Origin of the sequence: Streptomyces sp. NBC_00829 (genome assembly GCF_045161795.1) — a bacterium.
Taxonomy (GTDB): domain Bacteria; phylum Actinomycetota; class Actinomycetes; order Streptomycetales; family Streptomycetaceae; genus Streptomyces.
The window spans coordinates 229,178-286,848 of the sequence record NZ_CP108868.1 but is presented as its reverse complement, the minus strand read 5'-3'; the positions used below and the strand labels follow the sequence as shown (position 1 = coordinate 286,848).

Annotated in this window: 45 protein-coding genes, 1 tRNA gene and 5 pseudogenes (2 of these 51 running past the window's edge); 25 read left to right on the top strand and 26 right to left on the bottom strand. The window is 66.5% G+C overall.

Annotation, left to right across the window (positions count from 1 at the left end; all coding sequences use genetic code 11):
- Positions 1–377: the beginning of a cytochrome P450 gene (locus tag OG293_RS41000; protein WP_331752344.1), read on the bottom strand. It extends 958 nt beyond the left edge of the window; 377 of the gene's 1,335 nt are visible here — the first part of the coding sequence; it begins with the start codon at positions 375–377; its stop codon lies beyond the left edge, outside the window.
- A gap of 660 nt (positions 378–1,037) precedes the next feature.
- Here OG293_RS41000 and OG293_RS40995 point away from each other — a divergent pair.
- From OG293_RS40995 to OG293_RS40980, 4 genes are read left to right on the top strand one after another with little or no spacing between them, the layout of a single operon-like run.
- Positions 1,038–1,466 carry a restriction endonuclease gene (locus tag OG293_RS40995; RefSeq protein WP_331752342.1) on the top strand — a complete coding sequence of 143 codons (429 nt, stop codon included), beginning with the start codon at positions 1,038–1,040 and terminating at the stop codon, positions 1,464–1,466.
- Between the two features lie 16 nt (positions 1,467–1,482).
- Positions 1,483–1,710 (top strand): restriction endonuclease, encoded by a 228-nt coding sequence (locus tag OG293_RS40990; RefSeq protein WP_406003919.1) that lies wholly within the window; start codon positions 1,483–1,485, stop codon positions 1,708–1,710.
- A 27-nt stretch (positions 1,711–1,737) separates the two neighbouring features.
- The gene (locus OG293_RS40985) at positions 1,738–2,349 is read left to right on the top strand and encodes a hypothetical protein (RefSeq protein ID WP_331752338.1); all 612 of its coding nucleotides are present in this window, start codon (positions 1,738–1,740) and stop codon (positions 2,347–2,349) included.
- A 9-nt stretch (positions 2,350–2,358) separates the two neighbouring features.
- Positions 2,359–2,481, top strand: coding sequence for a hypothetical protein (locus OG293_RS40980; RefSeq protein WP_331752336.1), 123 nt, complete (start codon positions 2,359–2,361; stop codon positions 2,479–2,481).
- A 79-nt stretch (positions 2,482–2,560) separates the two neighbouring features.
- Here OG293_RS40980 and OG293_RS40975 read toward each other — a convergent pair whose 3' ends face one another.
- The 5 genes and pseudogenes from OG293_RS40975 to OG293_RS40955 form a co-directional block, all read right to left on the bottom strand.
- Entirely contained in the window at positions 2,561–2,755 is a 195-nt protein-coding gene (locus tag OG293_RS40975; protein ID WP_406003918.1) for a hypothetical protein, read from the bottom strand.
- An 87-nt stretch (positions 2,756–2,842) separates the two neighbouring features.
- Positions 2,843–3,451, bottom strand: a complete 609-nt coding sequence (locus OG293_RS40970; RefSeq protein WP_406003917.1) for a hypothetical protein — start codon at positions 3,449–3,451, stop codon at positions 2,843–2,845.
- A gap of 137 nt (positions 3,452–3,588) precedes the next feature.
- A pseudogene (locus OG293_RS40965) lies at positions 3,589–8,939 on the bottom strand (DNRLRE domain-containing protein); the annotation flags it as partial.
- A 166-nt stretch (positions 8,940–9,105) separates the two neighbouring features.
- On the bottom strand, positions 9,106–10,500 hold the full coding sequence (locus tag OG293_RS40960) for an IS1380 family transposase (RefSeq protein WP_331752533.1): 1,395 nt from the start codon (positions 10,498–10,500) through the stop codon (positions 9,106–9,108).
- Positions 10,501–10,622: 122 nt separating this feature from the next.
- Positions 10,623–11,471: pseudogene (locus OG293_RS40955) on the bottom strand (sugar-binding protein); the annotation flags it as partial.
- Between the two features lie 725 nt (positions 11,472–12,196).
- Here OG293_RS40955 and OG293_RS40950 point away from each other — a divergent pair.
- Positions 12,197–13,379, top strand: a pseudogene (locus tag OG293_RS40950) (IS3 family transposase); the annotation flags it as partial.
- A gap of 230 nt (positions 13,380–13,609) precedes the next feature.
- Here OG293_RS40950 and OG293_RS40945 read toward each other — a convergent pair.
- The 5 genes from OG293_RS40945 to OG293_RS40925 are packed head-to-tail and all read right to left on the bottom strand — an operon-like array spanning position 13,610 to position 17,830.
- Positions 13,610–13,801: an MbtH family protein gene (locus OG293_RS40945; RefSeq protein WP_331752333.1), complete on the bottom strand. Its 192-nt coding sequence runs from the start codon at positions 13,799–13,801 to the stop codon at positions 13,610–13,612.
- Positions 13,802–13,816: 15 nt separating this feature from the next.
- A complete protein-coding gene (locus OG293_RS40940; protein ID WP_331752331.1) occupies positions 13,817–15,097 on the bottom strand; it encodes a glutamate synthase-related protein in 1,281 nt (426 codons plus the stop codon).
- Positions 15,097–16,074, bottom strand: coding sequence for an asparagine synthetase A (locus OG293_RS40935; RefSeq protein WP_331752329.1), 978 nt, complete (start codon positions 16,072–16,074; stop codon positions 15,097–15,099). The genes OG293_RS40940 and OG293_RS40935 overlap by 1 nt, the downstream gene beginning before the upstream one ends.
- Positions 16,071–17,384, bottom strand: coding sequence for a methylaspartate mutase (locus tag OG293_RS40930; protein WP_331752327.1), 1,314 nt, complete (start codon positions 17,382–17,384; stop codon positions 16,071–16,073). The genes OG293_RS40935 and OG293_RS40930 overlap by 4 nt, the downstream gene beginning before the upstream one ends.
- Positions 17,381–17,830 carry a cobalamin B12-binding domain-containing protein gene (locus tag OG293_RS40925; protein WP_331752325.1) on the bottom strand — a complete coding sequence of 150 codons (450 nt, stop codon included), beginning with the start codon at positions 17,828–17,830 and terminating at the stop codon, positions 17,381–17,383. Before OG293_RS40925 ends, OG293_RS40930 begins: the two co-directional genes overlap by 4 nt.
- Positions 17,831–18,788: 958 nt before the next feature.
- On the opposite strand from OG293_RS40925, the gene OG293_RS40920 reads away from it, so the two are divergent.
- The 9 genes from OG293_RS40920 to OG293_RS40880 all read left to right on the top strand — a co-directional run bounded on the left by OG293_RS40920 (position 18,789) and on the right by OG293_RS40880 (position 32,518).
- Positions 18,789–19,832 (top strand): class I SAM-dependent methyltransferase, encoded by a 1,044-nt coding sequence (locus OG293_RS40920; protein ID WP_406003916.1) that lies wholly within the window; start codon positions 18,789–18,791, stop codon positions 19,830–19,832.
- 6 nt (positions 19,833–19,838) lie between these two features.
- Positions 19,839–22,484 carry an amino acid adenylation domain-containing protein gene (locus tag OG293_RS40915; protein WP_331752323.1) on the top strand — a complete coding sequence of 882 codons (2,646 nt, stop codon included), beginning with the start codon at positions 19,839–19,841 and terminating at the stop codon, positions 22,482–22,484.
- A 16-nt stretch (positions 22,485–22,500) separates the two neighbouring features.
- Positions 22,501–23,736: a condensation domain-containing protein gene (locus tag OG293_RS40910; RefSeq protein ID WP_331752321.1), complete on the top strand. Its 1,236-nt coding sequence runs from the start codon at positions 22,501–22,503 to the stop codon at positions 23,734–23,736.
- 47 nt (positions 23,737–23,783) lie between these two features.
- The gene (locus OG293_RS40905) at positions 23,784–26,408 is read left to right on the top strand and encodes an amino acid adenylation domain-containing protein (RefSeq protein WP_331752319.1); all 2,625 of its coding nucleotides are present in this window, start codon (positions 23,784–23,786) and stop codon (positions 26,406–26,408) included.
- A 64-nt stretch (positions 26,409–26,472) separates the two neighbouring features.
- Complete coding sequence (locus OG293_RS40900; RefSeq protein ID WP_406003915.1) at positions 26,473–27,873, top strand: FAD-binding oxidoreductase; 1,401 nt, start codon at positions 26,473–26,475, stop codon at positions 27,871–27,873.
- 21 nt (positions 27,874–27,894) lie between these two features.
- A complete protein-coding gene (locus OG293_RS40895; RefSeq protein WP_331752315.1) occupies positions 27,895–28,953 on the top strand; it encodes an amino acid--tRNA ligase-related protein in 1,059 nt (352 codons plus the stop codon).
- Positions 28,954–29,071: 118 nt separating this feature from the next.
- Positions 29,072–30,190 carry a cytochrome P450 gene (locus OG293_RS40890; protein WP_331752313.1) on the top strand — a complete coding sequence of 373 codons (1,119 nt, stop codon included), beginning with the start codon at positions 29,072–29,074 and terminating at the stop codon, positions 30,188–30,190.
- 7 nt (positions 30,191–30,197) lie between these two features.
- Positions 30,198–31,001 (top strand): aspartyl/asparaginyl beta-hydroxylase domain-containing protein, encoded by an 804-nt coding sequence (locus tag OG293_RS40885; protein WP_406003914.1) that lies wholly within the window; start codon positions 30,198–30,200, stop codon positions 30,999–31,001.
- Positions 31,002–31,330: 329 nt separating this feature from the next.
- Complete coding sequence (locus OG293_RS40880; RefSeq protein ID WP_406003913.1) at positions 31,331–32,518, top strand: acetyl-CoA carboxylase biotin carboxylase subunit family protein; 1,188 nt, start codon at positions 31,331–31,333, stop codon at positions 32,516–32,518.
- Between the two features lie 504 nt (positions 32,519–33,022).
- Here OG293_RS40880 and OG293_RS40875 read toward each other — a convergent pair.
- Positions 33,023–33,589: a transposase gene (locus OG293_RS40875; protein WP_406003912.1), complete on the bottom strand. Its 567-nt coding sequence runs from the start codon at positions 33,587–33,589 to the stop codon at positions 33,023–33,025.
- A 942-nt stretch (positions 33,590–34,531) separates the two neighbouring features.
- Here OG293_RS40875 and OG293_RS40870 point away from each other — a divergent pair.
- From OG293_RS40870 to OG293_RS40850, 5 genes are all read left to right on the top strand, one after another.
- Positions 34,532–35,926, top strand: a complete 1,395-nt coding sequence (locus tag OG293_RS40870) for an IS1380 family transposase (RefSeq protein WP_331752533.1) — start codon at positions 34,532–34,534, stop codon at positions 35,924–35,926.
- 726 nt (positions 35,927–36,652) lie between these two features.
- Complete coding sequence (locus OG293_RS40865) at positions 36,653–38,251, top strand: ISL3 family transposase (RefSeq protein ID WP_331752307.1); 1,599 nt, start codon at positions 36,653–36,655, stop codon at positions 38,249–38,251.
- A gap of 164 nt (positions 38,252–38,415) precedes the next feature.
- Entirely contained in the window at positions 38,416–39,084 is a 669-nt protein-coding gene (locus OG293_RS40860; RefSeq protein WP_406003911.1) for a reverse transcriptase domain-containing protein, read from the top strand.
- 396 nt (positions 39,085–39,480) lie between these two features.
- The gene (locus tag OG293_RS40855; protein WP_331752303.1) at positions 39,481–39,987 is read left to right on the top strand and encodes a group II intron maturase-specific domain-containing protein; all 507 of its coding nucleotides are present in this window, start codon (positions 39,481–39,483) and stop codon (positions 39,985–39,987) included.
- Between the two features lie 399 nt (positions 39,988–40,386).
- Positions 40,387–41,685 (top strand): MFS transporter, encoded by a 1,299-nt coding sequence (locus tag OG293_RS40850; protein ID WP_331752301.1) that lies wholly within the window; start codon positions 40,387–40,389, stop codon positions 41,683–41,685.
- Here the strand turns inward: OG293_RS40850 and OG293_RS40845 are convergent.
- The 3 genes and pseudogenes from OG293_RS40845 to OG293_RS40835 all read right to left on the bottom strand — a co-directional run.
- On the bottom strand, positions 41,652–42,173 hold the full coding sequence (locus OG293_RS40845) for a hypothetical protein (RefSeq protein ID WP_331752299.1): 522 nt from the start codon (positions 42,171–42,173) through the stop codon (positions 41,652–41,654). The two genes, OG293_RS40850 and OG293_RS40845, sit on opposite strands and share 34 nt — an antisense overlap.
- Positions 42,145–42,669: a hypothetical protein gene (locus OG293_RS40840; RefSeq protein ID WP_331752297.1), complete on the bottom strand. Its 525-nt coding sequence runs from the start codon at positions 42,667–42,669 to the stop codon at positions 42,145–42,147. The genes OG293_RS40845 and OG293_RS40840 overlap by 29 nt, the downstream gene beginning before the upstream one ends.
- A gap of 243 nt (positions 42,670–42,912) precedes the next feature.
- Positions 42,913–43,162, bottom strand: a pseudogene (locus OG293_RS40835) (XF1762 family protein); the annotation flags it as partial.
- A gap of 370 nt (positions 43,163–43,532) precedes the next feature.
- On the opposite strand from OG293_RS40835, the gene OG293_RS40830 reads away from it, so the two are divergent.
- Together OG293_RS40830 and OG293_RS40825 are read left to right on the top strand one after the other, a co-directional pair.
- Positions 43,533–44,123 (top strand): DUF6461 domain-containing protein, encoded by a 591-nt coding sequence (locus OG293_RS40830; RefSeq protein WP_331752295.1) that lies wholly within the window; start codon positions 43,533–43,535, stop codon positions 44,121–44,123.
- 140 nt (positions 44,124–44,263) lie between these two features.
- On the top strand, positions 44,264–45,931 hold the full coding sequence (locus OG293_RS40825) for a hypothetical protein (protein ID WP_406003910.1): 1,668 nt from the start codon (positions 44,264–44,266) through the stop codon (positions 45,929–45,931).
- Positions 45,932–46,428: 497 nt separating this feature from the next.
- Here OG293_RS40825 and OG293_RS40820 read toward each other — a convergent pair whose 3' ends face one another.
- The 8 genes from OG293_RS40820 to OG293_RS40785 all read right to left on the bottom strand — a co-directional run bounded on the left by OG293_RS40820 (position 46,429) and on the right by OG293_RS40785 (position 52,249).
- Positions 46,429–46,773, bottom strand: a complete 345-nt coding sequence (locus OG293_RS40820) for a hypothetical protein (protein WP_331752289.1) — start codon at positions 46,771–46,773, stop codon at positions 46,429–46,431.
- A 40-nt stretch (positions 46,774–46,813) separates the two neighbouring features.
- Positions 46,814–46,888: transfer RNA gene (locus OG293_RS40815), tRNA-Leu, on the bottom strand.
- Positions 46,889–46,895: 7 nt separating this feature from the next.
- On the bottom strand, positions 46,896–47,354 hold the full coding sequence (locus tag OG293_RS40810; RefSeq protein ID WP_331752287.1) for a hypothetical protein: 459 nt from the start codon (positions 47,352–47,354) through the stop codon (positions 46,896–46,898).
- A 156-nt stretch (positions 47,355–47,510) separates the two neighbouring features.
- Entirely contained in the window at positions 47,511–48,593 is a 1,083-nt protein-coding gene (locus OG293_RS40805) for a GNAT family N-acetyltransferase (RefSeq protein WP_406003909.1), read from the bottom strand.
- Between the two features lie 190 nt (positions 48,594–48,783).
- Positions 48,784–50,073: an ATP-grasp domain-containing protein gene (locus OG293_RS40800; RefSeq protein WP_331752283.1), complete on the bottom strand. Its 1,290-nt coding sequence runs from the start codon at positions 50,071–50,073 to the stop codon at positions 48,784–48,786.
- 31 nt (positions 50,074–50,104) lie between these two features.
- Positions 50,105–51,364 (bottom strand): MFS transporter, encoded by a 1,260-nt coding sequence (locus tag OG293_RS40795; RefSeq protein ID WP_331752281.1) that lies wholly within the window; start codon positions 51,362–51,364, stop codon positions 50,105–50,107.
- A 222-nt stretch (positions 51,365–51,586) separates the two neighbouring features.
- A complete protein-coding gene (locus OG293_RS40790; protein WP_331752279.1) occupies positions 51,587–51,955 on the bottom strand; it encodes an SH3 domain-containing protein in 369 nt (122 codons plus the stop codon).
- A 147-nt stretch (positions 51,956–52,102) separates the two neighbouring features.
- Positions 52,103–52,249, bottom strand: a complete 147-nt coding sequence (locus OG293_RS40785) for a hypothetical protein (RefSeq protein WP_331752277.1) — start codon at positions 52,247–52,249, stop codon at positions 52,103–52,105.
- Positions 52,250–53,263: 1,014 nt separating this feature from the next.
- Here OG293_RS40785 and OG293_RS40780 point away from each other — a divergent pair.
- From OG293_RS40780 to OG293_RS40770, 3 genes are all read left to right on the top strand, one after another.
- The gene (locus OG293_RS40780; RefSeq protein ID WP_331752275.1) at positions 53,264–53,677 is read left to right on the top strand and encodes a BlaI/MecI/CopY family transcriptional regulator; all 414 of its coding nucleotides are present in this window, start codon (positions 53,264–53,266) and stop codon (positions 53,675–53,677) included.
- Positions 53,678–53,985: 308 nt separating this feature from the next.
- Positions 53,986–55,311, top strand: a complete 1,326-nt coding sequence (locus OG293_RS40775) for a cytochrome P450 (protein ID WP_331752559.1) — start codon at positions 53,986–53,988, stop codon at positions 55,309–55,311.
- Positions 55,312–55,351: 40 nt separating this feature from the next.
- On the top strand, positions 55,352–55,531 hold the full coding sequence (locus OG293_RS40770; protein WP_406003941.1) for a hypothetical protein: 180 nt from the start codon (positions 55,352–55,354) through the stop codon (positions 55,529–55,531).
- 118 nt (positions 55,532–55,649) lie between these two features.
- Here the strand turns inward: OG293_RS40770 and OG293_RS40765 are convergent.
- Both OG293_RS40765 and OG293_RS40760 read right to left on the bottom strand, forming a co-directional pair.
- Positions 55,650–55,973 (bottom strand): annotated as a pseudogene (locus tag OG293_RS40765) (helix-turn-helix domain-containing protein); the annotation flags it as partial.
- A 205-nt stretch (positions 55,974–56,178) separates the two neighbouring features.
- Positions 56,179–56,499 (bottom strand): hypothetical protein, encoded by a 321-nt coding sequence (locus OG293_RS40760; protein ID WP_406003908.1) that lies wholly within the window; start codon positions 56,497–56,499, stop codon positions 56,179–56,181.
- A gap of 4 nt (positions 56,500–56,503) precedes the next feature.
- Here OG293_RS40760 and OG293_RS40755 point away from each other — a divergent pair, with 4 nt between their 5' ends.
- Positions 56,504–56,650 carry a hypothetical protein gene (locus tag OG293_RS40755; protein WP_406003940.1) on the top strand — a complete coding sequence of 49 codons (147 nt, stop codon included), beginning with the start codon at positions 56,504–56,506 and terminating at the stop codon, positions 56,648–56,650.
- 733 nt (positions 56,651–57,383) lie between these two features.
- Here OG293_RS40755 and OG293_RS40750 read toward each other — a convergent pair.
- On the bottom strand, positions 57,384–57,671 hold the end of the coding sequence (locus OG293_RS40750) for an IS4 family transposase (RefSeq protein WP_331752271.1). It continues 1,170 nt past the right edge of the window; the window shows 288 of its 1,458 coding nt (coding positions 1,171–1,458); the start codon falls outside the window, past its right edge — the gene reads right to left on this strand; it ends in the stop codon at positions 57,384–57,386.

Sequence of the window (57,671 nt, the reverse complement as noted above, 5' to 3'; positions counted from 1 at the left end):
GCGGCAAGCATCTCGGCCCGCTCGCTCATCACTTCGGCGTATCCGGCGAGGCGTTCCTTGTAGAACAGGGGCTGAATCAGACGCCGGTTGCGGATGTGCTGCGGCCCCTCCGCGTTGGCGAGGCCGTTGCCGACCAGGGGGCGCACCCGGTCGAAGATGCGGCCCTTCTTGAACGACTTGGCCTGCTTCACCAGGACCTCATGGACCGTGGTGGCGCTGGTCGCGACGACGATCGGCATCGTGCCTATGCTGAGCCGCAGCACCGGCCCTTCGGTGTGCAGCGATCTGAGGACTGCCAGCGGATCCCTGAAGAGCCTCGGGATGTGCCCGAGGCCGGGGACGCTCCCCTTTGCGGCGGGTATGGCTGTCAACGACACAGGGCTTCCCAATTCGTGAGTGGGCGGTTTCAGCTCGGCCCAGGATGGGCTTCTGGACTGTCGAGATGGACTGGGGCAGGGGCAACCAAGCTATCTACTAGGCGCCATAGTAGAAGTGTTCTGGGCTGCGGCAACAGGGGCACATATGCCAGGAGTTACGCGGCACCGTCACGCCACGCCGTGGCAGTACCAGCTCCGCATCCAGACGGTTCGCCTGTTCCCGGCAGGGATGGCGCCTTCGAGCCGAGACGCCAGGGACCGCGGAGGGGAAGCAGCCCGTCCCTGGCGCCATCATCGCGATATCCGCGCGGGAGACCAGGAAGGGGAAATTCAATTTCCCCCTACTCGTCGTTCGGCCGGGAACTCACCGCTGACGAGCGCCGCGGACTCATCCTCAGCGTGCCCACCGATATCTGCCCTTCCTGACACTCGCGCCCGTGGCAATGTGCAAGGCTCGGTCGCATCGTCGTAGTGGTCCAGGTCAGTGTGAATCTGGCAGTCAGGATTGACGAAAAGGAAGGTTCCTTGGCCTTCTGGCGGGGGTAACTCGGGCAATCAGGCGGTGAGGGGGAACCGTCTGAGGACGTCCCCTTCGCGTTATGGGACGACCTCGAGTACTTCTGGGAGTCGCTGGGACTGCCTGAGCGTCCGCTGTGGAACGTGGACGGCGTCGGCCGGCTGCCGGCTGCCGAGAAGGTGAGACTCGCCGCGCTGCCGATCGGGCTGGTTGCCGGGGCTGGCGGGTTCGTCGTGTGGCTCGGGGCATTGATGAACGACCACTGGGGCATCTACGCCGTCGTGCCACAGGCCGTGCTGATGCTCGCGGTCGTATGCGGGGCGGCGGTCGAGCGACGCCGGAGGTGGGAAGAGCGGCGCTCGCGCGGCCTACGCATGACGCTGTCGCAGCTGGATTCCGTGGATCACCGGGAGCTCGAGTCCATTGGTCGCGACCTGATGCGGCGAGACGGGTTCACCGCTGAGCGTGTTGGGCGCGGCGGGGACGATGCGTGCGATGTACGCGGAGTGGACTCTGATGGGCGGATCTGGGCCGTCCAGTGCAAGCATTCGGCGCGACGGCTGGACGGGTAAGGCCACGGGCGTCGAGGTGCTGCAGCAGGTCAATGGCACCGCCGAGCCGGTTCACGGCACCCGGTTCGCGGTGATCGTTACCAATGGTCGATTCAGCAAGCCCGCTGTGGCGTGGGGCGCCCGGTACGGGATCCGGTTGGTGGACCGGCATGCGCTCCAGCAGTGGGCCGACGAGCGGCGCCCGCTGTGGGAGGTGCTGGGCAATGTCCGGAGGCCCCGGCGTCTGCCCGGCCGCGCACGATGAACCGCACTTTGACCACTGGAGGTTGGCATGGATGGCAAGGACCTCATCGACTACTTGGAGGCCCCTTCCCGCTACCCCCGGCACACGTTCCGCGGCGACGGGTCACTCGATCCGGTGGACATCGGGGACCTCAACGGGGTCCTCGGCAGGGTCAGCCACTTCGTAGAGCGGCTGCGCCTACGCGAGTTCTGTCTGCGGACGGAGAACTGGTCCGGCCTGGTCCTGGTCTACGCCATGGACGCCCCGGAGCCGCGCGACCGGCTGCGCGAGGCCCTGGAGACGGACAGGTTCACGGTGACGGAGCGCCGCAACGAGTACGGAACCTCGCTGGAGGTCCACCCCAGGCAGGTCGATCTGATCATGACCAGATACGACCTGATCGTCGATACGATCGCCGAGGTCCTGCCGGAGGCGAGGGAGATGGCCGATCTTCAAGCCGGCGTGGCGCAGCGTCTCGGCCATCCGGTGCCAACCGGCCTGCTGCGCGGCACGATCCAGGTCTTCGACATCTCCCTCATGGAGCGCCGGAAGGGCAGGCCGTTCGGGTCGAAGGTCCCCCAGGGCATGGTGCGCCTCGTAACCGCTGCCCTGGAGACCGACGTGATCCCGCCGCTGTGCGGACGGCTGCCGACTTCGTAGTCTCAGAAGATGGGCCCTCCCCCAGGAATCCGCCGCATCGCCCTGCACACCATGACGACCGGACTAATGCGCCACGACCGCACCCTGTCCGGCGTCCGGTCCTTCGCCCACCGCGTTGGCGCACTCACCTGACACCCGGGCCGCACTTCTCGACCGCAAGACGGCAGCCAACGCAGCCCTTCTGACGGCCTTTTGACCATCCTCGTCGAGTTCATGGCACAGAGACAGCGACAGCGGGTCGAGAGCTCAGTGCTCTTAGCGCGGGCAGCCCGGCCAGGCCCGTGTCGAGCATGATGCGGTCGACCGTATCGGTGAGGGTGCTGTCGGCCTCGATGACGGTCTCGATACCCCTCTCGGCGTGTACGCGCACAAGAACGGGCAACCGGAACTTCAGGCTGAAGTACAAGTCGCCCTCGTCCTCAACAACGCGTGATAACACGAACACTGAAAAAACCTCAGCGACTGAACCGTCCCGGATTCGAGGTTTCGGCGATCACAACCAGTCGCTATCCGTTGTCGAATCGGGCGAGTGCGACAGCTCGAGGACGTCGCCGACAGGAATGTGCCCGGACTGCGCGGAGCGCGCCGCGCGGACACGGATGCGGTCACCGGGGAGAAGAACAAGCAGGGCCAGAGCTGACGGCAGGGAGCGGCGATGACGAGATGGCCTGGTCAGGTTCTCGATTTCGAGAACGTCGGCTTCCGGCGTGACGAGGATCTCCACGACGCGCACCAGTTCGTCACCTTCGTTCTCGGCTACCCTGCCGGTGTGGACCAGGGATTCGGATTCCGTGACGATCGCCATGGTGTGTCCGGCGAGTACCTCCACGCGGGCCGACGCGTCCTCCGGGTCGAAACCCAGGAGACCACCACTGAGATGATCGCAGCCTGTCCATCCCTCCTCCGCGCCGTCGTCGCGGCCACGTAGGGAGTAGTACACCTCTTCCGCGAAGTACCCGTCATCCCTGCGGTGGAGAAGCAGGACAAATCCGAGATCGTGCTCGGTCCAGACGTCCGCGACGATCGGTTCTGCGGTGCGGTCTGTGCCGGCGGTTGCCGCCGGAAGGCCAGCTCCGAGGGCCTTCAGAGCGATCTCGGCCATGGGACGCCTCATATATCTGCCTTCCATCGCACTGCGCTTCCGCCGTCCGGCTAATTGTAGTCAAGCCACGTGGTGTACGACATCGCGGTGGCGCGCCCCGAGGGGCGCGCCACCTGTTCAACCGTGGGTCCGGTCGGTTACTTGGCCACGCAGTTGTCGGTCATGCTGGCGACGTATCCTCTCCAGCCGAAGACCGCGACCGCTCCACCGGTCCAGATGCGGGTTCCTGGCTTCACCTGAATGTTGTAGTGGACCGCCCACTGGAGCTTCAATGGCGTGTACCAGCTCTTCTTGCTCTGGAGTTTGACCATCTTGCCGCTTCGTCCCGGCTTGACGCCCCAGGTCTCGGCCTGGGAGGCGTTCTTCGCCAGGTAGCGGTTGGCGAAGCCGGTCACCTGGACATTGATGTAGTACCCCATGTAGCGGTAGCCGTTCTTCGCGACACCGCCTCCTCGCCGGCTCGTGACAATCCTCATGCCATAGCCGTTCTTGATACGACGCGTGCCGCACTTAGGGAACATGCCGTCGGTGTCGGTGGCGTTGCACGGGTCGGCGTTGGAGTAGTCGTAGGCGTTGGCCGAACCACCGTAGAGCGGGTCGGTCTGCATGAATCTGCCGCGAGTCGGGTCGTACAGCCGGACACCCATGAGCATGAGGCCAGTCGGTGTCTCGGCGGAACGCTGCTGCGAGCCCAGCCAGCCGTACCGCACGGCCGGCTGCCCCGAACGCGTGTTGCCGTACTCGTCGTTGTCGAGGGTGACCGGCGGCTTGCTCGTGTCGAGCGGCAACTGGAGCGCGATGTCACCGTGGATGTTGGTGAGTTGGAGCACCGTATCGCCGGTCTTGCCGGTGGTCGCCCCGAGGGTTCCGGTGACCGTCTCGACGTTGCGGGTCAGCGCGCCGGTGGCCGTGTCCTCCACGATCCAGCGCGGGTTGTCACCGTCGCTGTCGTAGTGGTTCAGCTTGGCCCCGGTCTGGGTCCAGGTGCTGCCGCTGCCGGTCTCCACCTTCCACGAGCGGAAGCGCAGGGCGGCGTCGAGCTGCCAGGTCTGGCGCTTGCCGTTTGCGATCTGCTGCTGGGCGAGGTCGTTGGCGTAGTAGCTGATCGTGCCGTGCCCGGGCGCGGCCGTGGCACGGCCGAAGGCGTCGTACGTCCACCCTGCGTCGGCGGCTCGGTCGGCGGAGTCGTATGCGTAGGTCTTGGTCGTCCCTCCCGCGGTGGGGCAGTCGGCACCGGGCACTCCGGTCGCCGTGGTGAGCGAGGTGCGGTTGCTGCGCTGGTCGAATCCGTATGCGCGGCGGTTGCAGACGGTCTCCGCAGTGTCCTTGACGGTGCTGAGCCTGCCGACGGTGTCGTACGTGTACTCCTGGTCCGACCAGCCAGCCTGCGCGGTCACCTGACCGTGCACGGACTCGCTGAGGCGGTCGGAGAATACGACCGTGCCGTCACTGTCCCGGGTGTAAGTCCGTGCGACCGCGGAACCCGCGGTGTCCTTGGTCTGAGTGAGCGTGTAACCGCCGGGCAGCGTCTCGCTCACGACGCCGCCGTCCGCGTCGTAGACCGCCGTGAAAGCACCGGCCACGGAGTCGGTGACCTTCGTCGGCAGACCGCGCGGCTCGGCCGTGTGGTCGTAGGAGAAGGTGACGGTGGACGGGACAGAATCGGTTACCTTGATCGGACGGTCGAGTGCGTCGAACTGCACTTGGGTCTGGCCGCCGTCGGCGTCCGTGTAGGAAATCAGACGCGTCAACTTGTCGTAGATCCGCGTGATTGTCCCACCGGTCGTGGAGGCGGACTTGACCGCCTCACCGTTGGTCGGGTCGTACGTGATGGTGACCTGAGGAACGGTCGCCCCGGAACCGCCGGTGATCGCGACCTCGGCAGGGCGTCCTGCTGCGTCGTGGGTGGTCGTCGTGGTACGGGTGACGCCGTTGGCGGACTCGACGGTCTTGGCCGTGTTGCCCCACCAGTCGTACTCGGTCGTGGTCGTGACCAGCTGCGTCGGGTTGCTGCCACCGCCGGTGATCGCACCTGCGGGTCCGGTGGAGCACACCTTGCCGACCCACTCCGGGCGGCCGGCGCAGGCGCCTGTGCCCGTAGCGGACCAGTAAGTGGTCACCCGGGTGGCTGCGTCGGCGCCGTTGGAGCCGGGCTGCAGCTGCTTGATGACCCTGCCCTGGGCGTCGTGGACCGTCTCGGTCGTGAGCGCCTGGCCGCCTGGATCCTTGATGGTCTTGACCTGAACAGCCTTGGCCCAGTCGTAGGTGTTCTGCGTCTGGCGAATCTCGGCGTGCGTGGCCGGGTGCTCACGGACCTGGGCGCCGACGGTGACCTTGGTGACCTGATCCTTGATCGTCGCCGTCCCGTCGGTGGGCCGGCCCGCGTCGTACTCGTTGACCGTCCAGGTCCGCGCGGTCACGGGGGTGCCCGCGGGGACCAGCAGTGTGGTGCCCGACTTGAGATCCGTCGTGAGGCCGATCCGTCGCAGTGGGGCGAACTCTTCCAGCTTGCGCGTGCCGGCGGCGTTGTAGACCGAGCGGGCCGAGAGCAGTTCCGCGCGCTCCGCACCGGTCAGCTGGGCGATGCCGAGGTCCTCCTGGACGGCCTTGTCTGCTGCGGTGAGACCGAGCGCGACGGCGCGGTTGGACGCGCTCAGCTCACGTACGGTGTTCCCGAAGCGGTCGTTCTCCGTGGTGGAGATGTGACCACCGGGAGCGGCTGAGTTCACCTGGTTGCCGGATGCGGCCAGGTAAAGGATGCTCGCCCGCCGGTAGTCGGCCGCTCCCAGCAGGGTGCCGGAGTGCCCGGAGGGTACGGAGTCGGCGGGGAACACAGCGGTCGCATCGCTGGGCGCCTCGATCTGTCCCCACGTCTTCACGGCCGTCGTGTCCATCTGATGCGGTGCGGCGGAGCCGGTCAGCGGCACCTCGTAGACAACGCTGGTCACGGCTTCACCGTCGATGGCGTCGACCGTGCCCGGCTTCGCGTGGGGATGGTCGCTTTGAGGAGCATCCCCTCACTGGTGTTCGCGGAGGAGCCCGCCTTGCCGTAGGTGAGGGTCCACGGAAGCTGCCCGGGAGCGGTATAGGTCGTGACCCGGCCCGCGATGTCGTATCCGTAGCTCGTCTTGAGCGCGGGCGAGATCTGTGCCTGCCAGGTCTCCCTGAGCCGGCCCAGGTTGTCGTACACGTACGCCTGGACCGCCTTGGCTGTCGCGGCGGCAGCTCCTGGTGCGGTCGCCCACAGACGGATCTCCTTGACCTGACCTGTGTACTCACCGAAGGACGAATCCGTCGCCGTGGTGCTCGTCGCATACACGAACTCCAGAACGCGGCAGCCCTTGGTGGACGGCGTCGTCGCACACGTCGCCGCGGGAACACCCGAGTCCTGCGCAATCACACGGTGCGGACGGGCGAGCTTCTTGCCGTCCACGGTCACGGTCTGCGAGACCATGGTGACCGTCGAGTCGTCCTTGCCGTCGAGCATGGTCGACGACACGTTCCAGACGGTGGACGCGGCGTCGAGCTTGCTGAACGTAGTGACCGCGCCCTCAGTGTCGGTCAGGGTAAAGGTGCCCGTGACGCTGCCCGTCAGGGTCAGCTTGGGAGCGCCCGGCTCGGCGATCCAGCCCGTTCTCGCCGCATTCGCGGTGAAGTGGACGGCGTCGCCGTTCCCTGCCGACACACGGACGGCCGTGTCGGAGATCTTCTGGATGTAGGTGTAGTCGGACTCCGACGTTTCCGCGTTCATGCCTGCGGACCACTGCTTGCCGAAGATCGGCAGCTGTCCCTCCTGCTCCGTCGCCAGCTCGGGCTGGAGCGAGGAGGCGGTACGAGTGACCGACATGCCGAAGTAGGAGGATTCGGACTCGGACAGCGTGTACTCACCGGTGAGCAGGTTCAGTGCGCCCGGCCCGACCCGGCCGGGCGCGGCGCCCTGGGCGGTTCGGTCGACGACGACGTTGAGCGGCTGCGTGCTGCCACCGGCGGAGTTGGGGCCGGTGAAGTCGGCCTTGACCTGCACACTGCCGTCGGGGTCGACCGTGTCGGTGGCGTTCCAGACCAGCGGAGCGTTCCTGCCGCCCGTCATCGGCACCGGCCATGCGGTCAGAGGAGTGCCCCCGGAGATTACGTGACCTGCGGGGATCTTCACCCACGGATCGGCCTCGGAGCGGCGCCATGAGAAGGACACCGCGTTGTACTTGCCCGATTCGGCTTCGGCGACCAAGGGCAGGCGGCGTGCGGTGCGCTCACCCTCTGCGGGCTGGACGAAGCCGCCGGGTCCGGCGTGGAAAGTGTATTCGATGGCCTCCGACTTGTTGTCGGCCTTGTCCACCGCCCGCACCAGCAAGGTGTGGTTGCCGTCCTTCGGAGGCGTGATGCTGATGCCCTTGTCGGCCGACGAACCGGACGTCACGACCTTGGTCCAGGTCGACTCGTCCAGACTCCACTCGAGCCACTGGTGGTCGGCGGCGGGCGGAGTGACCGTGAACGTGCCTGTCTGTCCCGCGCCCTTGACCCACGCGTCGGTCGGGTAGTCAGTGGAGACGACGGCGCCGGGTGCAGAGGGCGCCTTCGTGTCGACGGTGAAGGTCTTCCACGCCGACCAGTCCACGTTGTAGTGGCTGCCGTCGTACGGCGAGGTGCGGAACTTGTACGTCTTGCCGTTGGTGAGCACACCTGCCGGAACGCTCACCGAGGCGACCTGTCCGGAAGAGACGTACTTGGAGACGATGACGTCGCCGACCTGAGTGTTGGTGGCGTTGTCGAAGATCTGGAACGTGCCGTTGACCTTGTCACCATCGGCGTCGACGAAGGTGTCGCGCAGGGTCGGCGTCACGGTGTTGACGGTGTAGGCGCTGCCGTAGGAGAAGTAGGGCGGGCCGGCTTCCTGCTTGGTGCCGGTGCGCGGCCGGTAGTTGTAGTTGACGACCATCTTCGGCGGGTTGGAAGCGGCGTTGGCGGAATTGACCCGCTTCCACTGCGCGACCACGCTCTCGTCGGAAGCGCGCAGGCCCATGTGGCCGCGGGTCGCTTTGGCGGACGCCCACTCCTGCACCAGCGTGGTGACGTTGGCGTTGATCCATCCGTCGGGCTGGGTGGTGCACGAGGTGTTGCCGCGGGTCTCGGTGGAGGTGGCTTTCTTTGCCGTCATCGTCGGACGTTTCGTCCACCTGCTGGAGGTGGAAGCCGCACCCGAGGACCAGACTTCCCACGGGTATGTCTTGCAGTCCACGTTGTTGCCGGAGTGGAAGTTCCACAGGGACAGCTTCGCGTCCAGGACCAGTGCGTCCTGGATCGGTGAGGTGTTCCAGGAGATGAAGGACTGTGCCGTGCGCGGGGTACCGTCGGCATTCTTCGTGCCCGGGTTACCCAGGTCCAGTTCGGTGTCGGCCGACCAGTCGACGGTCTCGCCCTGCTGGACATACGTGTCAAAGACGTTGGACAGGGACGAGGTAGAGGGGTCCACCGTCACTGGGTACTTAGCCTTGATCCACCGAGGTGGTTCGAGAGTGATCTTCTGATCGATTTCTGTGTCCGCTTTGGGCTGGTGGCTGGGTGTGGGCAGGCGGCATCTGCTGGTCTGCCCAGCTTTTCCACGGGTTCGGTTCCGGTTGGGCCCTGGTGGGCGGGGTGGGCAGGGGCTGTTCGGGTCAGCCGGGTGGGCCGTGGACGGTGGTGAAGAGGTGTGTCCAGGCGTGCTGCCAGGGCCAGTTGTGGGGCAGGTGCAGAGTGACGCGTCGCGCTGAGCGGGCGATGCGGGCCGGAACCTGGACCAGGTGGGCGCGGAGAGTAGCGGTGGTGGCCTTGGCGTGGAACGCAGAGGCCAGGGAACCAGCGGCCCGCAGCAGGTTGTAGGTCATCGCCCACAGGGTGAGCCAGGCCGCGTTGGCGTGGAAGTGCCCGGACGGCAGATGGGCCAGGGCCGAGGCCTTGCTGTCCGCGATGACCTGCTCGACCACGGCATGGTGGCGGTGTTCCCGCTCGGCCCGCAGCGTTGCGGCGGGCTGGTCGGTGAAGAAGGGGTGGTAGCGCCAGACGGGAAACAGCTCGTCCTGCTCGCCCACGACGGCGGGTTTGGCCAGGTCACGGACCCGGCGCACGATCAGCCGGGCGGTGACCCGATCTGCCTTCTTGCGGCCGGTGAACGCGGTGTACTCGGGTATCTCGGCGACTTCGGCGTCCGAGATGAGTTCACCGGTCTCGGGGTCGGGGACCGCGGTCGGGTAACTGATGTGCTGCCAGGCGTCGTGGGGGATGCCGAGAACGGCCCGTTTGATGGAGGGGTTCATCCCGGTGGTGACCGAGAAGTGGGCGCCTGCCCGGCGGCAGGCGGCGATGACCCCGGCGTTGTAGAACTGCGAGTCGGCCCGCAGGATACGGGTCCCGGTGCAGCCGGCCTCGGCGGCGGTGGCCAGGGCCTCGCTCACGAATTTCGGGGCGCCCCGGGAGTCGGCTGCTTTGCCGCGTCGCATCCGCACTGCGGCGATCACCGGCCTCGACCGGGGGGTGCAGACCGTGGCGAGGAGCGGGTGCAGGGTGCGGATGCCCTTGAACCGGCCGTACTCGGCGCCCTGTTTCGCCCGGCCGTAGACCCGCCTGTGGGTGGAGTCGACGTCGACGAACGCCACCTCACCACCCGCACCCGGCAGCAGCGGGGTGCGCGCGGCGAGTGCGGCGAGGAACCTGCGGTGCACGGCGTGGAGTTGCAGAGCGTGTCCGTGGGTGAACGCACGCAGGAACGTGCCCAGCGTGGACGGGGCGCGAATACCTCCGAACACCGTCGGCATCGCCCCGTGACGCAACATCGCCAGGTCATCGATACTGTCCGCGCCCGCTGCCATGCCCGCGACGATGCTGGTGACCTTGGCGTCCGCCGCCGCACCCGCCCCGTTCCTCGCCCCGGTCAGCTTCACCTTCTCCGTCACCAGTCGCGACAGCCCGCACCGCTCGGCCAGCCGCAGCACCGGGACCAGCCCAACCTGCGCGATCAGATTCGGATCATCGAACACAGCGGAGACCGCCGCCGGCGTATGGGAAACTTGCATCTCGGAAGTGCCTTGCTGATCGCGCGTGCTGGAAGCCTGAAGAACTCCCATCATCGCAGGTCACGAGGCACTTCCTCGTTTCAAGAAGAGTTATCCACAGATGCCGGATCGGTGGATCAGGGCTTAGTGGCCGGATCGGCGAGGAACTCCGCATCCGGGGTGATCACGAGATCGATCGAGGATCCCTTGGTGACGGCCTTCATCGCGACCGGTACCCGCCGGGTGTGCTCACCGGACCGCTCGTCGACGGTGGAGTCCCACATCACCGGCGCAGCCATCACTGCCTGCTTCTTGTTCTTCTTGTCCGTGAACAGCACGCTGCCATCGGCCTGCTGTGCGGCCTTCAGGCCCTTGGCCTTCAGCGGCAGTGTGTACGTGTAGCCGTTGGTGGCAGGCTTCTGCTTGATCTCGACGAACTGCTCGAAACCGGTACGGGTCGCCTCGACCACCACGTCAGCACCAGGCACGGCGTTGACGTACTCAGCCCGTGCGCCATCCAGCTTCGGCGCGGGCAGACCGCCCTTCCACTGCAACGTGATCTGCTCATCACCCTCGCCAAGCGTCACCAGATCGATTGCCTTGGAGGCTTGCGCCGACTTGAGCGACGCAGCCGGGGCAGCAGCCTTGCCCGCCAGCTTCAACCCGTGCGGGTGCGCTATGGGCTGCACAGACCCATCGGAACTGCTTACGAGATCCAGGTTCACATCCCGCCACTCACTGGTGACGTCGTCCTGGAACCGGACCGGGCCGGCGGTGAGCTCAGTGGTCAGCGAACCGTCCTTGTTGGCCCAGGTCTTGGACGTCTCCGTGCGCTCCGACAACGCCTCAACACGCTTGCCCAACAGACGCGCGGCAACGCGGGCGGAAGAAATGTCGGCCGCTTGAGTAGCCGCCGCATTCTTCTGCGCAGTGGGGGCCTGAGGCGCTGCAGCGATCGCGGCACTCGTGCCATCGATCAGGGTGACTGACAACGCCAGAGCAAGACCGCCCGCGACGTAGCGCAAGCCCGACCATGGTCTCCCACGCTTGTGGTAGGCGTGTATGTGAACCGTCATTATTCCTCGGTCTCCGCTACTTACTTGTCACTTATGTGACGCAAATTTGAAGGTACCGAGGAGAAGAAGAGAAGGAATCCAGGCGGACCCACTCAAGCGCGACAATGTGGCCATAAGAATGTGTGAGCTGCGCCACTGACGGGTGGTCAAGTCTTAGCGCCTGCCCTGCTTTTCACGAACTGACGCCCAACTTCCCGGCTGGCTACGGATACAACACGCAGTGTCATGGCAACGCGTCCTACAACCACATCGTCTTGCGTGTCCTCCAGCAGCCCCACACCGACGTCACCGCGTGCGGCGCGCAGCTGGTCGCTGTCCCGCCGCAGATGATCCCCATTCCCTGGGCCTACGTGAACTGTGGGTTCCGCTCGTGGAACACGCGGACCTGGAGCAATCGCGCTAGGCCGAGGGACCGGCCTGGGCTGGAGCACCGCCGCCCCCGTGGCCAGGCATCTCCGGCGTCCCGCCGTCCCCGCCGTAGTTCGCCGATCTGCTCGATCGGGAGGTCGCGCCAGCTCCGGGAAAGCGCGATGGCCTGGCCAGGGTCGAGGGTGAGCGCTGAGGCTGATATTTGGAGTGGACACCCTGACAATGGATCTTGATGGTCCAGGGAGGGATGTTCAGGTGGGACGCAAGTCTCCGTATCGGAGGAGTTCAGGAGGGACGCGGTCGCGCTCTACCCGGCCGCGGGCGGCAAGCGCACATACGCGGCGGTGGCAGCCCTCGACATCACCGCCGAGTAGCTGCGGACGTGGGTCCGCAAAGAGCGAGTCCCAGACGCTGCCCGAGCGTCGCGAGGCCGGCGGAAGCCCGGCTGACGAACCGGCCCGGTTGCAGGCGGAGAACGCCCGGCTGCTGAAGGCGGAGAAGGAGTGGCAGCTGGAGCGCGAGATCCTGCACCGGGCAGCCGCGTATTTCGCTCGGGAGGTGAAGTGAGCCCCCGACGCCGGGACTTCATCTCCGAGAATCGCGACGACTTCGGCGTGAAGCGGATCTGCCGGGGCCTGGGCGTCTCCGGCTCCGGCTACTACCAGCACCGGGCCACTGCAGACGCCCGCGCCGAACGAGCCATCGAGGAAGCGAACGGTGTCGGAGATCGGCAGATCCATGCCGACCACCAGGGCGCCTGGCGCCCCGCGCGTCCATGCCGAACTCCGCTCCCGCGGGAGAAAGATCAACCGCAAGCGCGTGAGCAGACTGATGAGGATCAACCGCATCGTCGGACGGCACCTGCGGCGCAGGAAGCGCACGACCATTCAGGCAAGGCGGCCCCGCCCGTGCCGGACCTGGTGATGCGTAACTTCACGGCGGACATGCTCAACACCAAGTGGTGCGGCGACATAACGTACGTCGCCGTCGGCTCGACCTGCTTGATCGCCACGGTTATCGACATCTGCTCGCGGCGCGTGATCGGCTGGTCGATCGCGGACCACATGCGCGCTTCGCTGGTCACCGACGCGATCGAGATGGCCGTGGCCGCCCGCGGCGGCCAGGTCCATGGCGTCGTCTTTCACCCGGACAGGGGCGCACAATATGGATCGGCCGCCTTCGCTGAGGCCTGCCGTCGGCACGGCATCCGCCGCAGCATGGGCCGCGTCGGCTCAAGTTATGACAACGCCCTCGCCGAATCGTTCTTCCAGGGCCTCAAAGCGCGAGTTGCTGCACGGAAGGCGCTGGACCTCGAAGGCGCAGACACGGCTGGAGCTGTTCAGGTGACTGTCGTACTACAACCGGCGCCGCCGCCACTCCGCCCTCGGCTACCTCGCGCCAGCCGAGTATGAACAGCAATTGATCACGTCACGTACGCCGTCACACGTCGCGTGAAACCCGGTGTCCACCTCCGGGGATCAACCTCACTGCTTTGCTCCCCCTTTGAAGGGCTTTCGACACTGGGCTTCGACGCCGGGCGTTTCCCCCCGACGCCGCCAGTCTGCTACCGGGCCTCCTGGCAGCTACCCGACCGGACTCTCACCGGCAGGCGACAACGAGCCTACGACCAAAGGTCACTTACAACATCAAGACCTCCAGTCTGCTGGGCGCGCGAAAGATCGAGGTTAAAGATCTCTAGCGGGCCGAAGATCCGTCCAGTGCGTTTCGACATATTCGAGGCAACTCTCTCTGGAGCCCTCGTACTGCGTGTTCCAACCACCGGGCGCATCGAGCCAGGCAGGCCAAAGGGAGTGCTGGTTCTCTGTATTCACCAGAACGCGGTAGGTAGCGTCATCCTTTTCGAACGGATGCGTCACGGTGCCTCCTTGTAATCAACGGGTCCATGAGTAATTTTTGGATGTCTGGACGGCTCCCGGGAGGCCCCAGAGATCCTCCTGCGCCACATCCGATACGGAGTACTTGCCCAGCGCGCTGATAAGGAGCCGCAGCTCGAAACCGAAGCAATCGAGTAGCTTGAGCAAGCCCTGTTCAGGATCCTCATCGACGGCGAGAAACGCGGCACGGCCGACACCGACGGCGCGAGCTCCCAAGGCGAGGGCCTTGACCGCCCGTGTCCCCTCCCACATACGGCCCGACGCGATCAGGCAGGACTCCCTGCGCCCTACTCGAAGTAGCGCCTCAGCCAACGGTAGTCCGACGTGTTCCAGGAAGGACAGGGGCGCCCATCCAGTGCCGCTCTCGGCACCGTCTACGGTGACGGCGTCGGCCCCGGCTGCCCAGGCCACCTCGGCGGCCGATCTGATGTCCCGGCCTGGCAGGAGCTTGACCCAGATCCGTGCGCGGGGGAAGTTGTTACGCATCGACACAATCTGTCGGTGCAGTATCTCGTGTGTGAAGGTGCCAGGGGTTGCTGACCGCAGGACCCGCGTTGCGTCGCTGGAGAAGACTGCGTCCGTCGTGAACTGGATGTCCGCCGCGGTGACGTGCTGCGCGTCCACGACTGCCATGCCACCGAGGCCCGGCTTCGCCCCCTGCCCTACCTTGAGTTCGAAGGCCAGTCGGCCCGATTCGAGCAGCGGAAGGGCCGAGGGATCGCTGTAGACCAAGTTCCAGACTTCGGCGTCTGCGTCCTCGGTGCTCTGCTGGACGGCAATGCCGCCCGTGGCATCGGGCAGCTCCTTGCAGTAATCGCGGATACGCGCGCTGAGCGAGCGGTGGGTGCTGTCGCCGAGGCGGCCGTATCCAGAGGAGGGCACGATGTTCTCCCCCATGACGACGGGGATACCGCGGCGGCCCGCCTGGCGGGCTACAGCGTTGGCTATCTTTCCGTGCGCCAGGTCGGTAGAACCGAGCGCGGAGACGAGAACAGGGAGGGGGGAACGCAGTCCGCCGATGTCTGTGCGCAGGTCGACGTCGGTGTAAAGCGGTTCGCGTCCGAGTTCGATCAGTTTCTCCAGCCGCTGGGGCATGAAGACAGGGGGAACGATCCGCAGCGAGTCCAGTAGGTCCAGGCGTTCGGAACCCGAAGTGCCGTGGGCACCGAACATCGCCCTGCCGTACTGCTGCAGGGACGGCAGGGCGGCTGCCGCGCCGTCACGGGCCCGGGCGCGCACATGGTCTTCGGGGAAGCCTGCCGCAGTTAGCCTGCTCATCACGGTGACGGCTCTCCGGGGATCTTGGGATAGGCGCTGGCCTGCCAAACGCTGTCGACGCCAGCGATGTAGCGGGTGAAGCGCTCCAGTCCGATACCGAATCCGGCGCTGCTGGGGATGCCTTCGCGAGCCATTTTCAGATACCATGCGTACTTGGCCGGATTTTCACCGGTTTCTCTGATCCGCGCGACGATCGTCGCGTAGTCGTTCTCACGCTCGCTTCCGCTGCACAGCTCGCCGTAACCCTCGGGTGCAAGCAGGTCGAAGTTGCGCAGCGACCCGGGCTGCTGCTCGTTCTCGCGGTCGTAAAAGCCACGGGAGCCTTTGGGATAGTCCGTGATGAAGAACGGCTGCTCGGCTTCGCTCGCCAGCCGGACCTCACCCTGCCAGTCGATCTCGGCGTCCGAGTTCTGAGGATGTCCCATGGCATGCAGGCGACCCACGGCGCTGGAATGCGTCTGCCGCCCGAAGGGCACGAGAAGAGCCTTGGCCAAAGCTGCGGTGTCGCGGCCGACTTCGCCGAGCGTATCCGCGCTGGTGTCCAGAGTCTCTTCGATGACCCGTCGCACCAGGCTCTCGAGGAGTTCCATGATGTCGTCGCGCGAAGCGCCGGCCATCTCGACATCGATCTGGTGGAACTCAGTCAGGTGCCGGCCGGTGCCGGCCGTCTCCAAAGGCTCCAGACGGATGTTCGGCGCAATGAAGAAGATCTTGTCGAACGCCAGTAGCGTGGCCTGCTTATAGAGGATGGCGCTGGTCATCAGCTTGTAGCGATGCCCGTAGTAATCAATGTCCACCTGTTTGGCCCCGCGGGCGCCAGGATCTGTGACAGGGCCGATGATAGGCGGCAGTAGTTCGATGAAGCCCTGCTCGCGCAGATGCTCACGTACTGCGATGAGTATCCGGTGCTGGATCCGGAGCACCGCCTGGGTCTTGGCAGAGGCAAGGTGCTCGCGTGGGTCGGATTGGCGTGTCATGCCTGCCGTTCCAGTCTCGGTAGATGGGACGAGGGGTTGTCGTGCGGGTGCTTGTCGAATTTTTCAGCCACATAGGACAAGGCGCTGAGCAGCCCGGAGGCAGTGAGGCCCTGATCGGCGCGGTACCTTGGTGCACCGTTGATCGGCAGAGACGCCGTGGTCGACCATTGCAGACGGCCCTTGACGTCGATGTAGCTTCGCGTGCGACCAGCATTGTCTGGGTGGAGGCAGTAGGGGATGTCCAGGTAGCCGCGCTCGAAGGCGATGGCCAGGGCGCAGCCGATGTCCTGGTGGAGGCTGAGCACGGCATGGACAATCTCACGCGCCTCTGCGTGGACCGCGTGAGCAGCCGTCTGCACAGGTCTGCTCACCTGTTCGTTTTGAGCGGCGCGAGCAGCTGTCTCCAGCGCCGCCACGTTCTCGCTGATGGTGGGGATGCGATGGGCCTCCGCTGCTGTCTTCACGATCAGACGGGCCGAACCAGTGCGCACAGCGAGCCGGGCGGCCTCTTGGAGCAGTAGCTCAGCGCCCCGGTGTGTGCGGGGATAGACACCCATGTAGGCGTACACGACGACGTGCCAGTCAACATCTGGCAAGAGCGCTGCCGCCAGATTGTGCAGAGCGCTGATGGCTTCTTCGTCCTGCTCCGCATTGGTCTGCTGGGCATAGCTCATGGAGATACTGCCCAGTCCGTGTTGGCGGAAGAACAGCGCCTCAAGCAAGCTGATGGCAACGAGCAGGCTCGGTGGACACAGCTGGCCCAACATGCAGCCGCCGAAGGTTTCCACGTGTGGCTGCCGCCCGGTTTCCTGAAATTGGGCGAGTCTCCTGCTGCCCTCGCTCCAGGCTCGAATCGACTCACGCAGGGGCATGCGGCTGTATGGGAGGCAATACGAGACGGGGCCGCCCTCAGTGGCGTCGATGCCCGTTGCCTCCAGGGCCGCGAGGATGTCACGAGGGTCCGCCGAGCCGTGACGGACCTGGACGGGAAAGGTGGCGTCCATTATGCCGGCGAGCATCGCCCGTGTGGTGCCCGGAGCATGCGCCAGAATCGGATAGCCATTCAGTGGCGTGCACCGGCGCAGTGCCGCGCGGGCGGCCTGGTGATCGCCGACCCTCGTGTAACTATCGAGCGTGATCGTGCCGACGGTGGTGGCGGAAGCCCGCTTCGTTGCTAAGAGCCCTCCGCGCATCTCCTCCGGCATCGGCATCCCCATGCGAGGCTGCACGACGAGTTGACCGCCTGCCTGAGCGCCGGACACGAATCGGCCGAAGCCCGCAGACCGAGGGGCTGGCTGGATGGAGCTCATGCCTCGACCACGACTGGCAATGCCTCGACCATGGCTAGGAGAGCGCCCGGGTCCTCCTCGCCACCTTCGAAGACCGCATCGAAGCCTGCGGCACGGAGTACGTGATGCCATCGCGGATCGGGGCCGTCAATCCCCAGCTTCCCGCCGATGACAATGGGCACGCGGGCGAGTTCCGGGACCATACGGAGCCGCTTCACGACACGTTGGCCGTCATGGTACCCGTGTCCATTGACAGTGCTGATGACGATGAATTCGGGTCGACGGGCCCGGCACTCGGAGACCAGCAGCGCGTCGGGAACGCATGCCCCGAGGTTCGACACCGTATGGCCCGCCCCCTCAAGAAGTAGTTGCAGAAAGACCAGGTTCCACGTATGCGCATCCGACGAGGTGCCCGTAACGACTGTTCGCCGGCGACTCCTACCTTCCAGTCGCGGCACAATTTCCATGAGGCTATCCAGAACTCCATATCCAGTGTCCCGGCAGCCTGCGCCCTTGATATCGGATTTGCTGCGCCGCCAGCGCGTTCGTGGGCATCGCAGTAATGGGGTTGACTCGACGCCTGCCGCCTCTTCCGAAGAAGATCATTCATGCAGTTGCTGGTGGTGTCAAGACACTTTCCCCCCTGCGGAGTTCAGGGTGGGAGCGCGGTGGACCAGTGTTGCTCACCCTCGGTGATCAATGCGGGACTGGATTGAGAGATTCGATTCCCGGTGCACATTTCTTCAATTAGGACAATGTCGTGTAGAGGCTCACGAAGCAGACGACACTGTTTTCAAAATGCGCTTCCCGGGTGTAACGCCGACGTGAATCAGCCAAAGTTGGCTTGATGCATCCTCGCTGCAGTGGCGCAGTCAGTGCTGGAGGCGGCCGGATAGGCGAACTTGCTGGTCATGGCCAGCGTGAGTGGGATGCGCGAGGCTGACGGCGGGCCCGGCATGGCAACGATGGCTCATTTGATGTGGTGCGAGCAAGGCGTGCCTGTTGCGCAGGAGGCACGCCCTCCCAGGCTGCGAAGACAGGCCTTTACCCGGTGAAGGTCCGGTCGTGGTGCGGGAGTAGCAGTCGAGGAAACCCTTCCGGTGGAGCGATGTGTTACTTATGTGATTCCGGTCCTCTTGTCAAGAGGGTTTTGCGCTTTTGTCGATTCATTCTGGCCGACATGAGGCGGAGGCCCCTATCCGTAAGCATGCTGATTCAAACATTAAGAATCACCTTGACTAGATCAACAAGGGCTGGCAGCGTGCTGGTGCGGTGCCCCGGAACCCGAGGCGAGCATCGTTGCGACTCTTTATGTGAGGTGCAGGGATGCGGCCCGCATCCCGGGAATTGGACGTAAGGTGCTACGTATAATGGGTTCGTTTATAGCCCTCGAATAATCTATGGTCTGCGGCATCTGTGCGTGGCGTGGCCGGATTGGTGAACATGCACGCGGATGCTCTGGCGGAGGAAAATTATCTGCCGTCCATGACACTCGACTCATACTTGCGCAACGTGGTGCCCACGCATCCGCTCTTGAATTCAGTGCTGGACTTCGAGCGGCCAGATGCTGATGAGGCGTTGAAGCGTTTGTTCGCAACCACGACGGAATTTGACTCGGACTTCACCGGTCGAGGTGATTCCTACCGGCGGGCGCAGCGGGACGCATCTGTCCGGTGGACGGGTGCGCGGCAGTTGTTGCAGTTGGCTGCCCCGACCGACGGTGCAGAGGGCACAGTGCTCGACGTTCTAGGCGGTGACGGCCTCATAGCGCGTGCCCTGAGCGGCCACCCCGAAGGCGCCGAGGTCAATCTCAGCATCCTGACGGGCGATCTATCGGGGGAGATGGTCGGCCAGGCGCTGGCCCACGGCCTGCCTGCTGTCCGCCAGGCAGCAGACCACCTCTTCTTGCGAGACAACACGATGGACGCCGTACTGCTCGCCTACGGCACGCATCACATCGCCCCTCAAGAACGGCTCTGCGCCATCACCGAGGCCCTTCGAGTAACGCGGCCCGGTGGGCGTGTCGTGCTGCACGACTTCGATGAGCACAGCCCGATGGCGTACTTCTTCTCCGACATCGTTCATCCCAACACTGCGGCTGGCCACGACTACGTGCACTTCTCGCGGGAGCTCTTGGCCGGCCTGTTCGACCAGGCGGGTACGCCCGCCCGCGTGATCGACATGTACGACCCCCTGATCGTGGCCGGCTACACGGAAGACGATGCCCGCCAGCGGATGTGCGAATACGTGGCTGACATGTACGGAGTCCGCTCGGTTTTCGACGCCCTGGAAGGTCCGGAAGCCCGTTGGCGGCTGCTGGAGCACTGCTTCGGACACGAGAAGTACTTGGCAAGTCTGCCGGGCGAAGCGAACTTCACCTCCCAACCGGTCGTATACCGAGCAAATGGCCTCTTTGTTGCCGAAGTGCCGCGTGTAGCGATCGTCGCATTGGCTCAGAAGGCAGGGTGACGAGTTATGAGTACTTCTTTCGTTCCGGACCTGGTTCACCGACCTGAGGGACACGCGGCAGATGAGCTCGCCATCATCAGCGCCGATGGTGAGATGAGCTACGGCGACATGTGGCATCGCGTGGATGCCATCACGGAGGTGCTGTGCCGGTCGGGCATCAGTTCCGGCGACCACGTCGGGCTGTACTTCCTGCGCTCCGCCGACTACGTCATCTCGCTGTTGGCCACCTGGATAGCGGGCGCGGTAGCTGTTCCCATGGACCCGGAATTTCCAGCCGAGCGGGTGGACCAGATCCTGAGCGCGGCAGACCCGCGCCTGGTACTGCACGCAGGAACGGCCGGGCACCGCGACCAGACGACCAGGCCAGCGTGCTGGCTCGACGTCAACGATCTCCCTCGGAACGCAGACAAACTCCTGTGTAAAGCGGTACCGGCAGACGCCTGGGCGCGAAACCAAGCCGCCGAGCGTCCGGCGCTGATCCTCTTCACATCCGGATCAACCGGAACACCGAAGGGCGTGATCCTCCACCACCTGGGCCTGTCCAACCGGTTGGAGTGGGGCCAGGCCCAGTATGCCTTCGACTCCTCGGACCGCGTACTGCACAAGGCGTCCATCGCCTTCGACGCCTCCGTGCACGAGATCTTCTCGCCCCTGGTGGCCGGTGGCACCCTGGTTGTCGCGCCTCCCGGTCTGCAGTTCGACAGCTTGGGCATGGTCCGGCTGATACAGGACACTGCCATCACCACCGCCCACTTCGTCCCCTCGGTGCTCCGGTACGTACTGGAAGAACCAGAACTGGTGAGCTGCACCGATCTGCGGCGGGTTTTCTGCGGTGGCGAGGCCCTGGACATGAACCGGGTCCAAAGATTCCGCACGCTACTGCCGGCCTGTGCCCTGTTCAACCAGTACGGCCCAACCGAAACCTCAGTGAACGCAACGTACTGGGACTGCAGCGAGCCCTACGACGGAGACATCGCACCCATCGGCCGCCCCATCTCCTCCGTCCACTGCTACGTACTTGACGACGATCTGACGCCGGTCGCGGACGGCGAGAGCGGAGAGCTCTGGATCGGAGGCGTCGGCGTCGGCGTCGGCTACCTGGACGACGAAGCACAGACACAGGCGCGATACCGACCCGACCCGTTCTCGGACGGTGGCGCACGAATGTACCGAACCGGCGATCTGGTACGCCGCGCCGAACCGGGCTACCTCGAGTTCCACGGCCGGCTGGACGACCAGGTCAAGGTCCGAGGAGTTCGTGTCGAGCCCGAGGAAGTCGCCGCAGTGTTGCGCCAACACCCCATGGCGCGCGACGCCGCGGTAATCACCGTGCCCGACGAAGACAACGGAGCGCGCCTGATCGCGTATGTGGCGGCCAAACGGCGCCACTCGCCAGTCGTTGACGGCCTCCAGCGCGTGCAGATGCCCAATGGACTCGCAGTGGCCACGCCTTCCCCGGACGAGGCTCTCTTCCTTTACCGGCAGATCTTTGAGCAGGACGAATACTCCCGGTTCGGAGTGCACCTTCCCGACGACTCCGTGGTTGTCGACATCGGCGCGAACATTGGGTTGTTCTCGCTGTGGGCACATCTCCAGGCCGCGAACGTACGGCTGATCTCCGTCGAGCCGAACCCCGATGCGCTTCCCTTCCTCAAACTCAACCTGGAGCTCAACGCGGTTCACTCCGACGTCATCCCGGTCGCCGTGACCGACCAGGCCGGGAGCGCAGAACTCACATCATTTCCGCAGCTGTCATACCTCTCAGGTCTCGGAACGCGCCACCAGGCCGCAGCCGATCTCGTGCAGTCCCACTACGACAACACCACGGCCTTAGGCAGCGATCTGACCGACGAGGAAAGGGCATCGCTCCTCCTCGACGCCGAGCTCCGACTCCAGGCCCAGACCCACGTCGTACCCACCACCGGCCTCTCCGACTTGTTCGATCAGTACCAGCTCGAACGGGTCGACCTGTTGAAGATCAACGCGGAGGGCGCGGAGCTCAGCATCCTGCGAGGCGTGCGAGCCGACCATTGGCGCATGATCCAGCAGGTATGCCTCGAAGTCGAGCGCAGCAGTGTGGTGGGCGCGGAAATCAAGTCCATCCTGGACGGCGCCGGCTTCACCGTGCACGAAGTGCACGACTGGAGTGTGGGAGCAGACGCCGACGTCACGTATGTCTATGCACTCCGCGAAGACGACCCGCGCCCCCAGCCGCCGAGCCCGTCTGACGCGGCTGAAACTGACGCAGCGCTGCTCACAGCCCGGGCGCTACGCGAGTTCACCACGATGCGGCTGCCTGCCGCGATGCGTCCCGACCACTTCCTTTTCCTGGAAGAGCTGCCGCGTCTGCCCAACGGGAAAGTCTCCCGTCAGGACTTGCCCGCCCCTGTTCCCTTCGCGCCCTCCTCGCCTCAGGACGCAATCGACAGCCTGCAGGAGCAGTTGCGAGAAATCTGGCGCCAAGCCCTTCGCGTCGATGTCGTCAAGGACGATGACGACTTCCTTGCGCTGGGCGGTCACTCGCTGCTGGCACTGCGTATCTGCGCGCGCGTACGGGAGGCCGTCGGAGTAGAAGTGGCTCCACACACATGCCTGCAGGCACCGACGTTTGCCGACTGGCTGGCTGCGGTCACGCAGCAGCCCGTCCGATAGCGGAGGCAACACCGCAATGGAACCGCGCCTGCTGTCGGACATGCAGCAGTCCATGCTCGTCCACGAAGCTCTCGTGAACCGCCCCCTCTACAACATGCCGCTGGGCTTCAAAATCACCGGCGAGGTGACCCCCGACGTGCTGGAACAAGCACTGGATCACGTGGTCCGGCGCCACCCGGCACTCCACTCTACGTACCACGATCAGACTGCAGTTCCCATGGACCTCGACGGTCCTTTAACGGAACTGACACGTGCCGAGTGCTTGGCAGCCAACGACGCGCGCGCAGCAGTCATCATCAGATTCTGGCAGAAGCCGTTCGACCTTCGTGCTCAGATCCCTGTGCGCGCGATGCTGCTGTCCGAATCCAACACGGAGCACTACTTCGTGCTCTGCGTCCACCACGTAGCAGGGGACAGTTGGGCCCTGTCGCTACTGACCCGCGAGCTGGGCAGCGTCTACGCAGCATTTCTACGCGGGGCGGTGCCGGATTATATGGGCCCGCCCCCGGACTTCTTCACCTACGCGTCCGAGGAACAGGCCGCCACCTGCGACGCAGAGTGGTGGAGTGCGACACTGCGGGATCTGCAACCCCAGGCGCTGCCCCGCAACGATGCCCCTTCAGCCGCGGACAGCGGCCTCTTCATCCCCGTGGAGCTGCATCTCGATGCCGCTGCCACGCAAGGGACCAAGCGTCTAGCCCGTGCGGCACGGGTATCCCCGGCCGCGGTGCTTTTCTCGGCTGTGAGTTCGGCTGTCGCCCTCGGGGACACAACGCTCGAGTCAGTCGTCGGGCTGCCGGCCGCGCTGCGGGACACCCACCACCAGCAGGAAATCATGGGACCGATGCTGAACACGCTGCCAGTGCGGACATCGTGGAGCGCATCCCAGCCTGCGGAAGCTGTCGTGCAGACGCATGCGACGGCCATACAGGACGCGCTGACGCACAAACACCTGCCCTTCTCACGCATTCTCAAAGCCGCTCGGATGCGCAGGACTCCTGGCACGGCTCCGCTGCTCCATCTGGTCAACATCGACAACGAAGCGCCACGACTGCACCTGCCCGGGACCAAGACCACCCCGCTCCCCATACCGGCCCACTGGGCGACCTTTCCCGCCTTGTGGGAGTTCAGCTGGCAGACGGTCGGAAACATCAACGGCGTACTCCGCGCCTCTGCCGACGCCTTCACCGCTGAACAAGCGGACAAGATCGCCGAAGCCTTCCGCTCAAGTCTGGCGCGTCTCCTCACGTGAGCCGCTCGGCGGCCTTTCCAACGGCAGGATTCAGAAGGGATCCCCGCGTGCTTTCGTCTCAGGTGCTCTCGCCGCAGGAGCGACACCGTCTGCTGGTCGGGTACAACGACACGGCTGCACCGTATCCCGCGGATCGATGCGTCCACGAACTGTTCGAGGAACAGGTACGGCGAGCACCCGAAGCGGTGGCTGTTGCCTCCGACGAGGGCGTCCTGACGTACGCCGCGCTGAACGAGCAAGCCAACCGCCTGGCCCATCACCTCACGAGCCTCGGTGTCCGCCTCGGCGACATCGTTGCCGTGCACGTGGAACGCGGCCACGACCTGCTCATCGGACTCTTCGCCGCACTGAAGGCAGGCTGCGCCTACACACTGCTCGACCCCGACTTCCCCCAGGAACGCCTGGCGGCAGTGCTTCAGGACACCAGTCCTCCGGTGATCATCACACACCGGGCAACGGCCGGCCGGCTCGCTGCTTCCTCCTTGCAGGAAGTCTGCCTGGACAGCGTGGACCTCACCGCTCACCCCACAGAGGACCCGGGCGTAGCGGTCCATCCCGATGCGGTCGCCTGCGTCATGTTCACCTCCGGCTCCACAGGCCGCCCCAAAGGCGTGGCGTCGCCCCACCGCGCGCTGGTAAGCACCTTCACCGGACAGACGTATCTGTCCTTCGACTCCGAGCAGATCGTCCTGCAGTGCTCGCCCGTCTCCTGGGACGCCTTCGCGCTCGAGGTGTTCGGCCCGCTCTTTCACGGCGGAACCACTGTCGTCCAGAGCGGGCAGCGACCCGAACCCGCCGAGTTCGAACGGCTCGTCCGGGATTACGGCGTCACCACGCTCCAGCTCTCCGCAGGGCTTTTCAACCTAGTCCTCGACGAATACCCCGACAGCCTCACGCACGTACGCGAGGTCATGACCGCAGGTGAAGCCGCCTCAGTAACCCACGTCGAGCGGGCGCGAAAGGGCTTCCCCCGCATGCGGATCCTCAACGGCTACGGCCCCGTGGAGAACCTCGGATTTTCAACCACATACGACATTGCCCCCGGCAGCAGCATCGGTTCGTCGGTGCCGATTGGTGTGCCGTTGGCGAATACGCGGGTGTATGTGCTGGACGAGGGTCTGGGGTTGGTGCCCTCGGGTGTGGTGGGTGAGCTGTATATCGCGGGGTCGGGTCTGGCGCGTGGGTATGTGGGGCGTCCTGGGTTGACCGCTGAGCGGTTTGTGGCTGATCCGTTCGGTGGTGCGGGTGAGCGGATGTACCGGACGGGTGATCTGGTGCGGTGGAACTCCGGTGGTGAGCTGGAGTTCGTGGGGCGTGCGGATCACCAGGTGAAGGTACGCGGGTTCCGTGTGGAGCCGGGTGAGGTGGAAGCGGTCGTGGGCCGGGAGGAGTCGGTCCGCCAGGCGGTTGTGGTGGTACGCGAGGACCGGCGGGGTGAGAAGCGGCTGGTGGCGTACGTCGTGCCCGCGGACACAGACGCTGGTGTGGATGTGGGAGCGCTGCGCCGACGAGTCGGTGAGGTACTGCCCGAGTACATGGTGCCCTCCTTCTTCGTGGCCCTGGACACACTGCCGCTGACAGTGAACGGCAAGCTGGACCGTGCCGCCTTGCCAGTCCCGGACGTGTCGTCCTTGGTGGTGGGCAGCGCGGCGCGGACGCCGCGGGAGGAGATCCTGTGCGGACTCTTCGCGGAGGTACTGGGTCTCGAACGGGTGGGTGTCGAGGACAACTTCTTCGACCTCGGCGGGCACTCCATGCTCGCGATGCGGCTGATCAGCCGCATCCGCGCCGCCCTCGACCAAGAACTCAACATCCGCGACCTGTACCGGAACCCCACCCCTGCCCGCCTGCTCGGCGCTGGCCGCAACGGCGGCGCGGGCAGCGACTTCGACGTGCTGCTGCCGCTGCGGCCGGGCACCGGACAGACCGCGCTGTTCTGCGTCCACCCCGCTTCGGGCCTCGCCTGGAGCTACCTGTCCCTGGCACAGGAATTGCCCGCCGGAACACCCGTCTACGGCCTGCAGACGCCCGGCCTCACCACTGACACCGCACCGCCCACCGACTTCGAGGCGCTCCTGTCGCAACTTGTCGGCGAGATACGGCGGGTGCAGCCGACCGGACCGTACCGGCTCCTGGGATGGTCCCTAGGCGGCAACATCGCCCAGGCCCTCGCCGCCCAGCTGCAGTCCGAGGGGGACGAGGTCGACCTGCTCGCCCTCGTGGACTCCTACCCGGGAGCCGAGTGGCCCTGCCCGGACTACGCCACGCCGGCCCAATGGGACGAGTTCGGAATCCTGGCCACACTGGTCGCTGCGCCCCTTGACGCGACACAAGGCGCGGCCGACTTCGCCGGGCATCTCGAACGGCTCCGCTCGGACGTCCTGGCCGGCCTGCCCTTCGACGACGACACCTTCCAGCGGATGCTCACCGCCGGCGTGAATACCAGCCGGCTGGCGGCCTCCTGGACACCCCAGATGTTCAGCGAGCGGATCCTCTACTTCGCCGCGACCGAACGACGCACCGAACTGAGCCCGCTGCCCGACTCCTGGCATCCGTACGCCGACGCGCTGGACGTCCGGCCGCTCCCGTGCGCCCACGAAGAGGTCATGAACCCCGAACCCCGCGCGCGGATCGTGCAGGCACTGACCGCGGCTATGGACGAGCTGCCGTGACCCCGCTCCGTACCCCGCGCACGGCGTGCCCCTACACCGGAAGGTATTGATTGCAGTGATTGACGTGGACGGACAGCCCCGCGGGCACGACTCCCACGCGGCGTTGCGCACCGGGGTCACAGGACAACTGCTGTCGCCAGAGGACGTGGGATACGACGACGTCCGCAGAGTCTGGAACGGGATGCACGACCGGCGCCCCGCCCTCATCGCCCGCTGCCTCACTGCGGCGGACGTCAGCGCCGCCATACGCTACGCAGGCACCGCAGGTCTTCCCGTCACGGTCCGCGGCGGAGGCCACAATGTCGCCGGATCCGCCGTCGCCGACGGCACCCTGATGATCGACTTGTCACTGATGCGGGCCGTGGGCGTCGACCCGTCCGCTGCAGTGGCGGAGGCCGAGGGCGGCTGCCTGCTCGCCGACGTTGATGCCGCGACCACGCCCCACGGCCTCGCCTGCCCGGCGGGCGTCGTGTCGCACACCGGTCTCGCCGGTCTCGCTCTGGGCGGCGGATACGGCTGGCTGGGCCGCAAGTGGGGCCTGACGTGCGACCACATCCTGGCCGCGGAGGTCGTCCTGGCGGATGGCTCCATAGTGAAAGCGACCCCCGACGAGCACGCCGATCTCCTGTGGTGCCTGCGCGGCGGCGGCGGCAACTTCGGCATCGTCACCCGCTTCTGGCTGCGGCTCCGGCCAGTGGGGACCGTTCACCACCAGGTCGGTGCCTATCCCATCGATGAGGCCGCCCAGGCCCTCGCCGAGTACCGGGTGTTCGCCGAGAGCCAGCACCCGGACATGCACGCGGTCGGCTGCATGAAGGTCGCAGGCCAGCAGGACTGGATTCCCCGGTTCCTGAGGGGCGAGCCCGCACTCTTCCTGACTGCGGTCTGGCTCGGTGAACCGGCAAAGGGCCCCGAGGCCACCGCGGGCCTCTTCGGCAAAGCGGTTCCCGCCGGCGCCCTGTCCCGGCAGCTGACGTACGCGGAGCTCCAGGCGCTGGGGGACCACGGCGAACCCCACGGCAACCGGTACTTCACCAAGTCCTGCTACTTGGAGGACATCTCGCCGGAAGCCGCGGACGCGTTCGTCATCTCAGCGCGGGACGTCAGGTCACCGCTCTCCTCGATCGACTTCGAGTACCTGCGCGGTGAGATCACAAGCGTTCCCGACTCCGACTCCGCCTTCCCCCGCCGGGACGCCCCCTATATCTACACGGCGTCCGCGCAGTGGACCGACCCCTCGCACGACTTCGAGAACATCGCCTGGAGCCGGCGCAGCGTGGATCAGCTGGAGCCGTGGCACTACGGCGGTGCCTACATCAACTACGTCCAGGACGAGCCGGCGGCCAAGGTGCGCGAAGTCTACCGGGAGGACCGCTACCGCAAGCTCATGGCCCTGAAGTCGCAGTACGACCCGGCCAACGTGCTGCGCAGCAATCAGAACATCGTGCCGGCCCGAGCCGAATAGCACGTCAGGAAGGAACACCCCATGTCCCAGTCGTCTTCCCCCCGTCCGACTGTCACTCCGCCGTCGGTCTTCGCCAGCAACGAGCCCGGTGCCTTCCTGGAGGCACTGCGGTCCCCCTGGTACGCGCTGGTGGGCGATCTCCACGACGTCTTCGTCACCACCACCATGGAGTACGCCTGTTCCCGTGGCCTGAAGAACCTGCACCTGCCGCTGACGACGCGTACGATCACCTGCCCCACCGCCCTGGGCAGTGACGCCGAGCCGGTTCCGGTGAAGCTGCTCGGCGTCGACACCTACCTCCCAGATTCCATGCAGTTCCTGCTGGAATACGGCTGCCGAATATCACCGGGCGGCTGCTACACCATCATGCCTTCGTTCCGTGCTGAGGAACCGGACGAGACGCACCTCAACCAGTTCACCCACAGCGAGGCGGAGATCCCCGGTGGACTGGACGAGCTCATCGACTACGTCAACGGCTACGTGAAGGCCCTGGCTTCGGCGATCCTGGCACAGCAGGGCGACCGGCTCGCCGCCGCCCGGGGCGACGTCTCGCACTTGGAACGGATGGCCGGCTACCCCGAGGCGTTCGAACAGATCACCTTCGATGAGGCCATCCGCCTGGTCGGCGACGTCGAGGACTGTGTCCGGGACGAGGGCGAGTGGCGCACGCTGACCCGCAAGGGGGAACGACTCCTCATGGAACGCGTGAGCGAATTCCTTTGGGTCCACCACTTCGACACCCTCGCGGTCCCCTTCTACCAGGCGTTCGGTGACGAGGAGGAGCGGACCGTGCGCGCGGCCGACCTCTACTTCGGCCTAGGCGAGATCGTGGGGTCGGGTGAGCGCCAGACCGACGTCGGCCTGCTCCGCAAGTCCATCGCGCTGCACGGGGTCAACGAGCAGGAATACGAGTGGTACGTCCGGATGCGCGGTGAAATGCCCATGCGCACGGCCGGCTTCGGCATGGGCGTGGAGCGGTTCCTGATGTGGGTGCTGAACCACCACGACATCCGCGACATCCCGCTGGTGTCCCGGCTGAACGAGCCCAAGGCGTGGCCGGAAGCGGTCTTGCGCCCGTAGCACAGCACGTAGATCGGTTCGGTCCGGACTGGACGGCACAGGTGAGGGACCGATAGCCGCTCACCGAACCGCATCAGGTACACGCCGACGAGTCGACCCGTTCACGAAGGGCGAGAGAGTGCCAGAGAACACAACAGTCCGGCTCCGGTACTACAAGGAGCTCGGCTCCTGGGTCGTGCCCGACAAGGACACGGCTCAGGCCGCGCTCGGTCACCCGGCCCTGTCGTCGCGGACCGCAGACGCGGGCAGCTACCTCCCGGCGGACATGAGGGAGCAGTGCGGCGAACTGCTGGACGTCCTCAGCCGGTGGTTCGTTTTGTTGGACAATGAGCTGCACACCGCAGCCCGCCGCGGTGTGCAGCGGCTGTTCTCACCCGGCCGGATCCGCAAACTCCAGGAGTCCATCGAAGAGATCGTCGAAGAAGCCCTCGACGAGTTCCCCCAGAAGGGTGTCGGCGACGCGATGCCGCAGCTGGCCGGGGTGATCTCGGCGCGGACGATGGCGTTGATGCTCGGTCTGGAGAAGACCGATGCCGCCCAGCTGCATGGCTGGGCCCGGGCCATCGCGGACTTCCTGGCCGCCTCCTACCGACGCGACTTCGCCGTCCGTGCGCAGGACGCCCTGCTCAGCATGGGGGAGTTCGTGAAGAACTCCGACCGGGCCGACAGCATCTGGAACTTCACCGCGGGCGACGAACGCGACCGCCTCGCAACGTGCTCCCTGATGCTCTTCGGCGGACTGGAGACCACGGCCGCGCTCATGGGCTTCTCCCTCTGGTACGCCATCGAGAACGACCTGATGCGGTTGGTCGCCGACGAAGTCCGTGCCACCGAGACGGCCGAGATCGTCGAACGGGTCCTCGAACTCCACCCTCCGCTAGGTCATGTCGCCCGTGCGGCGGAGACGGGAATGGAGATAGACGGACGAGGGATCGCTCCCGGTGACCTCGTCCTGGTCTCCCTCACCGGGCACGACCCATTCGACCCTCCGGCATGCCCGGCACACCCGGCGCCCCACACGGGCGGCGGGCGCCGCACCGACCACCTCGCGTTCGGCCACGGCATGCACTACTGCATGGGTGCTCCACTCGCGCGCATGGAAGCAACGGCGCTGCTGACCCAGTTCGCCCGACGGTTCCCCGAAGCCCGCGTGCGGGATCTGACGTGGAGCAAGAACCGGACCTACCGCGGGTTCGACCACCTGAACATCCGTCTCTCGCCCCACGAAGCGGAGTAACCTCAGCATGGGATCAGATATCGTCAAGCTCCTCCCGGGATTCGACGCCTCCAGACTTAAGGAGGAGTTGTTTCCTCTCGGTGATAAGCGCTTTAATCCCCAGGCGACTTACAGCAAGGGCGAGATTGCCCAGAGCTTCACGGACAGCTGGCGTGTTCTGTCGCTGCGGGGACCCGATGGGGACCCGGAGCGCACCGAACCCGGCGGTCTAGGACTCGTGGACTATGCAAGTACGCCGCTGATGAGGCAGGTGTCGCACACGGCGTCGGTCCTCAAAAGCCTCGACGTGCCGCTGCGGGCTGTCCGCTACATGACGCTGGAGCCGAGTGCGGCCGTGGCCGAGCACACGCTCTACCCGTACGGCCTGCCAGTGGGATCGGTTCGGCTGCAGATCCCCATCGTCACCAACGACCAAGCTGTGCTTGTCTTGGAGGGCGTCGAAACCCAGTGGCAACCGGGGGAGCTGTGGTACGCCAACTGCGGTCGGCCTCGCCACCCCTACAACCACGGAAGCAAGTTGTTCATGATTGCGGGAGACACCTGCCGCGCCCGGATTGCGGTTCCCGAAGGAGACGAAGCAGGAGGTGGAACTTGCCGAGATCATGCTCTACAGGGAAGAGATTGCGGCTTCCCCGGCCGACAAGCTGCGCTCGTTGGCCCGGCTCCGTCTCCGTGCCGGCCGGATTCCTTCAGGCGTACGCCGAGCCGCCGTCCCCGGAGGAGTTCGCAGCCCTCGGCTCATTGCGCGTTTCGGATGGTCGGCTCGACCTCAAGGGCGAAGGGCGCTGTGAGCATGTCCTCATATGCGTAGGAGAGAGGGAGTTTTCGGAATCTGGACTGAACCGAGGAATGCGCCATTGAATTCGGGATAGATAGCGAGGCGCCGAAAATCGCATTCCGCTAACGGCAGGGCAACTATCGGACCGAAGCCGTCCGGATCAAATTTCCCACTCAAAGGCGACTGCACAAAACTAGAGAGGTCTTAAATAAATGTCAGAAGAACGGGATCTTCCTATTCTAAACATGGGGGTCGACCGATATGCCCTAAGGGCGTGCCGTAAACACGCCCCTGAGACAGTGGCTATCTGTGGCCCGGAACCATGGGACTTTGGTCCGCTAGTCCCCGAGGAGGGGGTGCGAGTGATCCGCGCGGACGATCCAGGACACCCTGAGTCGGTGCTCGCCGCCCTGCACCGCGCAGGATTCCAGGACACACGTTTCGCTGGCGTCCATTCCGGAGACGACTGGACACTAGTAAACGCTGGGGTGATCTCCCGGATGCTCGGATGTGGCGGAATCGATCCGATCACTGCTCTTCACTTTCGAGACAAGGCCCTGCAGAAACAAAAGATCCGCGATGCTGGTATTAGCACTGCGTCGTCAATCGTCATCGACGACATCCACGACGTCGGTGACCTTGAGGACTTTGACTTCAAGCGCTCGGTACTTAAGCCAATCTCCTTCGGCGGTACGGGTTACACATCCACCGTCACTAACTTCGAGAGCCTGAGCGCCGTCAGTCGCAGAATGCAAGCCAGGAACATCTCTCGCCGCACCTTCATGCTGGAGGAGTTCATGGAGGGAGACGAGTGGGTTGCTGATGGCGTCGTTTATGACGGAGAACTACTTTTCTTCGCTCTAGGGAAGTATGGCGAACCTTGCCTTAGCGCCTTGACCGAACAGCGCGCGGTGTGGGTTCGTCGATTTGACCCAGGAGCCGAGGCGTGGGCCTACGAAGCGGCCGAACCAGTGATCAGGTCTGCGCTGTCTGCATTGGGCCTTTCAAGAGGCGTGTTCCATATGGAACTCTTTCGTGATCCGGTAAGTGGAACCGTAAGCTTTGGTGAGTGTGCCGCCCGGCGAGGAGGGGGTCTAGCTCAGGAGACCGTTCACTTGAAATTCGGTGTGGACCTCGCCGAAAGCGGGGTACTTTGCGCACTCGGCAGACGACCAGACTTGCGTGTCGAAGTTCGCCCAGAAACAATAGCCCACACACACCTTCTCGGCAGGCCAGGAACGCTTATCAGCTATCCGTCTGTGTCCGAAATGATACAGCTTCCCTACGTCGAGTACGCCCGCTACGAGCATCCGCTCGGAAGTATGCTTCCCGAATCGGTGGAATTTGTTGGCCAAAGTCTCGGCCTTGCTGTGGTCAAGGCCGACTCCACTGATGAGTTGGAATCCCGAGTCCATGAACTTCACCAGTGGGTCGACGAGCGACTTGTGATTGCCCCCTCGAACATGACATTTCGCGAAAACCGGGAGTGGTTCGAGCAGCGGTGGCCCGAGCATGCGAAGCTCGGCGGTTCAGTTTACGATCCCCTGTAACACTGATCGCCCTCCCGGTACCTCAACGAATCTCCTTCTTCCTGCCTTACAGGAGTGAGATGGGCCGGTTAAGCGATGTGACATGGTGAAGCCCCTTGTCGTCGATATGGTGATCTCACGCAACATGTCGGCGGGCGGGGCTTCTGCCTTCCGGCACATCACCATTGAGCTTCGGTGAAGTCGGCTGCCCAGCGCCAGTGTTGGTGCAGACGGAGGGCGCGGCGGGCGCCGGTGGCGATCCGGGCGGGGATGTGGATCAGGTGGCGGCGCATGGTGCCGGTCCTCGCCCGGGCGTGGAAGGCGGAAGCGAGGTGGCCGGCGGCGAGGGTGAGCCAGGCGGCGGTCGCGGTGAACCTGCCCGAGGGCAGGTGGGCGAGCGCGGAGTCCCTCCCGGTCGGCGTAAACCCGCTCGACCTGGGCTCGTTCTCGGCGCATGGGTTCGGCCTGGGCGAGAACGAAGGAGCTGTCGGTGAAGACGACGTGGTGGCGCGAGACGCCGAAGAGTTAGGCCTGCCCCTCGGGCACGCTCTTCGGGTTCAGCCGTTTCAACCGGCGCACGATCAGCCGGGCGGTGGTGTGGAACGCCCTCTTCTTGCTGGTGAACGCCGTGAAGGGGACTTCGGTGAGGTCGGCGTCAGAGATCCAGCGTTCCTCGTCGGCGTCCCAGACGGCGGCGGCGTACCTGATCGGCGCCCAGGCGTCCTCGGGGATGGTGGCGATGGCCTCGCCGATCTTCTTCCCAACCGTGACGGCGAGGGAGAAGCGTGCACCGGCCTTGCGGCAATTCTCGACGACCTTGTGGGAGAAGTACGCGGAGTTGGCGCGGACGATGATCTGGGCGGTGACGCCCATCGCCCGCAGCGTCTTGAGGGCCTCGCGTAGCAGACTCGCGGCACCCTTGCCGGAGTTGTCCGAGCCCTTGCGCCGGCGGGTGGCCACGATCAAGGGAGCACAGGTGGAGGCCTTGACCGTGACGATCTGGAAGTGCAGGCCACGCTGCTTGGTGTAGCCGAAGGAGGCACCCTGTTTTGCCGGCCCGTACGCCTGCTTGACCTTGGAGCCGATGTCCACGAAAACCACCTCGTCGCCGGTGGGCACCAGGCTGCGCGGCGAGATCGCAAGTGAACGCCCGTACCGGGGGCTCCAGTTGTCGCACGCGCCCCCAGGTGAGCGCGCAGGAACGTGCCCAACGTGGACGGGGCACGCACTTCGCCGAACAACCGCGCCATGCTGCCGTGAGTGTGACGCAGCACGTCCAGGTCGTCGATGCTGTCCGCCCCGGGCCGCCAGTACCGCCCACGATGCTCACGGCCTTCGCCTCGGCAGCCGTCCCGTCACCGGACTTCGCGCCGATCAGCTTCACCTTCTCGGCCACCAGAGCGGGCAGGCCGCACGCTCGGCCAGCCGGATCGCGGAGACCAGCGCGGCATGTGCGATCAGGTCGGGGTCGCAGCGGCGAACAGCTTCGCCGGGCTGTGGGAGACTTTCGCTTACGAGGTGCCTTGCTGTGTGCGGCTGATGGAAGCGAAGGAAATCCCATTGTTGCAGGTCAGCAGGCACCTCTTCCTATCTCTCCGTCCAAAGCCCGACTATCACACGGTGGATCGAGGCGTACGTCCAGTAGTCCGAAACGTCGGACGAGAAGGAGGTTCGATGTAAATCGGGCGATAAGTTCAGGGTAGCCAGCCGGTGCAAGTCCGGTCCGGGGAGACGCCAGAGTCCTCGGTAGCGGGGCTCCCGGCGTCGGTCGAGAGGCTGGTGTCGAAGTGGAGCGACGATCACCCCTTGGGGGTGCGCAACTGGCCGGTCCGCAACATCACGTGAAGCCTGCAGCGTCGTCAGCACCGACCCGCGTGGGCGGGGCCAAGGAGGAGCCGAGCCTGTGCCTTAGCCCTGATCCACCGATCCGGCATCTGTGGATAACTCTTCTTGAAACGAGGAAGTGCCTCGTGACCTGCGATGATGGGAGTTCTTCAGGCTTCCAGCACGCGCGATCAGCAAGGCACTTCCGAGATGCAAGTTTCCCATACGCCGGCGGCGGTCTCCGCTGTGTTCGATGATCCGAATCTGATCGCGCAGGTTGGGCTGGTCCCGGTGCTGCGGCTGGCCGAGCGGTGCGGGCTGTCGCGACTGGTGACGGAGAAGGTGAAGCTGACCGGGGCGAGGAACGGGGCGGGTGCGGCGGCGGACGCCAAGGTCACCAGCATCGTCGCGGGCATGGCAGCGGGCGCGGACAGTATCGATGACCTGGCGATGTTGCGTCACGGGGCGATGCCGACGGTGTTCGGAGGTATTCGCGCCCCGTCCACGCTGGGCACGTTCCTGCGTGCGTTCACCCACGGACACGCTCTGCAACTCCACGCCGTGCACCGCAGGTTCCTCGCCGCACTCGCCGCGCGCACCCCGCTGCTGCCGGGTGCGGGTGGTGAGGTGGCGTTCGTCGACGTCGACTCCACCCACAGGCGGGTCTACGGCCGGGCGAAACAGGGCGCCGAGTACGGCCGGTTCAAGGGCATCCGCACCCTGCACCCGCTCCTCGCCACGGTCTGCACCCCCCGGTCGAGGCCGGTGATCGCCGCAGTGCGGATGCGACGCGGCAAAGCAGCCGACTCCCGGGGCGCCCCGAAATTCGTGAGCGAGGCCCTGGCCACCGCCGCCGAGGCCGGCTGCACCGGGACCCGTATCCTGCGGGCCGACTCGCAGTTCTACAACGCCGGGGTCATCGCCGCCTGCCGCCGGGCAGGCGCCCACTTCTCGGTCACCACCGGGATGAACCCCTCCATCAAACGGGCCGTTCTCGGCATCCCCCACGACGCCTGGCAGCACATCAGTTACCCGACCGCGGTCCCCGACCCCGAGACCGGTGAACTCATCTCGGACGCCGAAGTCGCCGAGATACCCGAGTACACCGCGTTCACCGGCCGCAAGAAGGCAGATCGGGTCACCGCCCGGCTGATCGTGCGCCGGGTCCGTGACCTGGCCAAACCCGCCGTCGTGGGCGAGCAGGACGAGCTGTTTCCCGTCTGGCGCTACCACCCCTTCTTCACCGACCAGCCCGCCGCAACGCTGCGGGCCGAGCGGGAACACCGCCACCATGCCGTGGTCGAGCAGGTCATCGCGGACAGCAAGGCCTCGGCCCTGGCCCATCTGCCGTCCGGGCACTTCCACGCCAACGCGGCCTGGCTCACCCTGTGGGCGATGACCTACAACCTGCTGCGGGCCGCTGGTTCCCTGGCCTCTGCGTTCCACGCCAAGGCCACCACCGCTACTCTCCGCGCCCACCTGGTCCAGGTTCCGGCCCGCATCGCCCGCTCAGCGCGACGCGTCACTCTGCACCTGCCCCACAACTGGCCCTGGCAGCACGCCTGGACACACCTCTTCACCACCGTCCACGGCCCACCCGGCTGACCCGAACAGCCCCTGCCCACCCCGCCCACCAGGGCCCAACCGGAACCGAACCCGTGGAAAAGCTGGGCAGACCAGCAGATGCCGCCTGCCCACACCCAGCCACCAGCCCAAAGCGGACACAGAAATCGATCAGAAGATCACTCTCGAACCACCTCGGTGGATCAAGGCTTAGAGGGCGAAGGCCATGGAAGACGCCTGGGAATCTGGAGCGGGCGTCGAAGAACCTCCCGGCGTAAGGGGCGTGGAACGGTCAGAAGGTTGTCCTGGGAACTGGAGAGGGCCTCCTCGGCCCCGGGTCTGCGGCCCGGGAAGCAGGGCCCGCCTATAACCGGTGGAGCCGGGAAGTGGCGGGCTGTCGAGAGGCAGTCGGAGGGGGCCGTAGTAGTGCTGATCGGCGGGACAACACAACCCGTCAGGAGCGAAGGGCCCCTGCTTCATCGATGCGTGTCGCGTGTGAGGAGGTGGCCCGGGTGAGTGCCGGATCGGCTAGTTCCGCCCGCCGGGAGGAAGGCGTCGCACGACTGGATGGCCGTCCTTTGGACAAGGTCCGTGCCTTGCAGTGGACGCTCTACCGCTGTGCCAAGCAAGATGTCGGCGTACGACCTAAGCTGGCTCTGGCTAGATTTTCGTAGCCGGAGATCATCCCGGGGTGAGGGTCGGCCAGCCCGCGTAGCGGGCAGGATCTGACTGTGCCCTGTTGAACTGCCTTACCTGTTACCGCACTTGATGTCTGTGCTGGTGGTCTCGGTTGATGCCGCTGGTCCTGTAGTGGTCGTCCGGGCCCGGACGCGGGCCCGTGCTCCGGCCGGTTGTACGGGGTGCGGGACGCTGAGCGAGTGGGTCCATAGCCGCTATGAGCGGCACCTTGCCGATGTTGCGCTCGGCGGCCGGCCGGTCCGGATCGACTTGAGCGTGCGCCGTCTGTACTGCGAGAACGCGGCCTGTCCGAAGGTGACCTTCGCCGAGCAGGTACCGGAGCTGACTGAGCGCTACCAGCGGCGCACTCCGCTGTTGCAGCACGTGGTTGAGTCGGTCGGCGTCCTGCTGGCGGGCCGCGGCGGGTCCCGGATGCTGCGCGTCGTGAACGTCGCGCTCTCCCGGTGCACCGTGCTCTCCCAGCTGATGCGGGTGCCGTTGCCGCCGCTGGTCACGCCCCGGGTGTTGGGGGTGGACGACTTCGCACTGCACGGCGACACCTACGGCACCCTCTTGGTCGACGCCACCACCCGCCTCCCGCTCACCCTCTGGGAGGGCCGGGACGCCGAACAGCTCGGCCGATGGCTGCGCGGGCATCCCGGCGTCGAGGTCGTCTGCCGCGACGGCTCCCTTACCTACCGGCAGGGCATCACCTCGGGTGCCCCCGACGCTCTCCAGGTCAGCGACCGCTTTCACCTCTGGCAGGGGCTGTCCCGGCAGGTCCAGAAGGTCGCTTCCGCCCACCACGACTGCCTGCCCGCAGCACTCCCGGAGCCCGAACCGACCGGACCGGAACCCGCCGGGGCATCGTCAACAGCCCCCGCACCGGCGGAGACGCCCGCAGGCCGGCACGCCCGGCGGCTGTTCGAGGCCGTGCACGCCGCCCTTGCCGATTCCCGCCGCTCCCACAGTTCCGTGGCCCGCGAACTCGGCCTGGACCGCCGCACAGTGCGCAAGTATGCCCGCGCCCGCACCTGGCAAGAGGTCATGCGCCGCCCACCCCGACGCACCACCACCCTGGACCCCTACCTCGACTACCTGCAACAACGCTGGGACGAGGGCGAGCACAACGCCAAAATCCTTCACCAGGAACTCCTGACCAAGGGCTACCTGGGGCACTACCAGCGCGTGAAGATGGCCGTCGCACCGCTGCGGCTCGGCCTGCCCCTGGACGAGCCCCGCGAACGGCCGCCCTCCCCGCGCGAAGCCGCACGCTGGATCATCACCGCCCCGGACCGGCACACCCCGCACACATCGCAGCGCCTGCACCGGCTCCTCGACCACTGCCCCGAACTCCAGCGCGCCCACCACCTGGTCCGCCAGTTCGCCGCCATGCTCGACACCCGCGACGCGGCCCCGCTGCCGGGCTGGCTCGACCAGCTCACCGCCAGCGGGCTGTCGCCACTCGCCGGCATGGCGACAGCCCTGCGCGAAGACCAGCACGCGGTCGTCCACGCGATCACAACCCACTACAACTCGGGCGTCAACGAAGGCCGCATCACCGACGTGAAACTCCAGAAACGCCTCATGGCCGGACGCGCCGGCATCCCGCTCCTCCGCCACCGTGTCGTACTGATCGCCCACCTCCGCCGCAAATACGCGGGCTGGCCGACCCTCACCCCGGGATGATCTCCGGCTACGAAAATATAGCCAGAGCCACGTTCACGTGTACGCCGACACAAGATCCCGAATGTCGGTTCCATGCCCTGTACGGCCACGTCTTTCGCAGGGACGTTTTGTGGCGGGCCTGGGCCGGTGTGTGTGCGAACCGGGGCGCTCCCGGCGTGGACGGGGTGACCGTCGATGCCGTGGCCGCTGCCGGGGTGGAGGAGTTCCTCCGCGACTTGTCGGAGCAACTGCGGGCGCATACGTATCGCCCGTCACCGCTGCGGCAGGTCCTGATCCCCAAGCCGGGGCGGCCGGGAGAGTTCCGGCCGCTGTCGATCCCCACTGTGGCTGACCGGGTGGTGATGACCGCCGCGAAACTGGTTCTCGAACCGGTCTTCGAAGCGGACTTCTTGCCGGTCAGCTACGGATTTCGGCCCCAGCGGTCCGCGATCGACGCGTGCGAGAGCGTGCGCGTGGAGGCGAACCGGGGCCGGGAGTGGGTGCTTGAGGCCGATATCCGTGACTGCTTCGGATCGATCCGGCATGACGCCCTCGTGGCCCAGGTGGCCCGGCGTGTCGTGGACGGCCCGATGCTGAAGCTGATCCGGATGTGGCTCCGGGCGGGGGTTCTGGAGGACGGGGCGACCGGCTCGGCAGGAGCAGGGACCCCACAGGGCTCACCGATCTCACCGTTGCTCGCCAATATTGCTTTGCATGTCCTGGACACTGCATGGCAGCGAGGCGGGCACCGGCTCGGGGTGCTGGTGAGGTACTGCGACCTATGCCGAGTTCGGCATAGGTCGCATTATGCTGATCGCCGGATTATGCCGACCTCGGAGACAGGGCGCGGATGAGCAGCCGGAGCACCCTGCGCTGGTCGGCATAATCCACCGCTGCAATCCACCGGTTGCTCCGCCTGGTTGGGCGAGCAGCCCCCCAGCCCGGACAAGATCACGAGAGAGGCGGTCCGCTCCGCCTGACGGCGACTGGCGTATTGGCGCTGGTCGGGGCTTCGTTGTGGACGGAGATGATGCGTATGGGCTGCCCGGGCGCCGCGGCACAATGTCATCCCAGCAATGGAGGGCTGGACCAACACGCTGGAAGAGACTGGTCCACCGCTGCCCGGGTCATGCCGACCGCCGTGCGACGGCCGCCCCACTCACCGGCCCTTCGCCTCGACGTGCGGCATAATCCGGCGATCAGCATAATGCGACGACTTCGTGATCCTTTGCCCGACCAGGGAACGTGCCGTGCAGGCGCGTGAACTGGCAGGGGCGGTGCTGGTCGGCCTCGGGTTGCAGCTGCATCCGGAGAAGACCGGCATTGTCCACCTCGCCAGGGGTGGGCAGGGTTTCGATTTTCTCGGCTTCCACCACCAGAAGGTGGAATCGTGGCGTCACCGTGGCAGGTTTCACCTGCAACGTTGGCCGTCTCAGCGGGCGATGGGGGTGCTGCGGGACAAGATCCGGGCGGCGACCGACCGTCGTCACGTGGGACGGTCGCTGTCGGCCGTGGTCGCCGACTTGAACCCGGTCCTGCGAGGCTGGGCGGCGTACTTCCGCAACGGCAATTCCGCCGGGAAGTTCTCTACGATCGACAGCTACGTTCATGAGCGTCTCGCGATCTTCGACAATCGCAAGCGCGGCATCCCGGGCAGAAAGTGGGGCAAGCGCCACGATGGCGCGTGGTTCGCCAGGCTCGGAGCCTTTCGCCTGTCTGGAAACGTGCGCAGGGTGGCAGTGCATGCCAACCGGTGAACGATGTCGGTAAGCCGTGTGCGCGAGAAGCGCATGCACGGTTTGACGGGCGGGGGCTGGAAACGGAGCCCTCACAGGCCACCGCGCCAGTCCCCGACCCTACTGAGGCTGTACTACGCGTATGAAGCGATGTACCGATGCCCTGTAATGTCAGGTCGGCACGCGCTAGGCGCCTGCGGTCGGCCAACTGCTACGTAATTGCGCCACTTTCACCGCAACTGAGGAGTATGAGTGCTGTCTGCGTATGTACGAGGAGTTACTTGATTGGGCTGTCAGTTGTTTTAACTGAAGTGGGTAGTCTGCCTGACACCAGCAACCGGACATAACAGGATTGAGAGTAATGCCGCGATCCGTTAGCCCCCAATCGCTCATAGAAATAATCACTGACTTGGGAAAATCATGAGAAATGCCACGGACAGCAGGTGTCGCCTGGGCGTTTTACGTCAGAGGGACTTCCGCCTGTTGTGGTTCGGTGAAACCGCGCGAACGCTCGGCAACAGTGTCACCTCTGTCGCCCTGCCGTTGGTCGCGGTAGTAGTGCTGGACACAGGGGCTACAGCCGTCGGCTCGCTCTCCGCGGCCGTGTGGCTGCCCTGGTTGATCGTGGGCCTGCCCGCTGGCGCGTGGGTCGACCGAATACGCCGACGGCCTGTGATGATTGTCTGCAACTTGGTGGCCGCAGTCAGCTACGTGAGCGTGCCTTTCATGGCGTGGCTCGACGCTCTGACCTACACCCACCTGCTCGTCGCGGCACTGGCCGGTGGCACGACGGCGTTGTTCTTCAACACGGCGAACCACGCGTATCTGCCCGCTGTGCTGCCAGGCCATGACCTTTTGGAGGGAAACTCCAAACTGCAGGCCAGCGAGGCAACAACGAGCGTAGTCGGACCGGGCTTGTCGGGAGTGATTACAGGGGCGTTCGGCGCTGTTGCCGGTCTCCTCGTCAACTCCTTCACCTTCTTCGCGTCGACCCTGTGCCTCACCGCAATCAAGGTGAAGGAACCGGCCCCCACCCCACCGGAAAGGAATGAAGGACTGCGCTCGCAGATCGCGCAAGGACTGCGCTTCGTCCTCGGCGACCGGTACCTGCTGCCGATGGTGGCATACGGCGCCCTGGCCAACTTCGCGCTTATGGGATACCAGGCCGTGCAGGTGATCTTTCTGGTGCGTGTAGTCGGCCTCCCCGGCGCCACGGTCGGCCTGGTGCTGATGGGCGGCAGTGTGGGCGGCATCCTAGGAGCCATGCTCGCCACCGCGGTGGGCCGACGCTTCGGAACCGCGCGCGGCATGCTCGGACTCCAGTTGCTGACAGGGCCGTGTGCGCTGCTGATGCCGCTCACCACCCCCGGTGCTGGGCTGCTGTTCTTCGTGTTCGGCTCCTTCGCCGTCGGAGTCGGGATCGTCGCCTGCAACGTAGTCCTGGGCTCATTCCGGCAGGTCTATTGTCCACCCCGGATCCTGGGCCGGGTCGTCGCCACCACGATGATGCTCAACCACAGCACCATCCCCCTCGGGTCTCTCATGGGAGGCGTCCTCGGTGACGTGATGGGCCTGCGGCCAGCTATGTGGGTCATGACAGGACTGCTGGCCCCTTGCTGGCTGGTTCTCGCCCTGAGTCCCATGCGTGCCAGACGCGACCTGCCCACCACTGCTCGGGCCGAACCTCATACGGATACGCGGCCGCACGTCAGTGCATGAGGGACGCCCCTCACCTCCCATCCGTGGTGCCGTGTCGGCGTACAAGTGAATAGGAGTACGCCGACAACGGGGACGGGATGGGGCCGCTTCCCTAGCCGAACAGTATGGGCCTGCTGGTCGATGTCGTCGATCTTCAACATCCGCACCTCGGAGCTGGAGGCGCCAGGCAGCAGAGCGAGCATGCCCATCACCGCTTCATGCGGGTGCACGTGCTTGTCGGTTGTCCACCGCCGGAACAGCTCGCGTTGCTGGTCGAGGGCGAGGGTCTGGCCGCGGAAGCCGTTCGTCTGCTTCGCGACCAGCTGGCGGGTGGGGTCGACCAGCAGCATCTTCTGGGACCGCGCGAAGCGGAAGAACTGCCGCAGCACGGTCAGCCGCCGCTTGCGTCCCTTGGGCAGGGTGGACAGGAAGGCTTCGACGTCGTGCACGTCGACGAGGGCCCAGTCGTTCTTGTCCCGTTCATCGACCAGGAAGAGGGCCAAGGTCACGCAGGGTGGCCAGGGCCGTCTCCAGGGTGTGATTGCTGCGAGGGCGGGTGCCCGCTCGGCGGGCTCGGTCTTGGGCCCGCATCCGGGAGGTGTTGAAGGCGGCGACGGCTTGCCGCAGCGGTTCGGGGACAGCCTCGATGCGTCGTTGCCGTCCGCCGGCGGCGAGCCTTTCGGCCTGGTCTGTGGGCAGGGCCAGGTGGTGGAGGGTGAAGAAGTCCTCGAGTGCGCGGGCGAAGGAGCCCATCGACCGTCCGGGCCTGCGGGATCTTTCCAGCAGGGCCTGCGGCGAGGTGGAGTGCCCGTCTTCCAGGAGTCGGCCGAGGTCGGTGACGAAGCCGCAGGCTCTGGCGATGCAGTGCCGGGTGGCGACGTGGGCGACGAAGTCCCCCAGCCAGGAGGGGGGGATCGGCGAGCCGGTCGCGGAGGTGTTCCCCGCGGATGAAGGGACGGCCAGGGTGCCTTTGCCAGCAGGCAGAGCACAGCACCAGTCCGGCATGTCGCCGCATCTGGCCGCACTCGCGGCAGGTCCTCGGAGGCTGTTTCAGCCCGCAAAGTCAACATCAGCGGCGAACGCGTCACGCTCGATGGCCGGCCCGCTCGCCGAGGCCGCCTGGGCCAAACAGCGTGTCGGCCGACGCAAGGCCGAACAGCGGGCGGCCCAGCAGACGTGTCCGCGCTGCCGCAGGCCCGGAAATCTGCGTGAGACGACCGGCTGGTGCGGCCACTGATTCGGCCCCGGCAGGTGACTGTTGGCGTTGCGGGCCCCGTCGGTCGCCGTCCGTGTGACCTCCAGCGTCTGCCCGTCGTCGAGTATCCGGGCGACGGGGGCGGCCGACGATGGCGACCGCGCGCAGTACGCCGTGTTGATCGGCCGCGCCGACGGTGAAGACGGCGCCGGCCGGTGGCTTGTGGTGGCGGTGCCAAGCGGTGACGAAGGCCTTCGCGTCCTTCTGACGGACGGGCACGACGTGCAACTGGTGAACGGACATCAGGCACTGACCCAGCGCACCGCCGCGCGTCAGATCCGGCACATCGTGTTGACGACCGGCGCGCTGATCTGCATGGCGGCCAGGTGGTCGACGAGCCGGTCGACGGCGTTCTCGTCGCCGCGGAACGTCCAGTGCTGCATGCAGCGATCGGAGCCGCGAGCGCGTTCGGCTCGGCCTGCCGCTGGTGCTCGCGCCGCTGCTACGAGGTCGCCCCTGGGGCCGCGTCGGCGACCGTGACCGGCCTGTCGCGGCAGCCTCCGTGCGGTAACGCGCGCCGACTGCCCGACAGTCGCGTAGCCCTCACAGTGCTTGCCGACACGGGGCGCAGGAAGACAGGGTGTGGAGGACCCGGAGCAGGAGGGAGATTTCTGTGGTGGACCTGACGGAGATGTACGGCGAGGGCTGGTGCATCACCCTCGCGGCCCTGGAAGCGGCTGAGGCGCTGTGCCGGATGGGTGTTAAGGGTGCTGCGTCTATGCCGGATGGGCTGGATGTGGTTACCGAGCGGATGGAGGAAGGCGGTGAAGAGCCCGAGGTGCTGCTGCTGGGCCGTGATCTGCGGGGCGGCTGGTGCGCGGTCCTTGAGCTGGAGGGCACCTGCGGCTGGACGGGGACGGATCCGGGGGTGCTGGCTGCGCTGTCCGCCGGCGGGCAGACGGCCGTCTCCGCGTACGAGGACCCCAATCGGATCATGGTCCAGGTGGCCGTCGACGGTGCGGTGGTGTGCGAACTGGATGTGGTCACTGGGCGCTTCGTCCCCGGTTCTACCGGTGATCAGCAGGCGGTGAGGGATCTGCTGTCGGTGGGGTTTTCCCTCGACGACGAAGCGAGCGGGCAGGCAGCTGCGACCGAGTACTCCCAGCGGGCCGTGCTCGCGTTGCGTGCGGTCACCGGGGTGGAGCTGATGGAGGACGATTTCTCCGGTCCGTGGCTTGGTGGGTTGAGCACGTTGGGTGCTTGAACTCTCTGCACAGGCCCATGTCGCCACACTCGCACCGTTGTTGGCCCTGTTCTGTCTGAATTCGTTGTTGTGCTGAAGGTATTGCCGTTGCAAACCTGTATGCGCCATGCCAACGCCGGGGCTGCACGGGGGATGCACCAGTGGCCTGCCCGGAGCACCGGCTCAGCAGAGGGGATCATCCACGCATGTCGTTGAGTGGAACATGGCGTTCGAGAACGCTGATTGCGGCGGTGATGGTGGGGGCGTTCGCGCTCCCGCCCCAGTTAGCTGCCGCAGAGCCCGCCCCCGCGCCCGCGCCCGCAGCGGAGAAGACGGCGGCGAAGAAAGATGCGGCGGAGGAAGGCCGAACCATCACGATGAAGGTCGGCATCTCGCAGAAGGAGCTGGCCCATCTTCGCGCCAAGGGGCGCGAAGCTAGGGATGCGGGGCACAAGAGCCTGCCGGTCCCGGATGTCTCCTTGGAGGAGGCGCGGAAGGACGGTCCGGTCAAGCGCGGCGGGGCATCGGCGGATGATCCGCTGACGGTCCTGGAAGGTGAGGGTGCCGCGCGGAAGGCTGCTGCTGATCAGGTCCGCACGGACATGCAGGCCCGGATGGCGGACCAAGGTATGACCAAGGCTGCGGCTGAGGACGCCGCAGTGGCGGCTGCGAAGCCGAAGCGGCGCGGCTGGGTGCCGATCAAGAACAAACCTCACGCGCAGCGTCTTGAGGCGTGCTTCGAAGGCGACGGCGCGAACACCGGTATCGGGCGGGTGTACAACCGGTTCACCTACTGTGCGAACTGGAACCTGAAGGTCGACTACTGGTCGGTGGACAACTCGGGGGTGCCGATCGAACATGAGGGCACCACGAAGGCGAGATTGAAGGTGTTCGGCCAGGGGGATGCCAAGGAACGCAGAGTGCGGATCTTCTCCCAAATCGAAGAGGATTCGGTCGACTACGACTGGGGCCCGATCGACAACATCTTCACCGCGCCGGGTGTTCCGCTGTCGCTGATGGGCCAGTGCTCGCAGGGACTGGATGTGTGCACGACGAGCCCGAGCTCGTACACGTATCCGTGGGCAACGTGGGACAACAACCCGGTCTGGGCCTGGTGGGACGTCTTCAACCACGACAACAAGACTGAGGGCCGGGACAAACTCGCCTACAACCAGTGGTACGTGGAGGCGTTCACCGACACCCAGGAGTACAAGACGCTGGACCGGGGTGAGACTCCGGAGCGTCTGGCGCGTTGTGACTCGGGGGATTACTTCAACTACGGGCGGGCGGAGTACCCCGAGGCATGTGTGTTCCCGGAGAGCTACTCGTATCTGACCTACACGCGTGGCAGCAGCCACGATGGTGTGGCAGAGCACCTGTGGACGGCGTTCACTTACCCGAACTCCACCTATCCGCTGGTTCGGCCGCCGATGGTGAAGAAGATCCCGGGCGAGTTCAAGCCGCTGGACCCGTCGGCTCCGGGATTGCACCGGATCACGAAGAAGCTGCACCCAAAGGAGTACAAGGAGAACAGTGATCACAAGGACGGTGCGTGCTTCAAGACGGGCCCGTACCGGCACCTGTATCAGGACACGGGGTTACCGAACGGGACCGGTGAAGGGGAAGAGTGCGATGAGTACCCCTTCGCCTCCACCCTTGAGGGCGCCGGGAACAAGGACTGGGACTTCTCGGTGAAGCCGGTCAACAGTAAGCAGAACAAGGTCGCCGGCGGCCTGCTGCGGAAATTCGTGCTCGATGACCGGGTGATCGCCTGGGATGACAGCTTGGACAAGAACGCGAACGACCGCTACTACGTAAAGATCAAGTAGCGCGGTCAAGAGAAGTGAAGGACCCGCACCCGGGCGCTCTCCAGGGTGTTGCAACACAAGGTCGCGTTGATCAGGCCGCGAGCAGCTTATGCAGGCGCTCGGCTGGGGTTTCCCAGCCGAGCGTTTTTGCGTGACAGCCGTTGAGTACGCCGGCGATCTGCTGGACGGTCTTCTGCCGCTCATCGTAGAGCCGTTGGGCGAGCGAGGCTGGTCCGCGGTGAGCTTGGGCCAGCGCCCGCCGCCCCAGCCGCGGGCTCGCGCTGAGGCAAGCCCGTCGTTGGTGTTCGCCACGATCAGTTCCCACTGGAGCTCGGCGAGAACGGACAGCACATGGAAAGAAGCCACCGCTCCCTCAGCTACAGGGGAACCCGCCCACATGCCTAACTTGTCTTACCTCTCTCTAGTACGTTGACCAGTAGAGACAGTTGACAGTACTAGATAACGATCGCTGCTGGCGGGCCCGCGGTGCTCGTGGCTGTTCCGGTAGCCGCGGGCGTTCAGGCAGGCGGTGATCTCGGCGTTGATGGCCTGCCAGCCCGGCCCGGATCAGATCGGCGCGTGTGGCCCTCGTCGTCGGCACCGAGGAGTTGGGCAGGCGTGTAGCCAGGCCCGTGGAGCGGCCATGAGCCGCCGCGCTCCGGCTGCGCGCTCCGGCGTCGTGGCGCGGTCCCTCGCTGAAAGTCGTCGCGCGCTTCCCTGAGGATCTCGATCAACTGGAGCGCAAATCCGTACGCGTCGAGGACTGCTGGGTTCAGGTCGTGGAGCAGTCCGTAGATCTCTGTCTCGTTGACTTCGACGATGAGGCGCTGGCCGGGACGGTGGTTGGCGTGGATCCGGTGCATGTGTCGGGGCTCCTGGGTGCGTGGTGGGTGGAGGTCGGGGTGCCCGGGGCGGGATTCGAACCCGCAGGGGAGCCGCTTTTAAGGCGGCGGCGTCTACCAGTTGCGCCACCCGGGCCTGCCGGTCAGCCCTCAGCGAGGCTGTAGCCCAGCGACTCGGGTGTGATCCAGCCTTCGGCGAGCAGGGCGAGGTCGGACAAGGCCCGTTTGGAGTGCGACCCGGGTGGCTCGATGCGGGATAGCTCTTCGCACTTGCCTTCGACGATGCGAAGGATGAGCGCGATTGTTTCCGGGGTCCGGTCGGGTACCGGGGTGTCAGGCAGGGTGGGGTCGTTCTTGCGGCGGCCATGCGGGAGCGGCGCGTTCATGGCATGCCGCGTGCGCCGCTGGATGCCCTCCAGAACCTTGACAATGCGGGGAATCTCGACGTGTGTCTCGCCGCCTGCCTGGCCGTTGCGGAGGTCTGCGACAAGGAAGATCAGCGCTTTCCCGAGTTCCTGGCGGGCTGCGGTGACGCGGTACGACTCGTCGCCGAGTTTGTTCGCAAGTTGTTGAATGGCTTCGCAGTGCGGGCAGTCGGGCATGTGGATCTCTCCTCGGGTGTGCGCGGGGTGCTGTAGAACCGGATTGGCGGGCATTGACGGCAGCAACGAACTCCTTGACCATGTCCGCCGCGAGGCCGCCGCCCTGGATACGGGCGGCCGGTTCCTGCGGCGGCGCGGGTGCGGAGGTGGTGGGCATCAGGCGAGTCCTCTCATCGCGTCAGGTCCGGCGAGAGTGCGGCGGGCGGCGGTGAGTGTCCCGGTCCAGACCGGTGCGTAGGAGTTCTTGTAGGCGGCCTGTCCTGGTGCGCAGGTGGTGCGGCCGAGGTCCAGCGACGCGTAGCCCGCGGTGGTGAGTTCGTCGCTGAGGCGGCGGAGGAGGGCGTGGCCGGGCGCGAGGTCCTGATGGGCTGGGTCCATCGCGGGGAGCATCGAGTAGGCGTGGCGGCCGCGGTGCAGACACAGCTGGGCGGCGACGGCGCGGCCGTCGAGGGTGAGGGTGGCGATGAACGCCATGTCGGCGCAGCGCTCCAGCACGGCGCGCAGACGCTCGTCGGCGGAGGTGAGCCCGAGTAGTTCGGTGCGGTCGTGCCGGCGGAGCTGGTGCAGATGGGCCAGCACGGTGTAGGCGTCGAGGAGTTCGGCCGGACTCTGGGTGCGGTGGTAGGTGACGCAGTGGCCGGATTCGGCGAGCGCGTGCCAGTCGCGTTGTCGGCGCCGGTGGTCGCGGCGGGTGGAGCGGGACATGGACGCGTACGGGACGGGCAGGTCGACGCGGGCGCAGCGGGTCAGCGCGTGCTGCCATTGCGAGATGTAGCGGCCGAGCGCGCTGGACGCGGGGACGTCGGGGAGCATGACGTCGGCGTCGAAGCGGGTCAGTGCCTCCGCGATGGCCGCGGCCACGCCCGGCTGTTCGGCGTCGGGGCCGACGATCCGTACGTATTCGGCGGCCGGCGTGGACAGCGGCGTCACCTCCATCCATCCCCCCACCGTCTGGTTCCTGACCGCGGCGAAGGCGGCGCGGGGGCGGCCGGTGGCGTCCTCGGCGACCAGGAGCAGCAGCTCGGCCGTGGGCGCCAGGCGGTCGGCGTGGGCGGCGAGCCAGAGCGGCGACTGGTAGGGAGTGGCGAGAGGGGTCCGCTCGAACAGCAGTTGCCAGGCGGTGTCCAGGAAGGCGCGGGCCGCCGTCCCGACCATGACCTGTACAGACACGTCGGGGACGGCGGGCAGGACCGTGAGCCGGTCCTCTCGCGCGACGAGGTCGGGGCGCGGTCTTGGCATGGCGGTCAGCTCCCGGTGCTCGGGCACGGTGTGCGGCAGGGACGGTTCGCGACCAGGCGTGCGGGACTGCTCTGCCGCACGCCCGGTGCTCGGGCGGTGAGCGGCGCGCACAGCGCGGTGCCGCTTGGGCCGACGGCGGAGATCACGGCGGCGCTGAGGAGCCCGCGTTCGGGGAGAGGGGCGGGAGAGGTCATTGCACGCACGCGGTGATGTGGAGGGGGGCATCGATGGTGGCGACGAGCCGGTCGGCGATGTCGTCCAGGCGCTGGCTGCACACCGCGGCGTCCGGCCCCTGCACGACCCAGTGGGCGAGACGGTCGTCGATGCTGCTGAGGGGCGGTGCCCACACGTAGGAGCCGGTCTGCTGCGTCAGCACGAGGCGGTCGAGCCAGGGCTCGCAGGCGTCCATGCCGGGCTGGTCGGGGCTGCTGACGCTGAGCTCGCCGATACGTCCGCTGCGGCGGGGGTAGGCGAACCGGATCGCCGCGGCGGCCTCCGCGCGCGGCGTCAGGTCCGGTTCGGCTCCGGTCGCGAGTGCTGCCGCCGCTGCCGGCAGGTCGACGCCGAGCGCGAGCTCGACGAGCCGGGGAATGAGGTCACCGCCCAGGCGGGCATTCACCTCGATGACGCGCGGGCCCCGGCCGGTGAGACGCAGCTCGATGTGGAAGAGCCCGCAGGTGATGCCCAGCGCGTCAACCGCGCGGCGGACGACATCCTGCAGAGCGTGGTCGCGCAGGAGGGGGTCGTCCGCGCGCACCGAGTGCCCCGTTTCGAGGAACGTCGGCTCCGGGCCCAGTACCTTGCGGGTGACGGCGACGATGCTCGCCTGCCCCGGTCTGACCACGACCGTTTCGGCGCTGATCTCCTCGCCGTCCAGGTACTCCTCCACGAGGCAGCCCGGAAGCGATGCCGCGGACAGGCCGAGGATGGTGGCGCCTGCCGCGATGCGGAAGGCGGCGCGTACGGCGGCCGGGGTGTCCGCGAGCCGCACGCCCGCGCTGCCACCCAGGCCGCGCGGCTTCACGACGACGGGAAAGCCCAGCTGATGCGCGAAGCCGACGGCGTCCTGCTCCCTCTCCGCATACCAGAAGCGCGCTGACGGCACGCGGTGCAGCGACAGGAGGCGCCGGGTCTCTGCCTTGTCCCGGCAGGCGATCGCCGCCTCCGGGGTCAGGCCCGGCAGGCCGAGGTTCTGGGCGAGACGGGCGGCGAGCTCGACGTTGGGCTCCATGTAGGTCATCACGCCTGCCACGGGCCGCTCGGCGGCGAACTCCTTGACCGCGGCCGCGACCTGGTCGCTCGCCCGCAGTTCCACGCCGAGGTGTCCGGCGAGGTAGGGCGATGCCCACTGCGGCGCGCTGTCGTCGACCAGAACGACCGGATGGACAGCGGCAATTCGGTCCAGGCAGTGTTCCTTGTAGGGCTGGCTGCCCGCGCCCAGCACGAGCAGGACGGGGGCGGTGGCGTGCGGCTGCGGCATGGTGATTCCTCGGGTCAAGTGGGGACAGGGGTCAGACGGTCATGTCGACGGCACCGGGGGCGGGGTGCAGGAGTGCCCGCAGTGGGAGGCAGAGCACGGCCCCGAGCAGACCGACGGTGACGATCGCGGCAGCGGCCAGCACGTGGCCGCCGGTTTCGATAGCCCAGGACGCGAGGAGGGGAGCGGTGATGACCGCCACGGCCAGCTGTGCTCCCCACACGCCGGCATACAGGCCGCGCGACTGTGGCGGGCTGATCCGGGAAAGGACATCGGAGGCCGCGACGAAAAGCAGCACTTCGCCGGTGACCGCCGCGGCGACGGCAAGGCTGTACTCGGCGGTGCTGGAGGCGAACCCGGCCGCGCCCATGCCCGCGCCGAGAATCACGGAGCTCAGCGCGAACGGGCCCAGCATGGGCGTCGGCTGGCTTGCGCGGCGGCTGAGGAAAGGCATCAGGGCCGGAGTGGCGAGCACGACGACGGTCGCGTTGGCGACCTGGGTCCAGCCGTACGCGGCAGGCCCCAATCCGTTTCGGCTCATCAGCATCGGCAGCGCCGTGAACATCGCCGCGCACGCGTTGAGCGCGGCCAGGCTGGCAAGGCACACCAGCCACAGCCGGACGTCACGCAGCGCGCGACGGTACGCCCCGCGGTCGGACCGGCCAGAGCGGACGCGCTTGTCGCGGGGCATGAACAGCGCGGCGATGAGAGCGAACAGGGCGCAGGCGGCGGCGTTCACGCAGAAGAGGAAGCCCATGCCGGTTTCGGCGGCGAGCATCCCGCCGACCGCACCCGTCGCCGCTGCCCCGCAGTTCACGGCAAAGTGGCGCCATCCTGAGATGAGCGCGCGGCCTGCGTCGGTGGGGATCTGGTCCTGGACGGTGGCGGAGACGATGGGGCGATACGCGTCGTAGACGACGCCGACCACGGCGGCCGACGCGACCACGGACACGGTCGACTCGGCGGCGGCGAGGACAGGAAGCGTGGCCGTCGCCGCGAGCATGGTGGCGATCAGCGTGGTGCGGCGGCCCAGCCGGTCCGACAACCAGCCGACCACGAGCTGCCCCACCAGCCATCCGAGACCGAAAACGGCGATGGTCCGGCCGATCAGCTGGGTGCCGAATCCGAGCTCCATCAGCCGGTAGCTGAGAAAGGGGAAAGCGAATCCGCACGCGCGGGCGATGAAAGTTGCGACGAGCAAGGCCCAGATGACCCGCGGCCACCGCGTGGAGACCACGGCGGGCGGGGGCGCGGAGACGGAGGGAGATGGCGGTCTGCGTACCGCGGTGGTCACGGGCGCTCCATGGGGGTGAGGCGAGGGAGTAGGTGCGGGGTGCCGCCGGGGGACGGCGGCACCCCGCAGGGGGGCCAGCGCACGCGCGTCCAGCGGGGATTGGACGGGCCTTGCGTGCGTGGCCCATCCCGTCGGCGGGGGACTCAGGCCAGCCGACGGGTGCTCAGCGCTCGCCGCGCCCGTCGCGGCCAGGGCGTGTGACCGCTCGGGCGGGCTGGGCGGTCAGTCGAGCTGCGTGGGGACGCACTCGTTGAGGTAGTGCCGGGACACCCAGCCGGTGCTGCCGGCGGGGAGTCCGCCCTTCGACTTACTGGTCAGCCGGAGTCTGATCCACGCACCGTGGCTGCCGATCCGTCGGCCCTGGTCGTACCGGTACAGGGAACCGATCGCGCCGTAGGCGGTGCCGGCTCCCCGGCGGAAGTTCACGCCGTTGCCGGTCACCCACCAGATGCCGGAGCAGCTGGACGCCGAGGAGTTGATGGAGGTCTGGGCGGCCTGCGCCGTGGGCGCGACGGCGAGCGCGGTGGCGCTCATCGAAAGGACGGCCGCGGCAACGGCGGCGCGCTGGACACAGCGGTGCTTCAGGGTCACGAAATGCTCCTGGTCAGGTGAAGGACTCGGGGAATGAGGCGGCTGCTCGCCGGGCCACGGGCCGCGAATGCGGGCGGGCGTGGTCGCGGGCATGGCTCGCTACACGACGGCGGAAGAGCGCGGCTGAGCGTCTAGGGCACGCGGCGACTACGCGGCGAGGCTGAACCGGGAGGCGTCCGTCGGGCGGGCAGGCTTGGTGAACGCCCGTACCGTCGCGGCGCGGAGCGGGGCCCTGCCGGTGATCGTCGCGCGGCGCGCGGGCAGCGGCGCGGCGCGCAGGTGCAGACAGCACATGGTGACTCCCCAATTCGGGAGCTTCAGGGCTCAGTTAGGGCCAGGAGAAGGGCCGCGGGAGGGTTGTCCCGCGCGGCCATGGCACGGCTATGCTGAGCACAGGAGCGTGGTCGTACACGCACCTGAAGCATCGGGTGGATTTGGACGGGATTCCGGATCTCAGATGATGCGAAGACTCGATTGAGTCTTAAGGCGGTCGTCCCTCTCCAAAGGGACGGCCGCCCTTATTTCTGCCCAATCGCGCTGCACTGCTGGTCGCACAGCCGTGTCAGCGTTCATGGCGTACACCGGATCGCTCAGCCGAGTGACCGGCGATGTGGTGTATGCGTACCAGTCGGGCTGTCACGAGCGCCCAGTTTCATAAGTCCCCCCGTTGGGCTAGGTCGGTGGCGTCTTGGCCATCGTCCGTTGTGCGGTGTCCATCATCGCCACTCCGCTGGAATCCGCCACCAAGGGGAAACACGGTTTCCCCCGCTGCGCCGGTGTGCCCTGACCGGAGGGAATCGGCCTGCCAGCGGATCCCTGAGGAGTCTCGGGATGTGACCGAGCCCGGGGACGCTCCCCTTTGCGCAGGGTATGGCTGTCAACGACACTGGGATTTTCCCTTCACGTGACGAGCAAGCCTGGCGATCCGGCGTGTGTCGGAGGACCGTGCGGTAGTGCCGGACTGGGACAGCCAACGCTCTGCTAAGCGTCACAGTAGAAGCGTCGGGTGTGCCCCCCACCAGGGAAAAGGGAGTGCAAGTTGCCCGATCGGCACCAGCGCCCAGCGACGCCTTCACCGCCGGCGGCCCGCGCCGGGCGGTGGCTCCGCATTCAGATGGTCTGCTGCCTGACGGGATCGGCGTTTCGAGTCGAAGCGCCGGGACGGGGGGAAGGTCTTCCAGGCGACATCATCGCGGTATCCGCGCGGGAGGCCAGGAAGAGGAAATCCTGTTTCCTCCTCAACCGTTCGGGGCCCCGGGTCAATCCCATCGCCACGAGCGGCGCGAATGCCGCCACTAGGGTGACGAGGTGACTCGTGAACTGGGGGAGCTCGAAAACGCCGTGATGACCGTCGTATGGGACAGCGGGAGACCCATGACCGTCCGCGAAGTGATGCACGCTCTGGAGGTACGGGAGCGGGTCCTGGCCTACACCACCGTCGCCACCGTCCTGGTCAACCTCCGCGCCAAAGGGTGGCTCGGCCGCAGCAAGAAGGGCCGCATCTTCACCTACACCGCCGTGTGCACGCGCTCCGAGTACGCGGCGGGCCTGGCGAGGCAGGCCCTGGACCACAGCGACGACGCGACCGCATCCCTCGTAGCCCTGGTGTCGCACATGTCGCCAGACCAGCGGAGCGCACTGGAGACCGCTCTCCGTATCGCCGGTACGTCACAAGAAGAGGCGGACAGGGACAGCGCTCCAGGAGGCGACGGAACGGCGTAGCCATCGCAGCGCAGCCGCAGGTCCCTTCCGCCGGTGGTTCCAGTCCGCCAACAATGGTTCCGCCAACGCCCGTTGACGTTCTTTCAGGTCGCGCGTTGCGGATATGCTTCCCCCGGCTCCTGATCTTGTTCCATGCGGGCAACGGAGCCCGCGGTTCGCGGTCCGCTGCCAGCGCAAACGATCATGAGCGCCCCCGGTCGGCCCTTCGTGACGGGGAGTCGCTCCCCACCACCGGAGGCGTCGTGTCCCCCCAACCACCCGTATCCGCCGCAGGCAGCGTGCCGCCGCCCGGCTGCCCGGCGCACGGCATGAGCCCGAGCGGGCTCGTGCGCCTGCCCGAAGCCGAAGACCCGGCCAAACTGTACGAACAGCTGCGCGAGCAGTACGGGCCCGTGGCGCCGGTCCTGCTGCACGGCGACCTCCCTGCATGGCTGGTGCTCGGATACCAGGAAAACCTGGACGCCATGCGCACTCCGAGCCTGTACTCCCGCGACTCACGCCGATGGCACGCCTTCCAGGAAGGCAAGGTGCCGGCGGACTCGCCCCTGCTGCCCGTGGCGGGCTGGCAGCCGCTGTGCGTCTTCGCCGACGGAGACGAGCACGCACGCCTGCGCGGCGCGGTCGTCGACGGCCTGGCACAGTTCAACCGCCGCGGCATGCGCCGATACGTCACCCACTACACCCGCGAACTCGTCCAGCAATTCGCAGCCAAGGGCAAAGCCGACCTGGTCCGCGACTACGCCGAGCCGCTCCCCATGCTGGTCGCCAGCCGACTGCTCGGCATGACCCCGGACGAGGGCCCGGCTCTCGTCGAGCCCACGCTCGACCTGGTGCGCGGAAGCGAGACGGCGGCGGCCAGCAACGGGGTCGTCACCACCGTTCTCCAGGACCTGGTGCAGCGCAAGAAGACGAAGCCGGGCGCAGACCTTGCCTCACGGCTCATCGCTCACGAATCCGGCCTCAGCGATGCCGAGATCGTGGAGCACCTGCGCCTGGTCCTCATCGCCGCACACCAGGGCACCGTCAACCTCATCGCCCATACCCTCAGGCTGATATTCACCGACAGCCGGTTCCGCGGCAAGCTCTCCGGCGGCTACATGACCCTGCCGGACGCGCTGGATCAGGTGATGTGGGACAACCCGAGCATCAACATCGTCCCCGGCCGCTGGGCCACCGGCGACACGATGCTCGGCGGACAGCAGATCAAGGCAGGCGACATGCTCCTCCTCGGCATCGCCGCCGCCAACGTCGACCCCAGACAGCGGCCGGACCTGAGCCTGCCGATGCACGGCAACCGCTCACACCTGGCCCTGAGCAGCGGACCCCACGAATGCCCGGGCGGCGACATCGGCCGCGCCATCGCGGACACCGGCATCGAGGAACTGATGGCCCTCCTGCCGGACATGCGCCTGGCCATCCCCGAACACGAACTCGGGACGACATCAGACTGGATGGCCCGCCGACCGTCCGCCCTGCCGGTCACGTTCACCCCACCGCGGTCCAAAAGCCCTCGCGCCACCGTCGCCACGGGCTCGGCACAGCCGCTGCCCGACGCCGCGGCGTCTGTGCCCGAGCCGCAGCCCTCCGCCGCGAAGCCGGCCCGGTGGTGGAGGTCCCTGTTCTCGCGACGCTGACGCGCCCGCCCGTACCTCACGAAGACCAATGGAGAATCCCGTGGCTCTCTACATCGCCATCGCCGCTGCCGTCATCGTCGGCATCGTGGCTGCCGCCCACGTGGTCATTCAGAAGGTCATCGTCCCGTGGGTCCTGCTGAGCCTGGCACGCCCCCAGCCGCCCCGCGGCGCCAGAAGCTGGATCGTGCTCCGCCGGCGCGGCACACCCCGACGCGACTGACCGCTGCGTGCTTGCCCCAGGCTGTTGCCCGTAACCGGGCGGCCTGGGGCTGCAAGCAGCGTCGTTGCCCGGGACGCTGAAGCGTCCCGGGCAGGCGTTTCGCTATGAACCGGGACCGCCAACGCTCCACTGCCGATTCACTGACGCCGAGGTCAGCCGCGGCCTGTCTGTTCGTCCCGCCCTCCGCGCACCGCAGTACGATCTTCGCGCGAAGCGCCAGGAACTGAGCGGTCTTCGCCCGCCGGGCCCACCGTGTCAGCTGGTCCCGCTCGGCCTCGCTCACAACCAGCTCGGCCTTCGGCCGGCCGATACGAGCAGCATCCTCGAGCCCTGCCATACGCTCAGCCGCGAACTTCCCGCGCCACTTCCTCACCGTCGCGACGGTCACCCCGACCTCCACCGCCACCCGCGCGTTCGGCGCCCCGCCAGCACACGCCAGCACAATGCGCGCCCGCTCCGCAAACCGCGGTGCCACCGCCCCACTTGCCCAGCGAGACAGCTCCGCACGTTCCGCATCGGACAGGAAGACTTCAACGGCACGAGGACCCGGCGACGTGACAACAGACTACAGACTTACCATCACCATTTCAGGCGCATCACACTAGACCGTGGACTATGTGATGGCCAGCCAGGAACAGATTTGGTACTCACGTAGGTTGCAGGTCGCCCTCTCCAAATGGGATCCAGACCAGTTGGCACTTGTAGTCCTCGAAGGCGCTGCCACCCGTGCCAGAGACCGAGACGAAGACAGTTTCGCCCCGGTAGACCAAGATGGTGCCCGGCACCCTGGTGTCTTTCGCTGCCGCGACGGTGAAGCTTGCCGCCGCACCAGTGTGCAGATTTGCCTGCACCCGCGTGGCTGTCCCGGTGCAGTACGGGTTAGCGATCAAGATCCCCGTCGTCGGGGCCTTGAACGTGCCTGATGGCCCCTGGATCACCGTCCGCTGAGTGGCCTTTCCTGTGATCACCCCCGTGACCCTCAACCGGGCCATCAGTCAAACCCGCCGGCTCCTCCACGACATCGGGCACGCCATCGAACCCGCCCAGACACAGCTGGCCACCCTCGACGATCTCACCGACCTCGCCGCCCACCTCGGCATACCCCGACATCAGAGATAAAGACGGCGAGTTAATGTCCGGCAAGCCCTAACCGACCGGCCCCATCGCTGAGCGGGCAGTTGCCGTGCCCTCCCCACAGGGCGCGGCAACCGCCTTATCAGGGCGCGCGGTGGCGATGGCGTCGAGGTCGCCGTCGGTCGCCGAGTCCCAGATGGCGTGGTGGAGTTCGTCGAACGCGCGCTGGTCGGCTTCGTGGCGTACGGCGGGCTCGAACGGCTCGGCGGCGAGTGCCTGGGCGAAGTCGGCTGCAGCGTCGGCGGCGTCGGGGTAGTCCAGCTCGCGGGCGATTGTGGCGAAGTCCTCGCCGGTCAGACGCCGACGGACCAGCTCGGCACTGACGGTCAGCCGCCCATACCGCCGCCGCCTGCCCGGCCAGGCGGCAGGCGATGTCCGCCGCCCCTGCCACGTCTGGAAGAGCGTCTGCTGGGAGACCCGGCGGACGGTGCGAAGGAATCCGGTCGTGCTGTGTGCCCACGGCCTCGTCCCAGTTTCTTCGCTGCTGGTGGCTCAACTCCTCGCCTCCGTTGGCTCCGATCGCCTGGAGGACAGCCTATCGGCGCGCCGCGGGCCCGCGGTGACGGCCCGCCCGGAACCGTCCGCCGTCGCTTGGGCGCCGTCATCCCTCAGCAGGGTTGGGGACTGGAAATCGAGCGTCAGCCACCACGCCAGTCTCCCACCCTACTCAGCGTGTCCTTCCTTCCAAGAGTGGGTCTGAGGCGGCAATGCCGGTGATTTAGGGTGTTTTTGCAGGTGAGGATTGGTGTCCTGGGTTCCCTGTGACTTTGAGTGAGTAGCTGACGTGGCTGGGAGGGCGGGGCTCGTCCCGGCGTTTGGCTTCGAAGGTGTTCCTCGGTGGTTTCTTCAGTCGTTGGCAGCGGCGGTCGCGGCGTGAGGGCAGGAGGTCGTTGAGGAGTTCCTGGACTACTTCGCGTCGGGCGGCGCACAGGACCTGCGGGTTCGCTGCGGTCTGTCCGGCGGTCGTGAGCCGGGCGAGTTGCACCGTCGTGGTGAAGGAGATCCG

What these genes read in the sequence shown, in the direction of transcription:
- OG293_RS40785 (WP_331752277.1), bottom strand. Translation starts at nt 52,249, where the DNA reads ATGTGCTGTCTGCACCTGCGCGCCGCGCCGCTGCCCGCGCGCCGCGCG.
- OG293_RS40915 (WP_331752323.1), top strand. Translation starts at nt 19,839, where the DNA reads ATGAGTACTTCTTTCGTTCCGGACCTGGTTCACCGACCTGAGGGACAC.
- OG293_RS40925 (WP_331752325.1), bottom strand. Translation starts at nt 17,830, where the DNA reads ATGGAAATTGTGCCGCGACTGGAAGGTAGGAGTCGCCGGCGAACAGTC.
- OG293_RS40910 (WP_331752321.1), top strand. Translation starts at nt 22,501, where the DNA reads ATGGAACCGCGCCTGCTGTCGGACATGCAGCAGTCCATGCTCGTCCAC.
- OG293_RS40930 (WP_331752327.1), bottom strand. Translation starts at nt 17,384, where the DNA reads ATGAGCTCCATCCAGCCAGCCCCTCGGTCTGCGGGCTTCGGCCGATTC.
- OG293_RS40800 (WP_331752283.1), bottom strand. Translation starts at nt 50,073, where the DNA reads ATGCCGCAGCCGCACGCCACCGCCCCCGTCCTGCTCGTGCTGGGCGCG.
- OG293_RS40970 (WP_406003917.1), bottom strand. Translation starts at nt 3,451, where the DNA reads ATGGCCGAGATCGCTCTGAAGGCCCTCGGAGCTGGCCTTCCGGCGGCA.
- OG293_RS40870 (WP_331752533.1), top strand. Translation starts at nt 34,532, where the DNA reads ATGCAAGTTTCCCATACGCCGGCGGCGGTCTCCGCTGTGTTCGATGAT.
- OG293_RS40960 (WP_331752533.1), bottom strand. Translation starts at nt 10,500, where the DNA reads ATGCAAGTTTCCCATACGCCGGCGGCGGTCTCCGCTGTGTTCGATGAT.
- OG293_RS40850 (WP_331752301.1), top strand. Translation starts at nt 40,387, where the DNA reads ATGAGAAATGCCACGGACAGCAGGTGTCGCCTGGGCGTTTTACGTCAG.
- OG293_RS40895 (WP_331752315.1), top strand. Translation starts at nt 27,895, where the DNA reads ATGTCCCAGTCGTCTTCCCCCCGTCCGACTGTCACTCCGCCGTCGGTC.
- OG293_RS40935 (WP_331752329.1), bottom strand. Translation starts at nt 16,074, where the DNA reads ATGACACGCCAATCCGACCCACGCGAGCACCTTGCCTCTGCCAAGACC.
- OG293_RS40840 (WP_331752297.1), bottom strand. Translation starts at nt 42,669, where the DNA reads ATGCCGGACTGGTGCTGTGCTCTGCCTGCTGGCAAAGGCACCCTGGCC.
- OG293_RS40985 (WP_331752338.1), top strand. Translation starts at nt 1,738, where the DNA reads ATGGATGGCAAGGACCTCATCGACTACTTGGAGGCCCCTTCCCGCTAC.
- OG293_RS40940 (WP_331752331.1), bottom strand. Translation starts at nt 15,097, where the DNA reads ATGAGCAGGCTAACTGCGGCAGGCTTCCCCGAAGACCATGTGCGCGCC.
- OG293_RS40885 (WP_406003914.1), top strand. Translation starts at nt 30,198, where the DNA reads ATGGGATCAGATATCGTCAAGCTCCTCCCGGGATTCGACGCCTCCAGA.
- OG293_RS40980 (WP_331752336.1), top strand. Translation starts at nt 2,359, where the DNA reads ATGGGCCCTCCCCCAGGAATCCGCCGCATCGCCCTGCACACCATGACG.
- OG293_RS40865 (WP_331752307.1), top strand. Translation starts at nt 36,653, where the DNA reads ATGTCTGTGCTGGTGGTCTCGGTTGATGCCGCTGGTCCTGTAGTGGTC.
- OG293_RS40810 (WP_331752287.1), bottom strand. Translation starts at nt 47,354, where the DNA reads ATGCCCGACTGCCCGCACTGCGAAGCCATTCAACAACTTGCGAACAAA.
- OG293_RS40820 (WP_331752289.1), bottom strand. Translation starts at nt 46,773, where the DNA reads ATGCACCGGATCCACGCCAACCACCGTCCCGGCCAGCGCCTCATCGTC.
- OG293_RS40775 (WP_331752559.1), top strand. Translation starts at nt 53,986, where the DNA reads ATGAGCCCGAGCGGGCTCGTGCGCCTGCCCGAAGCCGAAGACCCGGCC.
- OG293_RS40805 (WP_406003909.1), bottom strand. Translation starts at nt 48,593, where the DNA reads ATGCCAAGACCGCGCCCCGACCTCGTCGCGCGAGAGGACCGGCTCACG.